This window comes from bacterium, assembly GCA_035295165.1.
Classification (GTDB): Bacteria; Sysuimicrobiota; Sysuimicrobiia; order Sysuimicrobiales; family Segetimicrobiaceae; genus JAJPIA01.
In genome coordinates, this window is record DATGJN010000054.1 from 1 (window position 1) to 45,617 (window position 45,617).

General features: G+C 68.2%; 46 protein-coding genes. 27 read left to right on the forward strand and 19 right to left on the reverse strand.

Annotated features, from left to right (window positions below; all coding sequences use genetic code 11):
* The first annotated feature begins 696 nt into the window (after positions 1-696).
* The 5 genes from VKZ50_08140 (at position 697) to ptsP (ending at position 7,380) form a co-directional block, all read left to right on the forward strand.
* Positions 697-1,443 carry an MIP/aquaporin family protein gene (locus VKZ50_08140; GenBank protein HLJ59686.1) on the forward strand — a complete coding sequence of 249 codons (747 nt, stop codon included), beginning with the start codon at positions 697-699 and terminating at the stop codon, positions 1,441-1,443.
* Positions 1,444-1,553: 110 nt separating this feature from the next.
* On the forward strand, positions 1,554-3,053 hold the full coding sequence (gene glpK, locus VKZ50_08145) for a glycerol kinase GlpK (protein ID HLJ59687.1): 1,500 nt from the start codon (positions 1,554-1,556) through the stop codon (positions 3,051-3,053).
* 37 nt (positions 3,054-3,090) lie between these two features.
* On the forward strand, positions 3,091-4,092 hold the full coding sequence (gene dhaK, locus VKZ50_08150; protein HLJ59688.1) for a dihydroxyacetone kinase subunit DhaK: 1,002 nt from the start codon (positions 3,091-3,093) through the stop codon (positions 4,090-4,092).
* Positions 4,093-4,118: 26 nt separating this feature from the next.
* Positions 4,119-4,757 (forward strand): dihydroxyacetone kinase subunit DhaL, encoded by a 639-nt coding sequence (dhaL, locus tag VKZ50_08155; protein ID HLJ59689.1) that lies wholly within the window; start codon positions 4,119-4,121, stop codon positions 4,755-4,757.
* A 94-nt stretch (positions 4,758-4,851) separates the two neighbouring features.
* Positions 4,852-7,380 (forward strand): phosphoenolpyruvate--protein phosphotransferase, encoded by a 2,529-nt coding sequence (ptsP, locus tag VKZ50_08160; protein HLJ59690.1) that lies wholly within the window; start codon positions 4,852-4,854, stop codon positions 7,378-7,380.
* A 40-nt stretch (positions 7,381-7,420) separates the two neighbouring features.
* Here ptsP and VKZ50_08165 read toward each other — a convergent pair whose 3' ends face one another.
* The 5 genes from VKZ50_08165 to VKZ50_08185 form a co-directional block, all read right to left on the reverse strand.
* Positions 7,421-7,792, reverse strand: a complete 372-nt coding sequence (locus VKZ50_08165; protein HLJ59691.1) for a hypothetical protein — start codon at positions 7,790-7,792, stop codon at positions 7,421-7,423.
* A complete protein-coding gene (gene sdhC, locus VKZ50_08170; protein ID HLJ59692.1) occupies positions 7,789-8,154 on the reverse strand; it encodes a succinate dehydrogenase, cytochrome b556 subunit in 366 nt (121 codons plus the stop codon). The genes VKZ50_08165 and sdhC overlap by 4 nt, the downstream gene beginning before the upstream one ends.
* Positions 8,155-8,176: 22 nt before the next feature.
* Positions 8,177-8,929 (reverse strand): succinate dehydrogenase/fumarate reductase iron-sulfur subunit, encoded by a 753-nt coding sequence (locus VKZ50_08175; protein HLJ59693.1) that lies wholly within the window; start codon positions 8,927-8,929, stop codon positions 8,177-8,179.
* Positions 8,926-10,104 carry an FAD-dependent oxidoreductase gene (locus tag VKZ50_08180; GenBank protein ID HLJ59694.1) on the reverse strand — a complete coding sequence of 393 codons (1,179 nt, stop codon included), beginning with the start codon at positions 10,102-10,104 and terminating at the stop codon, positions 8,926-8,928. The genes VKZ50_08175 and VKZ50_08180 overlap by 4 nt, the downstream gene beginning before the upstream one ends.
* A gap of 131 nt (positions 10,105-10,235) precedes the next feature.
* Positions 10,236-10,730 carry a methylglyoxal synthase gene (locus VKZ50_08185; GenBank protein HLJ59695.1) on the reverse strand — a complete coding sequence of 165 codons (495 nt, stop codon included), beginning with the start codon at positions 10,728-10,730 and terminating at the stop codon, positions 10,236-10,238.
* A gap of 268 nt (positions 10,731-10,998) precedes the next feature.
* Between VKZ50_08185 and VKZ50_08190 the strand changes: the two genes are divergently transcribed.
* On the forward strand, positions 10,999-11,514 hold the full coding sequence (locus VKZ50_08190) for an arsinothricin resistance N-acetyltransferase ArsN1 family A (GenBank protein ID HLJ59696.1): 516 nt from the start codon (positions 10,999-11,001) through the stop codon (positions 11,512-11,514).
* A 260-nt stretch (positions 11,515-11,774) separates the two neighbouring features.
* Here VKZ50_08190 and VKZ50_08195 read toward each other — a convergent pair whose 3' ends face one another.
* Entirely contained in the window at positions 11,775-12,068 is a 294-nt protein-coding gene (locus VKZ50_08195) for a GYD domain-containing protein (GenBank protein ID HLJ59697.1), read from the reverse strand.
* A gap of 131 nt (positions 12,069-12,199) precedes the next feature.
* Positions 12,200-13,792 carry a hypothetical protein gene (locus VKZ50_08200; protein ID HLJ59698.1) on the reverse strand — a complete coding sequence of 531 codons (1,593 nt, stop codon included), beginning with the start codon at positions 13,790-13,792 and terminating at the stop codon, positions 12,200-12,202.
* Positions 13,793-13,884: 92 nt separating this feature from the next.
* Between VKZ50_08200 and VKZ50_08205 the strand changes: the two genes are divergently transcribed.
* Both VKZ50_08205 and VKZ50_08210 read left to right on the forward strand, forming a co-directional pair.
* Positions 13,885-14,826, forward strand: a complete 942-nt coding sequence (locus VKZ50_08205; GenBank protein ID HLJ59699.1) for a YihY/virulence factor BrkB family protein — start codon at positions 13,885-13,887, stop codon at positions 14,824-14,826.
* 47 nt (positions 14,827-14,873) lie between these two features.
* Complete coding sequence (locus VKZ50_08210; protein ID HLJ59700.1) at positions 14,874-15,692, forward strand: carbon-nitrogen hydrolase family protein; 819 nt, start codon at positions 14,874-14,876, stop codon at positions 15,690-15,692.
* A gap of 112 nt (positions 15,693-15,804) precedes the next feature.
* On the opposite strand, the gene VKZ50_08215 is transcribed toward VKZ50_08210, so the two are convergent.
* The 5 genes from VKZ50_08215 to VKZ50_08235 all read right to left on the reverse strand — a co-directional run bounded on the left by VKZ50_08215 (position 15,805) and on the right by VKZ50_08235 (position 22,033).
* Entirely contained in the window at positions 15,805-16,761 is a 957-nt protein-coding gene (locus VKZ50_08215; protein ID HLJ59701.1) for a branched-chain amino acid transaminase, read from the reverse strand.
* Between the two features lie 109 nt (positions 16,762-16,870).
* Positions 16,871-19,624 (reverse strand): non-homologous end-joining DNA ligase, encoded by a 2,754-nt coding sequence (ligD, locus tag VKZ50_08220; protein HLJ59702.1) that lies wholly within the window; start codon positions 19,622-19,624, stop codon positions 16,871-16,873.
* Positions 19,614-20,378 carry a DUF72 domain-containing protein gene (locus tag VKZ50_08225; protein ID HLJ59703.1) on the reverse strand — a complete coding sequence of 255 codons (765 nt, stop codon included), beginning with the start codon at positions 20,376-20,378 and terminating at the stop codon, positions 19,614-19,616. Before VKZ50_08225 ends, ligD begins: the two co-directional genes overlap by 11 nt.
* Before the next feature lie 24 nt (positions 20,379-20,402).
* Entirely contained in the window at positions 20,403-21,260 is an 858-nt protein-coding gene (locus VKZ50_08230; GenBank protein HLJ59704.1) for an ABC transporter permease, read from the reverse strand.
* A complete protein-coding gene (locus VKZ50_08235) occupies positions 21,257-22,033 on the reverse strand; it encodes an ABC transporter ATP-binding protein (protein ID HLJ59705.1) in 777 nt (258 codons plus the stop codon). The genes VKZ50_08230 and VKZ50_08235 overlap by 4 nt, the downstream gene beginning before the upstream one ends.
* Before the next feature lie 137 nt (positions 22,034-22,170).
* On the opposite strand from VKZ50_08235, the gene VKZ50_08240 reads away from it, so the two are divergent.
* The 14 genes from VKZ50_08240 to VKZ50_08305 all read left to right on the forward strand — a co-directional run bounded on the left by VKZ50_08240 (position 22,171) and on the right by VKZ50_08305 (position 34,310).
* Positions 22,171-23,208, forward strand: coding sequence for an ABC transporter ATP-binding protein (locus VKZ50_08240; GenBank protein HLJ59706.1), 1,038 nt, complete (start codon positions 22,171-22,173; stop codon positions 23,206-23,208).
* Positions 23,209-23,214: 6 nt separating this feature from the next.
* Positions 23,215-23,871, forward strand: coding sequence for an ABC transporter permease (locus VKZ50_08245; protein ID HLJ59707.1), 657 nt, complete (start codon positions 23,215-23,217; stop codon positions 23,869-23,871).
* 52 nt (positions 23,872-23,923) lie between these two features.
* On the forward strand, positions 23,924-24,589 hold the full coding sequence (locus VKZ50_08250) for an ABC transporter permease (GenBank protein ID HLJ59708.1): 666 nt from the start codon (positions 23,924-23,926) through the stop codon (positions 24,587-24,589).
* 145 nt (positions 24,590-24,734) lie between these two features.
* On the forward strand, positions 24,735-25,643 hold the full coding sequence (locus VKZ50_08255) for a glycine betaine ABC transporter substrate-binding protein (protein HLJ59709.1): 909 nt from the start codon (positions 24,735-24,737) through the stop codon (positions 25,641-25,643).
* Positions 25,644-25,789: 146 nt separating this feature from the next.
* A complete protein-coding gene (locus tag VKZ50_08260) occupies positions 25,790-26,905 on the forward strand; it encodes an alanine--glyoxylate aminotransferase family protein (GenBank protein ID HLJ59710.1) in 1,116 nt (371 codons plus the stop codon).
* A 95-nt stretch (positions 26,906-27,000) separates the two neighbouring features.
* Positions 27,001-27,786 (forward strand): metallophosphoesterase, encoded by a 786-nt coding sequence (locus tag VKZ50_08265; protein HLJ59711.1) that lies wholly within the window; start codon positions 27,001-27,003, stop codon positions 27,784-27,786.
* Between the two features lie 114 nt (positions 27,787-27,900).
* Positions 27,901-28,380, forward strand: a complete 480-nt coding sequence (locus VKZ50_08270) for a MarR family transcriptional regulator (protein HLJ59712.1) — start codon at positions 27,901-27,903, stop codon at positions 28,378-28,380.
* The gene (locus VKZ50_08275; protein ID HLJ59713.1) at positions 28,377-29,255 is read left to right on the forward strand and encodes an ATP-binding cassette domain-containing protein; all 879 of its coding nucleotides are present in this window, start codon (positions 28,377-28,379) and stop codon (positions 29,253-29,255) included. The genes VKZ50_08270 and VKZ50_08275 overlap by 4 nt, the downstream gene beginning before the upstream one ends.
* Positions 29,212-30,036, forward strand: coding sequence for an ABC transporter permease (locus VKZ50_08280; GenBank protein HLJ59714.1), 825 nt, complete (start codon positions 29,212-29,214; stop codon positions 30,034-30,036). Before VKZ50_08275 ends, VKZ50_08280 begins: the two co-directional genes overlap by 44 nt.
* Before the next feature lie 236 nt (positions 30,037-30,272).
* Complete coding sequence (locus tag VKZ50_08285) at positions 30,273-32,162, forward strand: KUP/HAK/KT family potassium transporter (GenBank protein HLJ59715.1); 1,890 nt, start codon at positions 30,273-30,275, stop codon at positions 32,160-32,162.
* Positions 32,163-32,264: 102 nt separating this feature from the next.
* A complete protein-coding gene (locus VKZ50_08290; protein ID HLJ59716.1) occupies positions 32,265-32,567 on the forward strand; it encodes a hypothetical protein in 303 nt (100 codons plus the stop codon).
* Positions 32,568-33,003: 436 nt separating this feature from the next.
* Positions 33,004-33,255, forward strand: a complete 252-nt coding sequence (locus VKZ50_08295; GenBank protein HLJ59717.1) for a hypothetical protein — start codon at positions 33,004-33,006, stop codon at positions 33,253-33,255.
* A 22-nt stretch (positions 33,256-33,277) separates the two neighbouring features.
* Positions 33,278-33,667 carry a hypothetical protein gene (locus tag VKZ50_08300; protein ID HLJ59718.1) on the forward strand — a complete coding sequence of 130 codons (390 nt, stop codon included), beginning with the start codon at positions 33,278-33,280 and terminating at the stop codon, positions 33,665-33,667.
* A 31-nt stretch (positions 33,668-33,698) separates the two neighbouring features.
* Positions 33,699-34,310: a DUF2231 domain-containing protein gene (locus tag VKZ50_08305; GenBank protein ID HLJ59719.1), complete on the forward strand. Its 612-nt coding sequence runs from the start codon at positions 33,699-33,701 to the stop codon at positions 34,308-34,310.
* Positions 34,311-34,318: 8 nt separating this feature from the next.
* Here the strand turns inward: VKZ50_08305 and VKZ50_08310 are convergent, their stop codons facing one another.
* From VKZ50_08310 to VKZ50_08320, 3 genes are read right to left on the reverse strand one after another with little or no spacing between them, the layout of a single operon-like run.
* Entirely contained in the window at positions 34,319-35,290 is a 972-nt protein-coding gene (locus tag VKZ50_08310; GenBank protein HLJ59720.1) for a quinone oxidoreductase, read from the reverse strand.
* 29 nt (positions 35,291-35,319) lie between these two features.
* Complete coding sequence (locus tag VKZ50_08315) at positions 35,320-36,735, reverse strand: aldehyde dehydrogenase family protein (GenBank protein HLJ59721.1); 1,416 nt, start codon at positions 36,733-36,735, stop codon at positions 35,320-35,322.
* A gap of 58 nt (positions 36,736-36,793) precedes the next feature.
* Positions 36,794-37,387, reverse strand: a complete 594-nt coding sequence (locus VKZ50_08320; GenBank protein HLJ59722.1) for a DUF3105 domain-containing protein — start codon at positions 37,385-37,387, stop codon at positions 36,794-36,796.
* Positions 37,388-37,560: 173 nt separating this feature from the next.
* On the opposite strand from VKZ50_08320, the gene VKZ50_08325 reads away from it, so the two are divergent.
* Positions 37,561-38,130 (forward strand): metallophosphoesterase, encoded by a 570-nt coding sequence (locus VKZ50_08325; protein HLJ59723.1) that lies wholly within the window; start codon positions 37,561-37,563, stop codon positions 38,128-38,130.
* Entirely contained in the window at positions 38,123-39,193 is a 1,071-nt protein-coding gene (locus tag VKZ50_08330; GenBank protein HLJ59724.1) for an SIS domain-containing protein, read from the forward strand. The genes VKZ50_08325 and VKZ50_08330 overlap by 8 nt, the downstream gene beginning before the upstream one ends.
* 29 nt (positions 39,194-39,222) lie before the next feature.
* Here the strand turns inward: VKZ50_08330 and VKZ50_08335 are convergent, their stop codons facing one another.
* The 3 genes from VKZ50_08335 to VKZ50_08345 form a co-directional block, all read right to left on the reverse strand.
* Positions 39,223-39,963 (reverse strand): SDR family oxidoreductase, encoded by a 741-nt coding sequence (locus VKZ50_08335; protein ID HLJ59725.1) that lies wholly within the window; start codon positions 39,961-39,963, stop codon positions 39,223-39,225.
* 403 nt (positions 39,964-40,366) lie between these two features.
* On the reverse strand, positions 40,367-41,749 hold the full coding sequence (locus VKZ50_08340; GenBank protein ID HLJ59726.1) for a hypothetical protein: 1,383 nt from the start codon (positions 41,747-41,749) through the stop codon (positions 40,367-40,369).
* Between the two features lie 437 nt (positions 41,750-42,186).
* A complete protein-coding gene (locus VKZ50_08345) occupies positions 42,187-43,038 on the reverse strand; it encodes a polysaccharide deacetylase (protein HLJ59727.1) in 852 nt (283 codons plus the stop codon).
* Positions 43,039-43,211: 173 nt separating this feature from the next.
* On the opposite strand from VKZ50_08345, the gene VKZ50_08350 reads away from it, so the two are divergent.
* From VKZ50_08350 to VKZ50_08360, 3 genes are all read left to right on the forward strand, one after another.
* Positions 43,212-43,625, forward strand: coding sequence for a hypothetical protein (locus VKZ50_08350; GenBank protein ID HLJ59728.1), 414 nt, complete (start codon positions 43,212-43,214; stop codon positions 43,623-43,625).
* 304 nt (positions 43,626-43,929) lie between these two features.
* Entirely contained in the window at positions 43,930-44,214 is a 285-nt protein-coding gene (locus VKZ50_08355) for a hypothetical protein (protein ID HLJ59729.1), read from the forward strand.
* 465 nt (positions 44,215-44,679) lie between these two features.
* Positions 44,680-44,988 carry a hypothetical protein gene (locus VKZ50_08360; GenBank protein HLJ59730.1) on the forward strand — a complete coding sequence of 103 codons (309 nt, stop codon included), beginning with the start codon at positions 44,680-44,682 and terminating at the stop codon, positions 44,986-44,988.
* 337 nt (positions 44,989-45,325) lie between these two features.
* Here the strand turns inward: VKZ50_08360 and VKZ50_08365 are convergent.
* Positions 45,326-45,617: hypothetical protein (locus VKZ50_08365; GenBank protein ID HLJ59731.1), on the reverse strand; the 292-nt coding region annotated here is incomplete at its 5' end.

Genomic DNA, 45,617 nt, shown 5'->3' on the forward strand with positions numbered 1-45,617 from the left:
TTGCGCCACCGGCGCGGACGCGCTAACCGACGGACGCGCGCTGCGAACTGATTGCGGTTCCGGAGGCATGGTCATGCTCGCACCTGATTTTTCCGTAGCCTGCTAGACGACCATGGGCGGCTCGGCGATCTCTCGCGGCGATGCCGGTCACGGCCTCGAGCGTCGGAGCCACTACGTGGGCGGGCCCGACGAACTCGCGGCCCTCCGTGTAAGATCACCGCAACCGGCGTCGATCGCCCGCTTCCCCGAGAAGCGCGTTCAGCCGCCGTTCGCCCGGCGGTCAGGCTCATCCCGCCGAGCGGGGTGACGTGATGTGCGCCGTTGCTCGCGGACGCGATGATCAACCAAGAGCGCTGTGCACCGACGGGACTGCGACTTCCGCGAACCCGAGGCCTATCCCGCCGCCCCCGGCTGACCGATCCCCTCGAGAGCACCGGGCGCGGTCTCAATATTTGGGAGGCGCATGAAGGATCGATCCACCGATCCGCCGTCGTCGCCATCGATCTCCAAGGAGTCTTAAGGGAGCCTGGTGCTAAGGAGACGCTCCGATCATCCGTTCGGTTGCTGCAAAATGGAACGCGCGACGCCTTGTTGGTGTTCCGATTTGGAACGAAATCTTGCTTCTCGTTGACTGCGGCTTTCCTCCACGCGCACCATGATGTTGAACGTCTATTTGAGAAAAAAGGGGGGGGCAAAGTGTCAACCTTTGCGGCAGAGCTCATCGGCACGATGGTGCTGATCATTCTAGGTGACGGCGTCGTGGCCGGTGTGGTACTCAACAAGACGAAATCCCAGAACAGCGGATGGATCGTCATCACGGCGGGGTGGGGACTGGCCGTCGCAATCGCCGTGTACGCGGTCGGGCGCATCAGCGGCGCCCACATCAACCCTGCCGTGACGATCGGCCTCGCGTCGATCGGGTTGTTCCCGTGGTCCCAGGTGCCGATGTATATCCTCGCGCAGATGATCGGCGCGTTCCTTGGCGGGGTCATCGTCTACCTGGCCTATCTGCCCCACTGGCCGGTCACTGAGAACGCCGACCTGAAGCTCGCGGTCTTCTCGACCGCTCCGGCGATTCGCAACTACGGCGCAAACCTCGTCACGGAGATCATCGGCGCGTTCGTGCTCGTGTTCGGCGTGCTCGCCATCGTCGGCAACTTCAGCGCGGGTGTCATGACGGACACCCCGCTGCGCACGGCGTTCGCCACCGCGTTTCCGCCCCTGCTCGTAGGGTTGCTCGTGTGGGCCATCGGCCTGTCGCTCGGCGGGCCGACCGGGTACGCGATCAATCCCGCGCGCGACCTGGGGCCGCGCATCGCGCACGCGGTACTTCCAATCCCCGGCAAGCGCGACTCGGATTGGAGCTACAGCTGGGTACCCATCGTCGGTCCGATCATCGGCGGTGTGCTCGGCGCGCTCTTCTATCACGCGATGTTCCACTGACCGGATAGGAACTAACCGGCGAATCCGCGGGGAGTGGCCGGGCTCCGGCCGGCGAAGCACGGGAGTTGCTCCACAAACTAGGGTCAAGTCGATCGAGTGGAGGGGCTGTGATGGCGAAGTACGCAGCGGCTGTGGACCAGGGGACCACCAGCACGCGCTTCATGATTTTCACCGAAAAGGGCGAGGTCGTCGCCGTTGACCAGAAAGAGCACGAGCAGATCTACCCCAAGCCAGGCTGGGTGGAGCACGACCCCGTGGAGATCTGGCAACGCACCCAAGAGGTCATCAAGGGCGGGCTGGCCAAGGGCAAGATCTCGGCGAAGGACCTCACCGGGGTCGGCATCACGAACCAGCGTGAAACGGCGGTCGTGTGGGACAAGAAGACCGGCAAGCCCGTCTATAACGCGATCGTGTGGCAGGACACTCGGACCGACACGATCTGCAACGAGCTGGCCAAGGACGGCGGTCAGGATCGCTTCCGTTCCAAGGTCGGCCTGCCGCTGGCGACCTACTTCTCAGGCCCGAAGATCAAGTGGATCCTCGACAACGTTCAGGGCGTCCGCGCGTCGGCGGAGCGCGGCGACGCCGTCTTCGGCAACATCGACACCTTTGTGATCTGGTGGCTCACCGGCGGACCGAACGGCGGCCTGCACATGACCGACGTGACCAACGCCAGCCGGACGATGTTGATGAACCTGGAGACGCTTGACTGGGATCCGGAGATCCTGCGCATCATGGGCATACCGAAAGCGATGCTGCCCGAGATCCGGGCATCGAGCGACGTCTACGGCCCGGCAAAGGGCGACCTCGCCGGGATCCCCGTCGCGGGAGATCTGGGGGACCAGCAGGCGGCGTTGTTCGGGCAGACCTGCTTCGGCGTCGGCGAGGCGAAGAATACCTACGGCACCGGCTGCTTTATGCTGCTCAACACCGGTGAAAAGGCGATCCAGTCGAAGTCCGGCCTGCTCACCACGCTCGGGTACCGCATCGGCAAGCAGAAGCCAGTGTACGCGCTGGAAGGCTCCATCGCCATCACCGGGGCGCTCGTGCAGTGGCTCCGCGACAACCTTTCGATGATCGCGAAGTCCGCGGACGTCGAAGCGCTCGCCAAGACGGTCGACGACAACGGCGGCGTCTATTTTGTCCCGGCGTTTTCGGGGCTGTTCGCCCCGTACTGGAAGAGCGACGCCCGCGGCGTGATCGCCGGGCTGACCCGCTACGCCAACAAGGGCCACCTCGCGCGCGCGGCGTTGGAGGCCACGGCGTTCCAGACGCGTGAAGTGCTCGACGCGATGAACAAGGACTCCGGCGTGAAGCTGACCGCGCTCAAAGTGGACGGAGGCATGGTGTTCAACGACCTGCTCATGCAGTTCCAGGCGGACATCCTGGGGGTGCCGGTGATCCGCCCCAAGGTCGCCGAGACCACCGCGCTGGGCGCGGCGTACGCCGCCGGGTTGGCGACGGGGCTGTGGTCCAACGTCGAGGGCCTGCGCGCCAACTGGGCCCGGGACAAGGAGTGGCACGCGCAGATGCCCGCGGACAAGCGCGAGCAGCTGTACAAGACATGGCTGAAGGCTGTCACCAGAACGTTCGATTGGGTGAACGCGTAGACGCGAGGCCGAGAGGATCCCTCGAGGGGGGACCACGATGAAGAAGCTCATCAACAAGCCAGAAGATCTCGTCAAGGAAGAGTTGCAGGGCATCGCGGCGGCGCATTCCGATCTCGTCAAGGTCCACTACGATCCCAACTACATCGTCCGGGCCGACGCGCCGGTCAAAGGGAAGGTGGCGCTCCTCTCGGGCGGCGGATCGGGGCACGAGCCGATGCACGGGGGCTTCGTCGGGCGCGGGATGCTCGACGCCGCCTGCCCGGGCGCGGTGTTCACGTCCCCCACGCCCGACCAGATGCTCGAGGCGACGAAGGCCGTGAACGGCGGGGCCGGCGTCGTGCACATCGTCAAGAACTACACGGGGGACATCCTGAACTTCGAGATGGCGGCCGACCTCGCCCGATCGGAGGGCATCGAGGTCGAGGCCGTGGTGACGAACGACGACGTGGCGGTACAGGATAGCCTTTACACCGCAGGCCGGCGCGGTGTCGGGGTGACGGTCCTGGTGGAGAAGCTGTGCGGGGCGGCAGCCGAGGAGCGCCGTCCCCTCAAAGCGGTGGCCGACCTGGCCCGCAAAGTCAACGCGCAGGGGCGCACCATGGGGATGGCCCTCACCTCGTGCACGGTGCCGGCGGCGGGCAAGCCGACCTTCGATCTCGGCGAGGACGAGATGGAGATCGGCATCGGCATCCACGGCGAACCAGGCCGCACGCGCATGAAGTTGAAGACCGCCGCGGAGATCACGGCGTTGCTCGCCGGGCCGGTGCTCGACGACCTGCCGTTCAAAACGGGGGACCAGGTCCTGGCGTTCGTGAACGGCATGGGCGGCACGCCGCTGATCGAGCTGTACGTTGTGTATAATGAGTTGACGAAGATCTGCGCCGGGCGCGGGATCAAGATCACGCGGAACCTCATCGGGTCATACATTACGTCCCTGGAGATGGCGGGGACTTCGATCACCCTGCTGCGTCTGGACAACGACCTCACCAAGCTCTGGGACGCCCCGGTGAAGACGCCTGGCTTGCGATGGGGTACCTGAGGGTTCCGGTCCGGAGGGTAGAGAGCGTGTCGATTTCACGCGACGCCGTGCTCGATTGGATCAAAGCGTACGCCGCGGCGATCACGACGTCCAAGGACTACCTGACCAAGCTCGACGCGGACATCGGTGACGGCGACCACGGGACGAACATGGATCGCGGCTTTCAGAGCGTCCTGGCGAAGTTGCCGAGCGTTGCCGACAAGGACATCGGCACCATCTTCAAGACGGTGGGAATGACGCTGGTGTCCACTGTCGGCGGCGCCGGCGGCCCGCTGTACGGGACGCTGTTCATTCAAATGGGGACCGCCGTGGCGGGCAAGATGGAGCTGACCCTGGCAGACTGGGCGGCGGCGGTGCAGGCGGGCGTCAACGGCGTCGTCATGCGTGGCAAGGCCAACCTCGGGGACAAGACCATGGTCGACGCATTGACCCCGGCCGCCGCGTCGCTGAAGAACGCCGCCGCCAACGGGGTGGCGTTCAACGAGGCGCTGCAGGAAGCGGAACACGCGGCGGCGGAAGGCATGATCGCCACGATCCCGCTTGTCGCGCGCAAGGGACGGGCGAGTTACCTCGGGGAGCGCAGCGCCGGCCATCAAGACCCCGGGGCGACCTCGTCGCACATGTTGCTCAAGACCGCCGCGGACACGTGGGCTCGCGCGGGTTGAACGTGCGTGGGCGGGACCCCAACCTCGCCCGCCCCGGATATGCAGTCCGACGGCGTGGAGCACCCACTCCACGCCGTCGGACTGCGGACGGACCGTGATCGGACTCGTTATCGTCTCCCATAGCGCCCAACTCGCCGACGGCGTCGCGGAGCTCGCGCGCGGTGTCGCTGGTCCCGACGTGCGTATTGCGGCGACGGGCGGGCTCGAACTCCCGGGACATCCTCTGGGCACGGACGCACAGCTGGTCGCCCGGGCGATCGAGCAGGTCTATTCCGACGACGGCGTGCTGGTGCTCATGGATCTGGGAAGCGCCGTGCTGAGCGCGGAGATGGCGCTGGAACAAGTTCCCCCAGAGCGCCGCGCGCATATCCTGCTCTGCGACGCACCGTTGGTCGAGGGTGCGGTGGCCGCCGCCGTGCAGGCACGCCTCGGCAGCACGCTCGAGCAGGTGGCCGCCGAGGCGCTCGGTTCACTGGCTCCCAAAAGCGCGCAGTTGGCGCCGTCGACACCGGCGCGCGATGTCGACGGGGTACGCCCCGGCGCGGCGCCGGTCGCGACCACGGTAGCTCCGCTCCGCGTGACGGTCGGGAATCGTCTCGGGTTACACGCGCGCCCCGCCGCGCGGTTCGTGCAAACCGCCAGCCGCTACAACGCCGAGATCCAGGTGCGCAATCTCACCGCAGGGCGCGGCCCGGTAAACGCCAAGAGCGTCAATGCGGTTGCAACGCTGGGAGCCCGCCAGGGACACGAGATCGAGGTGGCCGCGAGCGGCGCCGACGCTCAGGCTGCTCTCGACGCGATCCGAGCGCTCTCCGAGGTGAACTTCGGGGACGCGTCAGGCGCCGAGACGTCGCTGGCGACGCCCGGAAGCGGCGTGGCGAGATCGCCCGCGCCGTCTTCGGACGCTGCGGCCCTCGCGGGACTAGCCGCGTCTCCGGGAGTGGCGGTCGGCCCGGCACGCCTTTTCCGCTCCCCCCTGCCGCCGATCAGCGCGACGCCCGCGGGCGATCCCCAGCACGAGTGGGAGCGCCTCATCGCCGCTCTCGGAACGACGCGCGCGCAGCTTCAGCGCATCCGAGATGACGTCGCCGCGCGCGCCGACCCCGACGCCGCGGCGATCTTCGACGTCCACGTGCTCTTTCTCGACGACCAGGCCCTGCTGGACCCCGCTCGCCGAGCGATCTTCGACGACCACCTCAGCGCCGAGGCGGCGTGGGCGCGGGCGACCGAGGAGATCGTCGCCGCCTATCGCGCGCTCGACGACGAATACCAGCGGGCGCGGGCGGGGGACGTGACCGACGTGGGCGACCGCGTCATCCGTAACCTGCTCGGCGAGACGCAGGCTCCGCCGACGATGCGCGCGCCCGGTATCCTGGTCGCGGCCGAACTCACCCCGGCGGATGCCGCGCGTCTCGACCCGGCGCTTGCCCTTGGCATCTGCACGGCGTTTGGCTCGCCGACGGCGCACAGCGCCATCCTGGCGCGAACGTTGGGCATTCCGGCCGTGGTCGGGTTGGGGCCGCGCATCTTGGACGTCCCGGACGGAACGCTGATCATCGTGGATGGCGCCGAGGGGCGCGTCTGGGTGGCCCCCGAGCCCGCCATGGTCGCCGAGTATCAGGGCCGCGTCGCGACGGCGCGCGCTGCGGAAGCGACGGCCCGTGTTCCCGCGGGCCGCGTGGCCACGCGGGACGGGCACCGGGTCGAAGTCGTCGCGAACATCGGCTCACTCGCGGACGCCAAGGCCGCGGTGACCGCGGGTGCCGAGGGGGTCGGGCTGTTCCGCACCGAGTTTCTCTTCCTCGACCAACGCACCGCGCCGGACGAGGAGACGCAGGTCTCGACCTACCGGGCCGCGGCGCTGGCACTCGGGGGCCGTCCGCTGATCATCCGGACGCTCGACGCCGGCGGCGACAAGCCGCTGCCGTACCTGAACCTGAGGGCGGAAGCCAACCCGTTCTTGGGCTGGCGGGCGATCCGGCTGTCCCTGGCCCACCCGGAACTGTTCAAAACGCAGTGCCGCGCGATCATCCGGGTGGCGGCCGAGTTCCCGGTGAAGGTGATGTTCCCCATGATCGCCACCCTGGGAGAGATCCGGTCCGCCCGCGCACTCCTCGACGAAGCGCGTGAGGAGGTCCGGCGCCGCGGTCAGGGCGTTCCACGGACGATGGAAACCGGGATCATGCTGGAGGTGCCGGCCGCGGCGGTGCGTGCGTCCACGTTCGCCCCGTGCGTCGACTTCTTCTCGGTCGGCACGAACGATCTGACCCAATACACGATGGCCGCCGAGCGGGGCAACGAGCGGGTAGCGGCCCTGGCCGACGCACTCCAGCCGGCCGTGTTGCAACTCATCGGCCAGGCGGTCGATGCCGCGCACGCATGCGGCAAGTGGGTCGGGGTGTGCGGCGAGCTCGCGGGAGACCCGGCTGCCGTGCCGGTACTGGTGGGGCTCGGCGTCGACGAATTGAGCATGAGCCCCCCGGCCATCCCGCGCGTCCGAGAGACCATCGTCGGATTGGACTATGCGGCCTGTCGCAGGCTCGCACAGGCGGTACTCACGCTGGATGCGGCCGATGAGGTGCGGACCCACCTGCGTCGCTGGAGCGCGGCCGGCGCATCGTAACCCGCGCCCGCACGGACCCGCAGCCGGTTCACGGGCAGGTCTAGCGGGTCACCACCACAAGCGTCAACACGAGGCTGTACAAGAACATCGCACCCCCGAGCACCGTCAGGCCGAGGCTGAGCCTGCGCTCTGCGTCTCCAGACACGCCCAGGTCGATCAGGATGGCTCTGAGGCCGGCAAACGCGTGGAAGATGACCGTAGCGGCGAACACCGTCTCCACCACGAACGCGACCGGATTGCGGAGGTATGCGACCACCTCGCGGTAGCCGAGAATCCCCTGCTGGCCGGAAAAGTGCTGGGCGGCCATGTGGAGCGTGACGAGCACGACCAAAACGATGCCCGATGCCGCCTGCAATATCCAGGCCCAGGAGGAATATCCCCGCGATCCGGTGAGCACGGACACATCCTTCATGACGGCAGCACCCTGAATATCCGCAGCGCGCAGTAGGCCAGGACGAGCGCGCCGGTCGTCATCAGGCTCCAGAACACGGTCTTCTGCCGGGGCACGCCGACGTTGATGGCCAGAAGCGACAGCCGGATTCCGTTCAGTCCGTGATAGAGCAGCGCCGCGAGCAACAGGATATCGAACGCCAGAAACGGCGGTGTGCGAAACAGCCGCATGGTGCCGTCCCAGGCGCCCTCGCCGAGATAGAGGGCGCTGATCGCCGCGAAGTGCACGAAGAGATACAGTGTCAGCAGCAGCCCCGTGATCCGGTTCAGCACGAACGCCCACATACCGAGACGCCGCCGGCGCGCGTCGAACCAGCCCGCCACCTCTGCCCACCTCACCGGCTGCTCACGTTCGCTTCGTATCACGGTCGCCTCCCGACGGAGCGGCCAATGCCCCCCGCCCGAACAACCTCTTGATGCGCTCACGAATCAGCCTGGCCCGGAGCGCCATGATCGCCCCGGCAGGATTCACGTCAGACGGGCAGACCTCGGTGCACTCGAACGCGGAGTGGCACTGCCACACGCCGTGCTCACCGTCCAGCAACCGGAGCAGGGACGGGACGTCGGCCTCCCGAGGCTCGGCGATCACCCGCTCCGCGGCCGCGAGGGCGGCGGGGCCGAGATAGTGCGGGCTCGCAAGCATCACCGGGCAGGCCGAGAGACACAGCCCGCACTCGATGCAGTTCTCAAACCGGTGGAAATCGCCGGGTTCGCCGAACGGCTCCGCGCGACGGATCAGGGGCATGCCGACCTGCTGCATCCGCTTGAACAGCGGGGCCGGATCCACCACGAGATCGCCGAGGACGGGGAACGAGCGGAGCGGTTCGATCGTCAAGGTGCCGCCGTCGGTGGTGACATCCTGGACGGTTGTGACACAGGGCAGCTTCTCCACCCCGTTCACTCGCAACCCGCAGGACCCGCAGGAAGCGTGATGGCACGCGTGCCGGAACGCGAGCGTGCGGTCCTGACGCGCCCAAATGACCTCGATGCCATCCAGCACCGTTTCGTCCGGCCGGATCTCCACGGTGAACGTGTCGTGGCGGGTTGCGGACCCATTTCCGGTCGTCCTGGAGATCCGATACCGGACCCGCCAGGTCATGATGTCGCCTGCGCATAGAATTCGCGAGACGACGCCAGCACCGTCTCGCGGGTCAAACACGGAGCCGTCACACCCAGCGCGCGGCACACGACGTCCGCGGTCTTCTCGGCCATTGCCCGCGCCGTCGTCATCTTGCCGCCCGTGATCGTGACAAAGCCGTGCACCGAGTCGCGCGTGTGGTCGAAACACTCGAACGTACGGCTCAGCTCGCGTCCGCTGGTACCGGCCGCACCGATGAGCGGCCTTGCCACGGCAAAAGCGCCGTTCATGTGCGCCCGGCGGAGCACCGGGAGGAGTTCCGCCCCTTTCTCGAGCATCAGGCGGACGTGGTCCTGCGGCACGGGGATGTAGTCCGCATGCTCCACGGGCCACGAGGTGGTGCCGATGATGGAAGTCCGCCGCTGAGGCAGGACGATATCGCCGTCGGCGGGTTTGTTGAGCCGGTTGATGACCATGTTGCACACCCGCATGTCCATGGAGACCATGACGCCCGGGGTGGGGTTGACCGGAACCGAGATCCCGGCCATGGCGGCGACGTCGGACGCCCAAGCGCCGGTCGCGTTGACGACCATGTCGCTCTCGATCTGATAGATGCGATTGCGCAAGCGATCCCGTACCCGCACACCCCGGATCGTGCCCCGGCCGTCGCTAAGCAACTCTACGACTTCCGTGTACGGATGGACTTCAGCACCGTTGCGCATGGCCGTGGCCAGCAGGCGCAGGCAGAATCGGAAGGCCTCGAATGTGCCGTCGGGCACACGAACCGCCGCCAGGAGGCCGGGGTTGAGGTTCGGCTCGAGGGCGAGCGCCTGCTCGCGGGTCAACTCCTCGTACGGGATGCCGCACGCGGCGCACGCGGTGAGAAACGGCTCTTTGTAGGCGAGGTCGGCGTCGCTGAGGGCGACAAACAACCCATCGTTCAATTCGAGGCCATCGGGCATGATCCGGCGCAGGATCATGTTTTCCTGGATGCATTCGACGGCGGCCTCGTGGTCCCTCACGCAATAGCGGCCGCCGCTGTGCAGCACGCAATGACATCGTCCGGTGGTACCCGAGCCAATCTCGCCGCGTTCGACTACGACGACCTTGCAGCCGCGGAGGGCCAGATCGTGAGCGGTCGCCGCGCCGGTGGAACCCGCCCCGATGACTACCACGATGCGCCCGTTATGCGCCACGAATCCCCAGCCCGCAGGGAACCACGATCCCCTGATCAGCGGTGATTAACTTCCTCACGCAGACCCGATCTTCCTGCCGAAGCTGGCCCGTGCGGGCACGCGGTCCGGCCGAAGCCGTGACCGTCGTCGTCCTAGTTTTCGATTTGGGGGCCGCTCTCTGGCCCTTGCGCGGGCGGTCGTGGGCTCGGGGTTTCTGTCGGAGGCCCGCTGTCGGCGCTGTAGGGAGGGACGAGACGGTCGTACGACTCGCGCATCAGCGGGGAAGAGACCATGAAGTCCGCCGACGCCCTGTTGCACGCGACCGGCACGTTCCACACGACGGCGACGCGGAGCAGCGCGCGCACGTCCGGATCGTGTGGCAGCGGTTCGAGCGGATCCCAGAAGAAGATCAGGAAGTCAATCCCACCGCGCGAGATCCGGGCGCCGATCTCGAGGTCGCCGCCGAGCGGCCCGCTGTGGAACGTGGTGACCGGAAGTCCTAGCTCGTCCGAGATCATGCGCCCCGTGGTGCGCGTTGCGTACAGGCGATGCCGTTCGAGCGACCCGCGATTGAACCGCATCCAGTCGACCAGGTCGGCCTTCTTGTTGTCGTGCGCGATACACGCTATGCGCTTCTCGCGGCCCATGCGAACCCGGTTGTACGTTTCCACGTCCGCACCTCTTGGCCAGGACTTCCATTCCTGCCCCTGGAGTCCTTCCATCGCTGGCGACGAGGACTGCGATGAGACCGTGGCAACGCGTCCGCACCGCCCCGCGCGAAGCGGTTGTGGTTGGGCGGGGCGCGGCGCCGACTTCAGTGCGGTGGCGTACGTATGCTACAATGAGTCCTGGCCGAGACGCCCCCGGGGGTTCCCCAGGGGCGTCTCGCCGTTCGGCACCGAGGAGGTGAGGTCGATGCGCCCCCGCGGGGCGACCCCGGACGACGCCGCCGCCATCGCCCGAATCTACAACGAGGGCATCGAGGACCGGGTCGCGACCTTCGAAACGCGACCCCGCTCGCCGCAGGACGTGGCGGCGTGGTTCGACGGGATCCACCCCATCGTGGTCATCGAGGACGGCGGGACGATCGTGGCGTTCGCGTCGACGTCCACCTACCGCCCGCGAGAGTGCTATGCGGGAATCGCCGAGTTCTCAGTCTACGTCGCGCGCAGCGTGCGGGGGCGCGGTGCCGGACGTGCGGCGATGGAGGCGCTGATCGACGCGGCCGAACGCGCCGGGTTTTGGAAGCTGGTGTCCCGCGTGTTCACCGAGAACACCGGGAGCCTCGCGCTGCTTCGCGCGGTGGGCTTTCGCGAAGTCGGCACATACGAGAAGCACGCCCAACTCGACGGCGTCTGGAAGGACGTCGTCATCGTCGAGCGGCTAATTCCCGCGAACCTAAGCGGTGGCGGTTCGCCGTCCCGCGTCTAGCCCGCGACCCGCCGGCCAGACCCTACCCGTCGTTGGCCGTCTTCACGACGCCCGCTCGCAGAACGCCGGGTGTGCATCCTTGCGGTGGGCGTGCTCGACATGCTCGGTTCAGATGTCCGCGACGTCCTCGACAGTGTGCGCCGTGAATTCGGCGTGGCGCGGGGACGTGCTCTGCGGCACGCGCACCGCCTCCTTCAAAGGTTCCGGCCTCGGTTGCGTCCACGATGCCGGGTGACGCACGCTGAGGCGCGGAGCGGCGGCTACGGAATTGCTTGGGTGATCTTGCTCATTTCCTCCTTCGTGAACGCGCGCATGCTGAGCCCCCGCACGTTGCCGAGCTTCCCCAGCCCGAGCGCGAGGCTGCTGAACACCGTGTCGTTCGGCGCCTCGATGATCGCGACGATGTCGTGCGGGCCCATGGTCCAGACGAGTTGGTGCACCTTGCACCCCATCTTCTCAGCGCCCGCCATGAACGCCTCCCCTCGCTTGACGCTGTCCTTCACGTCCCGAGCCCCTTGATCGGTCCAGTTCGCAAGCGTGACGTACAGCGGCATCCCGTCTCCCTCCTTGTCGTTGAACGCACAAGCCCCAGATGGCGTGCGCCTACTGGGGCCTAGACGTCAGGTACGAAGAGAATCGGCATCAGAGTTCGCGGCGTGAGCCGCCACTCCTGTCTGGGCGCTCCCTATCTCAGTCCGTACGCGACGACCGTGTGTCCGGCGCCGACGTAGACCCGGCCCCCGGCCACCGCCGGCGTAATGAACTGGTGCGCGCCACTGAGCGCATCCGCGCCGGACGACGCATACACCTCCGCTCCGGTCAGCCCGTTCAACGCGTGGAGCACGCCCTCCCCGCTGTCCACGACCCACACGAGCCCGCCGTCCGCGCCGGCGCTCGACACCGCGGGCGCCCCCGCGTTACGCATGGACCCGCTGCACCACGCAACGTCAAACCCAGGGGCGGCGCCCAGTTTGAGCGCGGCGACGCCCCCGGTCCCACGGCACGGCGACGGCTGGCTGCCGCGGCCCGGAACGAGCACGAACCGCCCGCCGACGCCCGCGTCCCAGTACGCCGCGGAAGAGAACACCTGCGGACCGCCTCCCTGGCACGAGCCGAAAACGCAACGGCTGTAGACGGCCTCGCCGGAGATCCCGTTGCCCTTGGAGACGCCGCCCATATTGTCGGCGTTGATCAGATACGCCACGCCCTGTTTGCCGGCGATGAACACGAGGTGTGGCACCGGGCCCGGCTGAGGCGGCAGCAGGAGCGGGGCCGTCGACCCCAGGTCGGTGTCGCGGTCGTTCAGCGCGACGAAATTGCTCGGCACGAAGTAGTCCTGCGCCGCGCCGGAGAAGCGCAGCGCCGGTTGGGTCTCCAGCCGGATCACGGCATTCCCGAAATCCACCGGCCCTTCAGAATCGCTATTCCCGGTCGACGCGTAGAGCCTGCCGGAGGCGTCCACCGCGATTCCCCCGGCGGCCCAGATCGCGCCCATGCGACCGGTAGGCACGGCGTACGATTGCTGGTGCGCCGGGTCGCCCGCGGGCACGCCGACGACCCACCCGTGGTACTGCGCGCAGTCTCCCCAGTACCCGCCGAACGGCACGTAGACGACGCCCCGCACCAGCGCGAGCGCGCCCCGCTGTTGCTGCGTCCCCGGATCGAACCGCCGGCCGCCCGACGGCGGCGGCGCGATCGTCGCCGGCCACCCGGGGCGCATCCGACCGGTCGCCAGATCGAGCGCCGCCGCCTTGTACACCTTCGTCTGACCGCCGTCCGGCGTGGTGAGCCCGACTACGTACAATGTCGACGCGGCGCGATCAATAACGGGCGTGCTGGTAATGCCTACCGGATCGATGTTGCCGCAGGGCAGCGACGCGCGTGACACCGGCGCGCCGAGCGACACGGGGCCCCACGCGACCTTGCCGGCGGCGGCGTCGAACGCGTAGACGAGGTCGCGCTCAGTCACGACGTAGACGAGGGTCCGCGGGACGGCGCCGGCGACCACGACGCCGGATACCACGAGGGGCTCGGCGTAGATCTCGCCGTCGGTGGAGCTGGTCCAGAGCTTCCCGAAGCGCCCGCCGCGGACGGTGTCGGGAGTCAACGTCCGCTCGGCCGCGTTCCACCCAGTGCGGGCGAAATCGCCGTGGAACGTGAGCACGTTCGACGCGCCGGGAGCCGGCGCCGGAGCAGCATCCGGCGGCCCGGTGAGAAGCACCGCCGCGAGCAGGAAGATGGCGAAGCACATGGTATGCCACAGGGACCGTGTCCTCATGCGACACCTCCGGGAGGGTACGGGCACCATGAATCCGCGCGGCTCCGGCATCGCCTGAACCGGCCGGCCGAGGGGATCACAGGACCAGGGCGATGGCGCGACAACCATTGGTCTCCGACACGCATCCGCTGCCCGCGAGGGCGCCGGGCCGGTTTGGGCACGCGGGCGTCGCGTTCGTCCAGGCGATCGAAGGGCTTTGGAACCACGGCGACCTGTTTTCCGGCGCCGCGATCAGCTTCTACGCGCTCTTCTCGCTGCTGCCGCTTGTGATCCTGTTCGCGCTCGTTCTGAACCTCGCCTTCCCGCACGCGCACCCCGATCGGATCCTCTCGCGTCTGCTCGGCGGCGCGCAACATCCCGACATCCTGGCCCTCACCGTGCAGGACGCCTACGATCACCGGGGGTCGCTCGGCTGGTTCGGGAGCCTCACCCTGATCTTGGCCGCCACGGGCGTGTTCGGCGCCATTCAGGTCGCGCTAGACCGCGTGTTCGAGTGTCACGGCCGGTTTCTGCCGACCCGGCTCGCCGTGGGCGTGCTCATGATGGTGGGGTCACTGGTGATCTTCCTCGGCGCGATGATCTCCACGGTCCTGACGCTCCGGGTCATCCGGGAGGCCGGGCTGGCGCCGCTGCTCGGGATCCCCGTCGATCCCCGCCGCGGCGGCGGGCGGGCCGTGCTGACGGTCTTCCCCGCCGTGGCGCAGTTTGGGATCTTTTGGGTTGGCTATCGGTTTCTGCCCAACGTGCCGCTGCGCTGGCGCGAAGCGTGGCCGGGCGCCGCGATCGCCACGGTGCTCTGGCAGATTACGAGCTACTGTCTCGGCTTGTACATCGGGCGCGTCGCGGACTACACCACGCTCTACCACTCGCTCAGCGTGATCGTCGCGCTCCTCGCGTGGATCTACGCGCTCGCGTGCACCTTCCTGTTCGGCGCCGAGTTCGTCGCCGCGTATGCGCCCAGGCGGTCGGTGCCGCGGCAGCTGCGCACGGGGGGTATCCCGATCCCCGGGGAGGGAGATCCGGCGTCCCGGTGAACTACCCAGGCGCGGGCGCGACCACGTGCCCGCGCGAGGAGGCTCGCATGCGTATCGCGCTGTGCCAGTTGATCTCGTCCGCCCACAAGGCGGAGAACCTCGAGGCCGCGCGGCTGGCGATTCGGGAGGCCAAGCGAAAGGGCGCGGACGTCGCGCTGCTGCCCGAGGTGTTCATGGCATTCCTCGCGCCGCAAAGCTCCGTTGCCACGGCCGACGTCGCGGAATCGGCAGACGGGCCGTTCGTATCCGCGCTCGCCGCGGAGGCACGCGCCCAGCGGCTCTACGTCGGCTGCGGGATCTACGAGACCGCGCCCGGCGAACGCAGCCGCGCCCACAACACGACGGTGCTCCTCGGCCCGGACGGGGACCTCCTGCTGAGGTACCGTAAAACGCACCTCTATGACGCGTTCGGCTACCGGGAGTCCGACCGGATCGTCCCCGGCACCGAGCCTCCTGGGGTGGTACGCACCCCGCTCGGAACGTTCGGGCTGCTCGTGTGCTACGAGCTGCGGTTCCCGGAGCTGACCCGCATGGTCGCGCTCGCCGGCGCCGACGTGCTGCTGCTCCCCGCCGCGTGGGTGGCCGGAGCGCTCAAAGAGTACCACTGGGTCACGCTGCTCGCCGCGCGCGCGATCGAGAATACGATCTTCGTGGCCGCCGCGGATCAGGTCGGCACGATCTGCGCGGGGCGCAGCCGGCTCGTCGACCCGATGGGCGTCACGCTCGTCGATGCCGGGGAAGAAGCGGGCGTGGTCGTCGGCGAGGTCGACCTCGAACGGATCGCGCGAGTGCGGGAGAAGCTGCCGGCGCTTCAGCACCGGCGCGAAGGACTGTATGCGCCGCGCGAGGTCTCCGCGCGGCGGTAGCCGGCCGGTCACGATCGCACGCTGAGTAGTGGCGGGGCCGGCCGCACGAACGTGCGGCCGGCCCCGGCGTTCTTGGACGAACGGATGCCTGCGAGCTCCGGTGCGGCCCGCCCTAGCCGCGGGCCGCGGCCTTGACTCCCCCGTAGACGGGCGTGAGCCAATGCCGATAGTGGGGCACGCGTCCTTCCGCCACCGAGAAGTACGTCTCTTGCAGCCGCCTCGTCACCGGGCCCGGCTTCCCTGTTCCGACCGGGTAGTGGTCCACCGAGGTAATCGGGGTAACCTCCGCGCCGCTGCCGCAGAAGAACGCCTCGTCGGCGATGTACATCTCCGTGCGGTCGATCTCCCGCTCCTGGACCGGAATCTTGAGGACGTCCCGCGCGAGCTCGAGGATCGTGTCGCGCGTGATCGATTCGAGAATGTTGGATGTGATCGGCGGCGTCACGAGCGCGCCGTTCCGGACCATCGCAAGGCACGCCCCGGGGCCTTCGGACACTTTGCCGCGCTCGTTCAACAGAATCGGCTGCCCGGTGAAACCGTTCAGGCGCGCCTCCACCGACGCAAGCCGCCCCTGATGGTAGTTGGCCCCCGCCTTGACACGCGGCGGGACGTTGGTGTCAGCAATCCGCGTCCACGTACTGATGCACGTGTCCACGCCCGTCTCGACTTCTTCGCCGTGCGGCGAGAGCCGGGGCAGAATGAATCCGCCGATCCGCCCCTCGCTGGGCGGCCACGTCCGTCCTTCCCCTTCGCCGACGTACAGAGTCAGCCGGAACCACACCGTGCCCTCGAAGCGGTTGGCGCGCAACACCTCGATCTCCGCGCGCGTCAGTTCCTCCGGCGACCACGGAATGGGCATGCGCATGATCTTCGCGGAGTTCCGCAGACGCGCCATGTGTTCGTCGTTGCGGAAGATGTACAGCTCGCGTTCGTCGCCGTTCCAGTAGGCGCGGACGCCCTCGAACACGTTGGCGCCGCGCAGCACGGTCGCGGTCGACACGTGCACCGTGGCGCGTTCCCAGGGAACGACCGCGCCATCGAACCAGACCCACTCGGGATGTCCCGCCATGCCCCACACGCTCCTCCGCCGGCCGCGCCGGCCGTCGCTCGTGACGGTTCCTTCGCTCCGCTGCGCCCGAATCCTCGTTGGGCCGGGCATGGCCCACGGACACGAGGCGCTACCGCGGCGTCTTCCGCGGCGGCGATGCGGCGCCGAGGGGCTGCGGTGTACTCAGGATGCCGGCCCACAGATCGCCGACGTGCGCGAGCCGGTCGAACACGGTCGCGATCGTCCATCGCAGCGGATCCACGCCCGTGCGAAGCTCATCCCACGTCACGGGAACACTCACCGTCGCCTCCGGCACGGGGCGGAGGCTGTACACGCTGGCGATCGTTTTGCCACGGACGTTCTGGTTGTAGTCGAGGAACACTTTGCCGACGCGCTCCGGAACGGCCCAGGCCGTGGTGAGGCGCTCGGGGTGGTGCCGCACCAGCCACGTCGCCAGCGTCTTCGCGAAGGCGTGGGTCTGCGCGTACGTGTAGCGCCGCGCGATGGGAACGAACACGTGGATCCCGGTCTTGCCGGACGTCTTCACAAACGACCGCAGGCCGAGCGCCCCCAGTGCCTCGTCGACCCACAACGCCGCTTCCCGCGCCGCCTCGAATCCGTGCCGAGTGTACTCGGGATCCAGCTCCCCATGCCGCCGCTCCGGCCCCTTCCCCGGCGGGTAGATGAACGGATCGATGTCGAACGCGACAAAATCGGGATAGTTGAGCACGCTGCGCTCGAGTGCCACTTCCTCGCCGGAGAACGTTGTGGTCGGGCGCGCGCGTCCACGTCCCGGCACCGGGGTCGTGCGCGAGAACCACGCGTGCATCTCGATGCAGCCCAGTTGCGCGAGCCACAAGAGCGTGGCCTCATCCGCCCCGACGACCGCGTCGATGTCCCGGTGTCCCTGGTCGGACCAGATTCGCGCCGTTCGGACGAACGCTGGCGCGTCGGGCACGTCCTTCTGAAAGAAGTCGTCGCCGGCGATCCCGTTGGGGAATCTCCGCAGAGCCAGGGGCCGATCCCTGAGGTGCGGCAGCAGGTGGGGAGCGATTCGCCGGTAGTAGTCGATCACATCGCCCTTTGTGAATCCCGATCCCGGGAAGAAGACTTTGTCGAGGTTGGTAAAGGTCAGCCCCGCTGGGATCGCGGCCGCGCCGTCGCGCGTCCGTGCGCGCCGCTCGGGTCGGGACGCCGCCGGACGCCCGCGGCCTCCGAGGGCGGCGTCCATGGCTTCCTCGTCCGGCGCGGCCCGGGACGTCAGCACGTCCTGAGGTCGCATGTCGTCCCGTACCTTGACGAAAACCGGAAACCGCAGCATCCCGTCGGTCGTCCACCCGCCGTGCGACACCTCGACGACAACCTGGGGGCGCACCCAGGTCGGCGGGGCCAGCGGCCGGGGCCGCGTCGCGAACGGGCACGTCCGCGTCACGAGCGGCTCAAGTCGATGCTTGAGCGCGCGCATGTCGGCGTCGGTCAACCCGCCTCCGACCTGCCCCACCGGAACCAGCCGGCCCGACGTGGGATCGTGCTGGCCGAGCACGAGCGCACCGAACACGCGCGACCGCTGTCCTTTTCCCCGCGTGAACCCGCCGACGACGGCGTCGATCGTCGCTCGCACCTTGACCTTCTGCCAATCCGGGCTGCGCACTCCCGGCCGGTACGGACTCGCCGCGCGCTTCCCGACGATCCCCTCCAGCCCGTGGCCGCGCGCCGCCTCGAACAGCGCCAACCCGTGGCCCTCCACCACGTCGGTACGCAGCAGGCCCTGCGGAAGCGCAAGCGCGTCGAGCGACCGGCGCCGCTCGGAGAGCGGTGCCCCGCGGAGGTCGCGCCCGTTCAGGTAGAGACAGTCGAAGACGGCGTAGACGATCCCGATGCCGCTGGCCCGGCCGTCCGACGTGGGATCCACGTGCAACCGCTGCTGAAGCCGCGCGAAGCTCGACCGGCCGTCCTCGTCCGGCGCGATGATCTCGCCGTCGAGCACCACGCTTTCGACGTCCAGCCGGGACAACGCGTCGACGATCTCGGGGAACTGGGCGTTGAGGCGGCGCAGCGTACGGCTGGAGAGCCCGACTTCCCGAACGGCCCCGCGCCGCCGCACGTACGCAAGCGCGCGCACGCCGTCCCACTTGACTTCGAAGATCCAGCCGGGCCGGTCGAACGGCTCGGCGGCGGCCTGCGCGCGCATCGGCGCGAACGGAGCAGGGAACGGGTCGGCGCCCTCGTCTTCGCCCGCGCTGCCGCGCTTGGACGCGCCGCCGCGACGGGGGGTCCCCGGGCTGGTCGCCTCGGGCGGCACGGCCGGCTCCCACCGCTCGCCCGCATCGGCCGCGATCTCCTCGATGGCCCGGCCGCTCTTCACCGACCGCGTCCCGAGCGGTGAGTACGGAGACACCGCGAACCTGTCCTTTCCTTTGAACAGCAGCCAGTCGCGGCCGGCGTTCCGTTTCGTGCGGACAAAATGAAACTCGCCGCGCATCTTCTCCCCGAAGCAGTCCAGGGTCAGCTTGCCCGCACGGAACCCCGCCGCCGGGTCGCCCTCCCGGCATGTGTATGTGCCGCGGTCCCACAACATGACCGAGCCGGCGCCGTAGTTTCCGGGCGGGATCACGCCCTCGAACTCCCCGTACTCGATCGGATGGTCCTCGACCAGCACGGCCAGGCGCTTGTCGGCCGGATCGAGCGACGGCCCTTTGGGCACCGCCCATGACCGGAGCACGCCTTCCATCTCGAGACGGAGGTCCCAGTGCCGCCGGGTGGCGTGATGCTCTTGGACGACGAAGTGCGGCCCGGCGGCCTCCGGGCGCTCAGCCGCGGCCTCCCCGCGGGGTTCCGGCGTCTCGTCGAATCGGCGTTTCCCGTGGTACTCCCTAAGTCCCATCGGTCAGCTCCATCAGCCGGCGTGCGTACGCGACCGCCTCCGGGCCGGTCTCGTGCGTGAAGTAGCAGAACACCGGCCGCAGGCTGGCGTGTTCCCCGAGGTGGTCCGCCCACGTCCGCAGCTGCTCCTCGGTGTACTGCAACCGGTGCAGGCGATAGTAGCCGAACGGCGCGGTGTGCACGAGGGGCTCGCAACCGTTCTCGTCCTCGGCCACGCACAGCGCGACCCGATGCGTCCGCAGCAGCGCGTACGTCGCCTCATCGTGCCAGCTCGCGTGGCGGAACTCGACGGCCGCGTACGGCAGCGGCGGCAACGCGACCAGGAACCGCTCGAGCACCGCGAGGTCGCGCCGGAACGAAGGCGGGAGCTGGAACAGCACCGGGCCGAGCCGCTTCCCCAGTTCGCCGGCGCGTTCGGCCAGCCAGCGCAGGTCGTCGTCCACGTCGCGAAGACGCTTCTGGTGCGTGATCCGCCGGTGCGCCTTGATCGCGAAGCGGAACCCCGCGGGCGTCTGCGCCTGCCACGCCGCGAGCATCGCCGAGGTGGGCATCCGGTAGAACGACACGTTGATCTCGACCGTCGGCAGCGCCGTCGCGTAGTGCGAGAGAAGACGATCGTTCGCGAGATCGGACGGGTAGAATCCGCCTTTCCACTCGGGGAACGCAAATCCCGACGTGCCGGCCAAGATGCGCCGTGAGGCGCCGGCTCCGCTGTCCGCTCCGGGCGTCTGTGCCCCTGGAGTTCCGTCCCGCATCGTCTGCCTCCCTGGCGCTCGGCGTTACCCCTCGGTTCGCAGCAGCAGCCCCATCTCGCGCGCGATATGCATCACCCACGCGAACACCGCCACGGCGATCGCCAGCAACACCATGTTGGTCGCCGCGGCCCACCCCACGTGCGCCCACGGGACCGGTCTGCCGCCGAGCACCGCCCGCATGCCCTCGAACGCGTGCGTCGTGGGCAGCAGCCAGGCGATCCGCTGGACCGCGGGCGGGAGGACGGAGACGGGGTAAAACACCGCCGAGAACGGTTGGAACAGAAACGCCACGGCCCAGGCGAGCACTTCGGCCCCCTGGCCGAAGCGCAGCAGGAGCGCCGTCGTGATGATGCCCATCCCCCACGCCGCAAGAATGAGGTTCAGAATGAACGGCAGGAGCGGGAGCCCGTAGTGGAAGATATTGAACGAGTACAAGAGGAGAGCGAGCGCGGCCAGGAGCGTCCCGATGATGGCGATCTTCATCACGCCGAGCAGCATCGTGGCGCAGAGAAACTCCACCGTGCTCATCGGACTCACGAACACGTTCACCAAGTTGCGCGTCCAAACGTCCTCCAGAAACGACACGGAGATCGCCTGCTGCACGCGGAAGAAGATGTCCCACAGGATCATCCCGCCGAGCAGGAACGCCACGGCCGCGGCGCCGCCACCCCGGAGGCGCCCGACATAGACGCTGAGGAAGCCCCACACCAGGAGATCCATCACGGGCCAATACACGAGCTCGAGCGACCGGAGCAGGCTCCGCCGGTACAAGAACAGCTGCCGCTCGAGCAGCGCCGCGATCCGGCCCGCGCTCAGGCCCGGGCGGAACGGGGCCACGTCGGCGGCGAGAAGGTCGTCCGACGCCCGCGGGGCGATGCTCATGGCGTCCACGCGCTCGATGCGTCCTCTCGCGCCAAATCGAGAAACATGTGCTCCAGCGTGTCGCGCTCGAATCGTCGGAGCACGTCGCCCGGCGGTCCGTCCGCGAGCAGGCGGCCGCGATGAAGAAACAGGATGCGGTCGCTCAACCGCTCGACCTCCTGCATATTGTGGGAGGTGTAGAAGATGGTCATGCCGCGTTCCTGCCGGATCTCCTTGAGGACCGAGCGTACCCGCTCCGCGCCATCGGGATCCAGGCTCGCCGTCGGCTCGTCGAGGAAGAGCACGTCGGGATCGTTGAGCAGGGCCTTCACCAGGCCAAGCCGCGTCCCTTCGCCGGAGGACAATCGGCCGGCCGTGCGGTTGCGCATCTGGGTGAGCCCGAACCGATCCAAGAGACGCTCGATACGCGCGGACGCTCCGCGCACGCCGTACAGCCGCGCAAACACGACCAGGTTCTCGCCGACCGTGAGGTTCCCCGGCAGCGAGACGTACGGGGAGGTGAAGTTGACGCGGGACAGGATGCGCTGGCGATCCTCTGGCATCGGCAGACCCAGGATCTCCACGCGTCCGCGCGTGGGGGTGAGCAAGCCCAGCAACATCCCGAGCGTCGTCGTCTTCCCGGCGCCGTTCGGACCGAGAAAACCGACGATCTCCCCGCGCGCGACCGCGAATGAGAGATCGTCCACGACGGCGAGGGCGCCGTAACGCTTCGTCAGGTGCTGAGCGACGATCGCGGGACCGGGCGGGCGGCGTGTCACGGCAGCATTATACACCGCCGCCCCCGCGGCCCGTCGGAGGGCCGCGCGCTTCTGTTACAATCGCGATCGGCCTTTCGTACGACTACGATCTCCCGTATAATACGGGTACTGTACGGCCAGCGGCTTACCACGGCTCGCACTGAGGCGCTCCATTGACGAACAGCCTGGACGGCCTGGCTACTATTGCGTTTCGCGCGGTCACGAAGCATTATCCGAACGCGACGCGGCCCGCCGTGGACGCGGTGTCGTTCGACGTACGGCCGGGCAGCATCTGCATGCTGGTCGGCACATCGGGATCCGGCAAGACGACCCTCCTCCGCATGGTGAACCGGTTGATCGAGCCGACGTCCGGCGAGCTGTTGATCGGCGACCGCAACATCCTCGACGAGGACCCGATTACCCTGCGCCGGCGGATCGGGTATGTGATCCAGCAGGCCGGCCTGTTCCCTCACATGACCGTCGCCGAGAACGTGCGCGTCACACCGGAGATCGCCGGGTGGCCGCGCCCGCGTCTCGACGGCCGCGTGGACACGCTCCTGACGCTCGTCGGCCTCGCCCCCACCGAGTACCGCGGTCGTTATCCGCGCGAACTCTCCGGCGGCGAGCAGCAGCGCGTGGGGATCGCCCGGGCGCTTGCCGCGGATCCCGAGATTCTCTTGATGGACGAACCGTTCGGCGCGCTCGATGCGATCACGCGCGGCCGCATGCAGCAGGAACTGCTCCGCATTCAGCACGGCGTGCGCAAGACGATCTTGTTCGTCACCCACGACGTCGAGGAAGCGCTTCGTCTCGGCGACCAGATCGTGGTGCTCTCCGCGGGCAGGTTGGTCCAGTCCGCCACCCCGATCGAGATCCTGGCCCGGCCGGCGGACGACTTCGTCCGCCGGTTGGTCGGAGCCGACAACGTCGTGCGTCAGCTGGAGTACCTGCCCGTGTCGGTCGCGCTCGACCCAGACGCGACGCCGCCCGCCGCGACGATTCCCGTTGTCCCCGCGACGTCGCTCCTCGACGCGATGCTGACGCTGCTCGACACCGGTGCGGCCGCGCTCGCCGTCCAGCCGGCGGCGGGGGCACCGCCCGCCGGCTACGTCACGCCGCGGAGCATCATCCGGCAGATCGCCGCGACCCGTCCGGGGAACCCCATCGGCGCTCCGGCCCAGCAGGCCCCGGTGGGCGCCCGGCCGCGGTAAGCATCGATGCATTTCCTCCTCGACCCGGTCAACTACGATCTCGGCGATCCGTCGAGCATCCCCAACTTGCTCGTGCAGCACCTGATGATCGTCGGCACGAGCATGTTGATCGCCGTCGTGATCGCGTTGCCGATCGGCGCCGCGATCGCGCGCCACCGGCGGATCTATCTCCCGGTCATCACCGTGGCCGGCCTGCTGTATACGATCCCGGGCCTGGCGCTGCTCGCGTTTCTGGTGCCCGTCACGGGCCTGAACGCGACGACGATCATCATCCCGCTCATCCTCTACGCGCAGCTCGTCTTGATCCGAAACACGACCGCGGCGATCCAGGCCGTGGACCCGGTCCTGCTCGAGACCGCGCGGGCCGTGGGGATGACCCGCGGCCAGATCCTCCGCCGCGTCGTGACCCCGCTCGCGCTGCCGCTAGTGGTCGCCGGCGTGCGTGTGGCGACGGTGACGACGATTGGCATCGCCTCGCTTGCGTCGCTCGTCGGGGCCGGCGGGCTGGGTGATCTGATTTTTTCGAGCATTCAAAACACGAACTACGACGAGGTGCTGGGCGGCGCGATCGTGATCGGCGCCCTCGCCGTGGCGATCGATTTCCTGCTCCTCGCCGTGCAGCGCGCGCTCAACCGTGGCCGTCTGCCGGTGTCGGCTTCGTGAGGCCCCGACGCCGCGCCGCGGCGTCCAGCCACCCCAACCCGAGAGGACCGCGATGGTAGGGCGCCTCGCCGCGTTTGTCGCCAACCCCGCGAACTCGTACGCGGCGCATACCGTCCAGTACGTGACGTTGTGCGCCGCCGCCGGGGCGCTCGCCGTCTTCGTCGGAACCGCGCTCGGCATCGCCGTGGGGCGGCGACCGACATTCGCGTTCGTCGCGGTGAACGTGACCGGCCTCATGCGCGCGATCCCCGTGATCGCGTTCCTCGCGTTCGCGATCCCCTACCTGGGTTTGGGCTTCACGCCCTCGCTGGTCGCGCTCACCGTCCTCGGCATCCCGCCGATCCTCCTGAACACCTACACCGGCATCCGCGGCATCGACGCGGCGACGATCGACGCCGCGCAGGGCTGCGGGATGACGCGGTGGCAGATCGTCCGGCGGATCCAGATTCCCTTGGTCCTTCCGGTGATCGCCGCCGGCGCCCGGACGTCTGTGGTGCAAATCGTCGCGACCGCGACGCTCGCCGCGATCATCGGGGCGGGCGGATACGGCGACTACATCCTGTCCGGGTTGTACCAGGTGGACACCACGCAGATCCTGGCCGGGGCCGTCCCGGTCACGCTGCTCGCCATGCTCGCGGAGATCGGACTCGGCCGCGTGCAGTATGTCCTCACGCCCGAGGGACTCCGGACGGTTGCGGGGGGTGAGACGCGCTCATAGGACGCGCCCGGCACGCACGCTCCACGGCCCGAGGCATCCACTTGCGTCCGTCGGAGTCCGGCGGGCTCGGGACCCCGGGTCCTTTCAGGGAGATTGCAGACGCACGCTGAGTACGGGATACGAGGACTAACAAGGAGGGACGGCAATGGGACGACGAGTACGGACGCCCCGCGTGCTGGCGGTGTGCGTTCTCGCGTTGCTCGTGCTGGTGGCGACCGCGAGCCCGTGGTCCGCAGCGCGAGCCGCGGGCATGACGCACTTGACGATCGGCGGCAAGCTCGACACTGAGGCGCAGCTCCTGACCAAGATGTACGCGCTGCTCCTGCGGCACGCGGGCTTCGACGTCACCGAGAAAGCCAAGCTGGGGACGAACGATATCGTCTTCAACGCGATTAGGAGCGGGCAGATCGACCTCTACCCGGAGTTCACGGCGACGGGGTTGGCCCGGCTCGGGCTCAAGACCACGCACGACGACCAGCGCGACTACGCGCTCGTCAAGTCCGGCTACGAACAGAAGTATCGCATCACGTGGCTCGAGATGGCGCCGTTGAACGACACGTACGGCATCTGCTCCAGCCAGGCGCGCGCCGGCGCGCTGCACGCAACGAAGGTCTCCGATCTCGCGTCGGCCGCGGCCACGCTCACGGTGGCGACCCCGCCGGACGGCCAGACCGATCCGAGCGTGCTCCCCGGCATGAAGGGTGCCTATGGTTTCACGTTCGGCAAGGTGGCGGTACTGGACGAAGCCCTCACGTTTACCGCCGTCCAGCAGCGCAAGGCGGATGTCAACGTTTGCTATACCACGAGCGCGCTGATCGCCAAGGACCACTTCGTGCTGCTCGATGACGACCGGCACCTGTTCCCGATCTACCATCCGGCGCCGATCGTGCGCGACGCCACGCTGCAAAAGGCGGCCGGCCTCGCGGCTGCGCTCAACGCGCTGGCGCCCAAGCTGACCACCCAGGTCAGCCAACAGCTCCAGCTCGAGGTCGTCAACGGCACTTCCGTGACCCAGGCGGCGACGAACTGGTTGAAGAGCGCGGGGCTCTTGTAGCGACGCCACCCCGCAACCCGCCCGCGGGCCCGGACGGCGGACGGCCGTCCGGGCCCGCCTCTGCCCCGACAGGAGGCGGACGCGCCCCCACCGAAGCCGCCACGTACCGGGTCCATCCCGTGAACTCGCTCGCAAGGAGGCACTCGATGAAGGACGACATCTTGCTGCACATCCCCGGGCCGATCCCGGTTGAAGCGGATGTGCTCGCGGCAATGGCGCAGCAGGTTCGCCAACACTACGGGGGAGAGTGGCTCGGCTACTACCGGGTATTCATCGAACGGCTCCGCCAAGTATACGCCACCACCGGATCGGTCTATCCGATCCCGTCGTCCGGCAGCGGCGGCGTGGAGGCGATGATGGGGAGCCTGATCGGCCCCGACGGGCGCGTCGGGGTCATCGTCAACGGGTTCTTCGGCAACCGCGTCCTGCAAATCGCCCGCGCGTACTCCGCCCAGGTCGACACGCTCGAGATTCCGTGGGATCGCCCCGCCGACCCCGGGGAAGTCCGGACTTGGCTGCGACGCACAGGCGTCCCGCTGCTCGGCGTCGTGCACAGCGATACGTCGACCGGCGTCATCAACCCCGTGGCCGAAATCGCCGCGGCCGCGCGCGAAGAGGGTGTGGCCGTCGCGGTGGACGCGGTCTCGTCCCTGGCCGGCATGCCCGTCGAGACCGACGCCTGGGGGCTCGCGGCCGTCTCGTCCGCATCCCAGAAGTGCCTCGAGGCGCCGCCCGGACTCGCGCCCGTCGCGATCACACAGCTCGGATGGGACGTGATCGACCGGCAGTCCGGGCCAGCGCGAGGGTGGTACTTCAACCTTCGGACGTGGCGTCAGTTCGAACACGACTGGCCCCATCACCCCTACCCGGTGACCATCGCAACGAACAACATCTTCGCCCTCGATCGGGCACTGGAACGGATCCTCGCCGAGGGCCTGGAGGCCCGCTACGCGAGACACCGCAGGGCCCAGCAGATGCTCCGCCGGGGGCTCGAGCGCCTCGGGTTCACTCTGCTGGCGGACGACCGATGGGCGTCGCCCACGATCACCGTGGCGTATCCGCCGAAGGGCGTCGACGCCGATGCCCTAATCAACGGACTTCGGGCGCGCCACCGCGTGGCGATCGCCGGCGGCCTCACGCAGCTCGCGGGCAAGGTGGTGCGGATCGGCCACCTCGGCACGCAGGCGTATCCGGAACGGATGCAGCGTGTGCTCGACGCGCTCGAGGCGTGCCTGAAGGAGCGGACTGCCGCGCGGGCCTAGCGCGGGCCGGGCCCGCGCGTCGCCCCGACATCCCTGCGGTCCGGGGAGACGTGCCCCTCCGGCGGCGAGAGGAGAGGCCGACGACGCGCCTCGTCGTGGTCGCCGACATCCACTGCGGCCCGGACCGTGACACCCAGCTCGGGAGCCGGGCGCCCGCCCTGCTCGACGAGTTGGTGGTCGAGGCCCGCGCGTTCGACGCCCACTGCATCGTCGATCTCGGGGACCGCATCAACAGCATCGCACACGGTCAGGACCGGGTGCGCACGGTCTACGTGCGGCGCCGGCTCCAGCAAGCCGCCGTCCCCGTGTACCACGTCGTGGGCAACACCGACGTGGCGTGCCTGTCCAAGGACGAGTTGACCGTCGCGCTCGACAAGTCCGCCCCGCACGAGATCATCGATCTCGACGACGTGCGCCTGGTGCTCCTCGACAGCCTGGATCCTCCGATCGAGCAGACCGGCGGGGCGATCGGCGAAGCGCAGCGGGCGTGGCTCGAGACCGCCCTCCACACCGATCGGCCGTGCATCGTGTTCTGTCACCACCCCCTGGATGAACAGCCGCTGGACGGGCACCGATACTTTGAGGCCCGCCCACACCTCGCGGCCGCCCGCGCCCGGGCCGAAGCGCGACGGGTGTTCGAGCAGGCCGGCCGCGTTCGCGCGGTGTTTGCCGGGCACATGCACTGGACGCGCCTGACCCGCATCGGCGCGGTTCCGTACGTCACGCTCACCTCCTTGGTCGACTGCGCCTACACCGGTGGCGAACCGTGCAACGCATACGCGCTCGTCACGGTCGACGCGGGATGTGTCGACGTGAATGTCGTGGGCCTCCGACCGGCGCGTTTCTCCCTCACGACACACTCGGAAGCCGCCGGCGGGTAGGTCTCGTCGCGATCGTGGAATCGATCATCTACACTCTTGACGCGCGCAGGGTCGCCGGGTTATCATTAGGGTAGCGAACTGTTAGGATATCTAACTGATGCGCATCCACCACCGATGAAAACGATCACGCGTCCCACGCGCCCATCCGCGGCGGCCGACGCCTGTGCGACCCGACTGGTCGACGTCGCGCCGCTGGCGGTGCGGTTTGTGCGCGCCCAGATGCGCCGGCAGATGCCGGGGCTCACGATGGCGCAGTTCCGCGCCATGTCGTTCGTGTACCGGCGCGGCGGATGCTCGCTGCGGGCCCTCGCGGATCACTTGGGTGTCACCCCGCCGAGCGGATCGGCGCTCGTAGACCGGCTCGTGAGCCGCGGGGTGGTGACGCGTGCCCCAAACCCTGCAAGCCGGCGGGAGGTGTCGCTGCACCTGACCCGTACCGGCCGGACGCAGTTCGAGGCGGCCAAGGACGCGGCGCGCGAGAAAACGGCGGGTGTGCTCGCCACCCTGCCGGACGTCGTCCTGCGTCGCATGACACAGGATTTGGACGCGCTCGCAGCGGCGTTCACGATCGCGGAGGTGAATCCGGACCGATGACAAGACCCCAACCCAGCACGGCGCGGCCCGCCGGGGCGCCGGCAGTCGCCGACGGTCGTCGGGCGACCGGGACGACGATCGAGCCGGCGATCCGGGCGGCGGAACTCACCCGGCGTTTCCGCGACCTCGTCGCGGTCGATGCGGTGTCGATCGACGTGCACGCCGGGGAGATCTTCGGGCTCCTCGGCCCGAACGGCGCCGGCAAGAGCACGATGATCAAGATGCTGACCACGCTCCTGCCGCCAACCAGCGGGCGCGCATGGGTGGCGGGGTTTGACATCGCGAGCGAGCCGACCGTCGTGCGGCGTCACATTGGATATGTCCCGCAGGCCCTCTCGGCCGATGGCGCGCTCACCGGGTACGAGAATCTGCTCGTCTCGTCCAAGCTGTACGGGCTGGCGCGCGCAGAACGGGCCCGGCGCATCGTGGAGGCCCTCGAGCTCGTGGGGCTGAGCGACGCGGCGGACCAGCTCGTGCGCCAGTATTCCGGCGGCATGATCCGGCGGCTCGAGATCGCACAGGCCATGCTGCACCGGCCGACCGTGCTGTTCATGGACGAGCCCACGGTCGGACTCGACCCGGTGGCTCGCCGCGCCGTGTGGGAGCACGTGCAGCGGCTTCGGGATATGTTCGGCACGACGATTCTCATCACGACGCACTACATGGACGAAGCCGACGATCTCGCGGATCGTGTCGCGGTCATGCACCAGGGACGCGTCGCCGCCGTCGGCGCGCCCGACGAACTGAAGGCGGCCGTCGGTGCCCAGGCAACCCTGGACGACGTATTCATGCAGTTCACCGGCGCCAGCATCGAGACAGGAGGCAGCTACCGTGACGTCCTACGCACCCGCCGTACCGCGCGCCGTCTCTCCTAGCCCGACCGGGGCCGTCGCGTTCCTCGGGCACATGTTGGCCGTGGCCGATGCCGAGATCCGCAAGTTACGCCACGATCCCCTTGAACTCGTGATGCGGGCGGTGCAGCCCACGCTGTGGCTCGTCGTGTTCGGACAGGTGATGTCCCACCTGCGGGGCGTTCCCACCGGCACGCTGCGCTATCTTGACTTCATGGCGCCGGGCATCCTGGCGCAGAGCGTCCTGTTCATCGCCATTTTCTACGGGGTGTCGGCGGTCCGCGAGCGCGACCTCGGTGTTCTGAACAAGTACATGGTCAGCCCGATCTCCCGCACGGCGCTCGTGCTCGGCAAGGCGATCTCGGCCGGCGTGCGCGCACTCTCGCAGGGGGTGATCGTATACATCCTCGCGCTGCTGATGGGCATCCGGACGAACTGGGAGCCGTGGAACGTGGCCGGCGTGCTGGTGCTCATCGTGATGGGGTCCGCAGTGTTCTCGACGTTCTCGCTCGTGATCGCGTGCATCGTCAAGACCCACGAGCGCGTCATGGGCATGGGACAGGTGATGACGATGCCGTTGTTCTTCGCGAGCAACGCGATCTATCCGATCGTGCTCATGCCGGCCTGGCTCAAGGCGGTCGCCTCCGTCAACCCCTTGACCTACGAGGTGGACGGCCTGCGCGCGTTGATGGTGCAGGGGGGCACGACCTCGTTCGGGCTCGGCGTCGATTTTGCCGTGCTGCTTGCGTTCGTGGCAGCGCTGGTCGCGATCGCGACCCGGCTGTATCCGCGGCTCGTGGTCTAGCGACCGACACGCCCGGGCGCGGGCGGCGCGCCCGACGAACCTGGCGCACGGCAACCGCGGTGTCCCCGTGTCCCACTCGCCGCCGGCGTCGATCACACCCTGAGCTCCCGGCTCGGCGGACGGTCACATCCGGCGAGGTCGATAGGGAAACCCTCGTCGTCTGGGCAACACTCAGTCGCAGGAAGCGCGTTGCCCGTCTGGGACGGCGCCGCACACCGTGCTGAGTGGGGTCCGTGGTGTCCGACACGATTCCTGAAACTCGAAGCCGTCCTGCTGGCAACTCCGCGCTGCGGGCCCTGAGCCTGTCGGCGTTGGGGGTCGTGTTCGGCGATATCGGAACGAGCCCCCTCTACACCCTGAAGACGGTGCTTGTCCTCACCGGCGCGGCCCCTGCTCCGGCCGTCATCCTCGGCGCGTTATCGCTCATCATCTGGACCCTGATCATCGTGGTCAGTATCAAGTACGTCTCGGTTGCCATGCGTCTCGATAACCAGGGTGAAGGCGGCATTCTCGCGCTCATGTCGCTGCTCGTGGCCAAGCGCCGGTCCAGGGTCGTCATTGTCGCATTCGGGCTGCTGGGAGCCGCGCTGATCTACGGCGACGGGGCGATTACACCCGCGATCTCCGTGCTCTCGGCGGTCGAAGGGTTGAACATCATCGCGCCCTCGTCCGCGGCCTACGTCCTGCCCGGCTCCGTCCTGATTCTCGTCGTGCTGTTTCTCATTCAGCCTCAAGGCACGGCCCGGATCGGCAGGGCATTCGGCCCGATGATGCTGTTGTGGTTCGTGACGATCGGCCTTCTCGGCATCTGGGGCATTGCCCGGCACCCGTCGGTGCTGCTTGCCGTCAATCCGCTCTACGGTCTCTCCTATCTGTTCTCCCACGGGGTGACCGGGTTTCTCGTGCTCGGAGGTGTGTTTCTGTGTGCGACGGGCGCCGAGGCGCTGTTCGCCGACATGGGGCACTTCGGTCCACGGCCCATCCGTCTTGCCTGGTCGGCCCTGGTCTTTCCGAGTCTCGTGCTGAACTATGCGGGTCAGGCCGCGCTGGTCCTCGAGGGCGCGCCCACGTCCGACAATATCTTCTACCGGCTGTGCCCGTCGGTCTTACTGATGCCGTTTGTTGTGCTGGCGACGATTGCCACGATCATCGCCAGCCAATCGATCATCACCGGTGCCTTTTCGATGACGCGCCAGGCCATCCGACTGGGATGGCTGCCGAGATTGTACATCACGCAGACGTCGGCGCAAGGATATGGGCAGATCTACGTTGGTATCGTCAACTGGATCCTCATGATCGTCACGTGCGGTCTCACGATCGTCTTTAGAACGTCAGGCAATCTCGCGGCCGCCTACGGCGTGGCGGTGTCGGCCACCATGCTTGCGACCTCGATCCTGCTGTTTGTCGCGATGCGCGAGATCTGGAGATGGGGCGTCCTCAGGGCGGGCGCGGTCGCCGGCGCATTTCTGATCGTCGATACGGCGTTCTTCACGGCCAACCTGTCAAAAATTGCCTCCGGCGGATATGTGCCGCTCGTTCTGGCGGCGCTCGTGTACGGTGTGATGCTCGTTTGGCATCGCGGAGCGGACGCGGTGGCCGTGCGGCTTCAAGAAGCGGTCCTGCCGATCGGTCCGTTCCTGGAGAATATCTCGCAGGGAAGAATTCCGCGCGTGCCGGGCACCGCCGTCTTTCTGACACGCACCCGACGTGACGTGCCCCCCGTGATGGTGTGGCATGTCAAGCATAACCGGGCGCTGCACGAGCGTCTGTTTGTTCTTACGGTCGACACGGAACCGGTGCCCTGGGTCGCGAGCGCCGACCGACTCACCGTCGCGGAAATCGCCCCTCAGTTCTGGCGCGCATCCGCCCGGTACGGGTTCATGGAGCGGCCCGATATACCGGCGCTGCTCCGGCAGGCCCACGCCGGTGGCTGCGGGATCGATCCTTCCGACGTCACCTATTACGTCGGCCACGAGACCGTCGTCTCTCGCGACGACGGCATGGGATTGCCGAAGTGGATTGAAGCGCTGTTCGCGCTCATGCAACGCAATTCCGTCCACTTGAGCGACTATTTCCGGCTTCCGTCGGATGCGCTGGTCGAGATCGGGCGGCAAATCTCAATCTAGACCACCCTGTTCCACCTTGTGAACCGGCGCGGTGGGCGTCATCGGGATGTCATTCCCCTGCGGTACGCTGGCCCCATCATGCACCTCTGTGGAGAACTTGCCGTGCGGTATCAGGACGAGATCAGTGCCTTCTACCTCCACGGCTCCGGGTTGCACGCCGACGACCGCGCTCAGTCCGGTCCGGAGGCCGTCCCCGTGCGGAGAATCCGACACGAGGTCGCGTCCCGCCTGGAAACGCTTCCCCTACGCCACCGCCTACCGCTTCTGCTCGTGGATTTCGAGGGATTTTCCTGCGACACGGCCGCACGGATTCTGTCAATCCCGAGATGGGTGCTGGGCGCCCGGCTGGCGAAGGCCCGCTGGGCGTTCAGCTATCTGAAGCCATTCCGGACGAGAGCCGCGTGACACAGGCGGCGCTCGCTCCCGACTGGGGGGAGCAACGAGTTTGAGTTCGGAGCGCGCTCCGTGGAAAATCACCGCCGTCTCACTCGCGGCCACCGTGGGGGTCTGGCTGGGGGTGATGGGTTCGCACGCCCCGCGCCTCAATTTGGCGGTCTCCGGTGTGACCCGACAGTCGGCCGCGCGCGAGTCCAGGGTCACGCCGGACGATCCCGGGCGGCGGGGTGCCACAATCGATGGAGCGGGCCGCCGCGCGGCGGCCACTGGCCACAAGCTCGAGCGGTCGCGTAGCCCACGTGCTGGATCGAACGGCGACCGCGAACGAACGACCACCCCAACGACGGGGTCAAGCGCGACGACGGCGGTCGCAGCGCCCGGCGCGTCAGGCCCACTGCTCTCAGATATGTGGTATGCGAGCCGCGCGCACGAGATCTATCCGGTCATGACCGTGGCACCGAGCGATCAGATCCTGACCGGCTTTCAGATCAAGGTTCGGCCCGGTGGCGGTGGCACCGAGACCGTCACGGTCACGGACCTTCAGGACAACACCGCCCAGACCGCGACCATTAGCCGCGACAACCGGTTGTACTTTGTCGAGACGCGCCTAGGTGACGACGGTGCGGACGGGGAGACCAACAATGGCGATGACGGATTCGTCGTCACGGACACGCAGGGTCGCATCCTCGGTCCGTAGCGTTCGGCCGGTTGGCCCACGCGTGGTCGCGCGTCTCGGCACCGCCCTGGTCCTGGGGCTGTTCGGATATTGGGAGCTCACGGGTCCCAGCCAGTGGACGGGCTACGTTCCCCAGGCCATCGCGTCGTACGCGTCGCCGGTGGCGCTCGTCCTGCTCCACGGGTGGGTGCTGTTTGTGCTCTCGGTCGCGGCGTTGATCGACCTCATGCCGTCCATCGTCTCCTGGATCGCCGTCGCGATGATGACCGAGGTCGTCGCCGGCTTGCTGCTCACGAGTGGGGACACCTCGATTCTCGTGCGTGACGTCGGGGTGCTGACATTAGCTCTGGCGTGGGCCCTGGACTGTCGTCCTACGACCCCGGGGGATCACGATCTCGTCGGCAAGCAACGAAGTCCGGTAGCATCGCGATGACCAGGGTGAACTCAACTCGGCAAACGGAGGGATGCTGTTGCCGCTCCATTTCAACTGGCAGGTCGAGGCACATCCGATATTGGCCCATTTCCCGATCGCGCTGTTGTGTTTGGCCTTCCTGTTCGACGTCATCGGGGTGCTGTGGAAGTCACAGTCCTTCCGCAACGCAGGCCTGTATTGCCTGGTCGCCGGGGCGGTCGGCTCGGCGCTGGCCGTGATCAGCGGCCGTCTCACCCCGGAGGCCCGGGAGCACGAAGGAGGCGCGGGGCTCAGAACGCTCCAGACCCAACTGCCGGCCATCCAGCGGTTCTTCAGCGGGGGCCGCGTGCAGGTCCACGAACACTGGGGCTACGTGCTCCTGGCGGTCGTCGCGCTGTGGCTCGTTGTACGAATCGCGGTCCACCTCAACCGGCTGCGCCGCCCCGGATTGGCGATGATCGCGGGCGCGCTGACGCTCATCGTGCTCCTGATCACCGGGTACTACGGCGGCGAGCTCGTCTACCGCGACCGGGGGCGCGGCAGGGACGCCGGCTATGTCGCGCCGGCGGTACGGGACCCGAGCCCGGCATGGACGAGTGTCGAGCGCGCCCATCGCGACGCGTCCGCTGGCGTGCTCCCGCTTCGTACGGAAGCTAGGCGGTAGCCAGCGGACTACCCAGGGAGCAACAGCACCTTCCCGGTCGTCACGCGGGCGGCGAGGGCCCGATGAGCGTCCGCGGCCTGCGCCAGCGGGAACGTGCGATCGATCCGCACCCGGAGGCGGCCCGACACCATCCACCCCAGGACGGCCTCCGCCCGCTCGAGCAGCGCGTCGCGGGTCTGGACGTAGTTGCCCATCGTGGGCCGGGTGACGAACAGCGAACCCTTTGGGGCGAGGACCTGGGGGTCCATCGACGGCGCCGGCCCGCTGGACTGACCGCAGAGCACCATATAACCGCGCGGCGCCAAGCAATTCAAGCCCTTGTCGAACGTGGTCTTGCCCACCGAGTCGTACGCGACCTGCACGCCCCGCCCGCCGGTGAGCCGCTTGACTTCCGCTTCAAAGTCCTGCGATTCGTACAGGATGACTTCGTCCGCGCCCGCCTCGCGCGCGAGCTTCGCCTTCTCCGGCGTGGAGACCGTCCCGATGACGCGGGCGCCGCGCATCTTCGCCATCTGCACGAGGAGCAGCCCGACGCCGCCCGCCGCAGCGTGGACGAGCGCGGTGTCCCCCGCCTTGAGCGGGTACGTGGAATGCGAGAGGTAGTGCGCGGTCATGCCCTGGAGCATCACCGCTGCCGCCTGGCGAGCGTCCACGCCGGCCGGCAGCGACACGAGACGCGCCGCCGGGATGACCGCATGCGTGGCGTACGCGCCGAGCACACCCGCGTACGCCACGCGATCGCCGGCCCGCACCTCCGCGGTCCCCGGACCCACCGACTCCACGACGCCGGCGCCCTCGGAACCCGCCGTGAACGGCAGCGGAATCTTATACTGACCCATTCGCTGGTAGATGTCGACGAAGTTGACGCCGCACGCCTCGAGGCGCACCAGCGCTTCTCCCGCGCCCGGCGCCGGCGTCGGCAGTTCCTCGTACCGCAGCGCCTCGGGCCCTCCGTACGCGTGCACGCGCACCACTCGCATCGCGCCCTCCCGCCGGTTGCCGCGTCTTGTTACGACAGGTGAATCACCACCATCTTGAGTTCGGACATCTCCTGGACGGCGTACTTCGGGCCCTCCTTGCCGAAGCCGCTGTCTTTCAGCCCGCCGTACGGCATGAGATCCGCCCGCCACTGGGGGCCCCAGTTGATGTGGATGTTGCCGGCTTCCACCTCGCGCGCGAACCGCATCGCCGAGTTGATGTTCTGCGTGAACACCCCGGCGGACAGCCCGTAGTTGGTGTCGTTGGCCAGCGCGATCGCGTCATCGACCGTCGCCGCCGGCGTCACCGCCACCGCCGGACCGAACAGCTCGCTCTTCGAGATCCGCATCTCCGGCGTGACATCGGCCAGGACCGTCGGCGCGTGCATCGCGCCCCGACGTTCGCCGCCGACGACGAGCTTGGCGCCGGCCGCCACGGCTTCCTTGACCCACGCCTCGACGCGCTCCGCGTCCGCCTCCCGCACCATCGGCCCCATCCGGGTCCCCTCGTCCAACGGGTTGCCGGTCGTGAGCGCGGTGACCTTGGGCTTCAGCGCCGCGAGGAACTCCTGATAGATGGGTTGCAGCGGGATGACGCGCTGGGCGCTGATGCACACCTGCCCCGCGTTGGCGTACCCGGTGGCCGCGACCGCCGTGGCGACCTTCTCGAGATCGGCGTCCGGCATGATGATGAGCGGCGAGTTGCTCCCGAGCTCCATCGTAACCTTTTTCAGACCCGCGACCTTGCAGATCCGTTCGCCGACGTCGCGGCTGCCGGTGAACGTGATCTTTCGCACCCGCGCGTCCGCGCACAGGGCCTCGCCGACGTCCTTGCCGCTCCCCGTGATGCACTGGATGGCATCGCCCGGCACCCCGCACTCCAGCAGGAGCTGGGTCAGCTTCAAACCGCTGAGCGGCGTGTCGCTCGCCGGCTTCAGGATAACGCTGTTGCCGGCGGCGAGCGCCGGGCCGACCTTGTGCGCCACAAGATGCAGGGGGAAGTTGAACGGGCTGATCCCCACCACGACGCCGCACGGCACGCGCAGGGTGAAGCCCATCTGCGTCTTGACGCCGGGAGCTCCGTCGAGCGGGATGACTTCTCCGTAGAGGCGCTTCGCCTCCTCGGCGGAGAGCGCGAGGATCTCGGCCGCGCGCGCCACCTCGACCCGGGCTTCGCCGATGATCTTGCCCTCCTCCAGCGTGATCGTGCGCGCGAACTCCTCGGTGCGCGCGAGCAGCAGGTCCGCCGCCTTGCGGAGGATCTGGAAACGCTCGTAGCCGGTCAGCCGCCGCATCACGGCGGCGCCTCGGACGGCGGTCGCGAGCGCGCGTTGTACGTCATCGGCGTCCGCCTTGGGAATCGTATCGACCACCGAGCCGTCGTAGGGGTTGATCACGGGAATCGTCTGCCGCTTGTCGATCCACTCGCCACCCACGTACATCTTCATCGCCGATCTCCCTCCCTGGCGGCCGACCACACCGGCCGCATCAAGTTCCTACGTCGCCCTACGGAAGGTCTTCCCGCCCTTGATCGACGTGCGCGCGATAGAACTCCAGCACCTTGGCCCGGTCGAACAAGTCGAGCCACATCCGCCAGTCCCACGACAGCAGCGCAAACCGGTGCGACATGTTCACGTAGGGGGCGAACACGAGCTTGACGTCCCCGAACTTGCTCGGCGGGAACTCCCGCAGCATCGCCCGGAACTGCGTCACGAGATCGTCCGAGATCGGCGGCTTGTACAGGACCACGATGTAGCCGTGCTCCAGGTTGTGAACCCAAAAGCCGGGTTCGAGTCCCTCCACGTAGACGCCCGCGGGGGCAGGCGCCGGATAGTGCGGCCCGGACGCGGGCGGTCGGGCGCGGTACGGGACGACGGTTCCGACTGGCACGTGTGCGTACCCCTCATCCGGGATGCGCTCACCCGCCTGCGGCGCCGCCGCACGCGGATGCGCCGCCGACCACGACCATACGCCGCCGGCTGCGATGAGCGCCACGACCAGGAGTCCCCAGGCCCACGGACGCGCGCGCACGGGCGGTGCGGGCACCTCGGGCGTCCCACGCCGCTGGGCGCGGCGTTCGCGCCGAGACGTCTGCGGCATGCCAGGTCACGCTCCTTGCGCGGTCCCGCGCCAAGACACCGCGACGCGGCCCGGTCAACTGCCATGGTCTTCCCGCTGTGTCGCCTCCCCCCCTGCCGCGCCCAACCCAGGCTCATCTGCACGCGCGTCGCGCCGTGGGAGCCGGGACCGGGCGTGTCGAAGACACTGCCGCGATGCGGATCCTCGCCTGCGCAGACCTCCACGGCCGCCCCGACCGGATCGCCCGCGTGCGCGCCCTCGTGAGCGAGCACGCCCCGGCCGTCGTCCTGCTTCCCGGCGATCTCACCCACGGCGGCCGGGGCGAGGAAGCCCTCGGCCTGTTGGAGATTCTTCCGGTCCCGGTGCTCGCCGTTCCCGGCAACATGGACGGGCCCCGAGCGGTCGCCGAGATCGTCGGACGCGGGGCGCTCGCCGGAGGCACGCCCGTCGAGATCGCCGGCGTCACGTTCGGGGGACCGCACGCGACGTCACGATGCGACGTGCTCGTGACGCACGAACCTCCTGCGGGCACACTCGACGTCGCGTACTCCGGTCAGCACATCGGGACCCGGGCCGTCTTGGATCTCGTGATGCAACTCCGGCCGCGCGTGCTCACCTGCGGCCACGTGCACGAAGCCGCCGGCATCGAGCGCCTCGGCGAGACGCTCGTCATCAACTGCACGATGGGCGACGGCAAGACCGCCGGCGCGTTGATCGAGCTCGGACCCGAGGACACCTCGGCGCGGCTGCTCACCGATGCCTGAGCGCCAGCCAGCCGCGGACGCGCCGGGGCAACTGATGCGCCGCGAGGTCTTCGAACAGCCCGACGTCGTGGCGCGCCTCTACGATGCCGAGGGCGGGACGATCGCGGCACTGGGCCGTCGGCTGCGTCGCACGCCGCCGCCGTTGATCGTGCTCGCGGCGCGAGGCACGTCCGACAACGCCGCGCTCTACGGCCGGTATTTGATCGAAACGACGTGGGGCGTCCCCGTCTCGCTGGCGGCGCCGTCGGTCCTGACCATCTACGGCGCACGACTCCGGTTGCGCGGGGCGGTGGTCGTCGGGCTCTCCCAGTCCGGCGCCTCGCCGGACATCGTCGAGTTCATCGAGACCGCGCGACGATACGGCGCCCGCACGGTCGCCGTCACGAACCAGGAGCGGTCCCCACTCGCGCGCGCGGCCCACGACGCGTTGCTCCTCCGCACGGGCCCCGAGCGCAGCGTCGCGGCGACGAAGACGTATACTGCGCAGCTGACGGCGCTCAGCCTGCTCGTGGCAGAGGCGGCGGGCAGCCGGCGCCTCGTCGATGCCCATCAGGCGCTCCCCGCCCTCATGGCGCGCGCGCTCGCCACCGACGACCGGATTCGCGAGGTGGCCCGGCGCTGGCGGCGGGCCGACGAGTGCTTGGTGACGTCCCGCGGGTACAACTACGCCACCGCGCGAGAGGCCGCCCTCAAGCTCAAGGAGACCTGCTACCTGGTGGCGGAGCCGATCTCGGCCGCGGATCTTCTCCACGGGCCGATCGCCGTCGTCCAGCGCGGCTTCCGTGTGCTGCTCGCGGCGCCGCCGGGCCGCGTGCTTCCCCATCTCTCGGCACTCGCCTCGAAACTGCGACGGCGCCACGCCCACACGGTCGTGCTCTCGTCAGATCGCCCACTGCTCCGCAAGGCCGTCGTGCCGGTAGAGATGCCGACGGTGCCGGACGAACGCCTCAGCCCGCACGTGTACGTCCTCCCGCTCCAACTGCTTGCGTACCACCTGTCCCTCGCGCGCGGGCACGATCCGGACCATCCGCGCGGGCTTCGCAAGATCACGCGGGCGCGCTGAGCGCGGAGCGCAGGCTCCCGGACGGACGGCTAGTAGAGGCCGCCGTTCACATCCACGATGGCGCCGTGCATGTGCCGCGCCCCAGATCCCGCAAGGAACGTCACCACCTCCGCGACGTCCTCCGGCGTGGCCAGGCTCCGGAGCGGGGTCCGCTGCGCCAGCGCCGCGCGCTCTTCCGCGGTCGTGTACGCGGTGACGAAACGGGTCTCGACTGGTCCCGGGCAGACGCAGTTGACCCGGACCCCGGTACCGGCGAGTTCGGTCGCGAGGTGGCGGGTGAGCCCCACCAGCCCGTACTTGGAGCAGGTGTAGTGCGCGCCGTTGACGAGGCTCGATCGCCGACCGGCGATCGAAGAGATCAAAACAATCGAGCCACGCCGGGACGCCAGCATCGGCGGCAGCGCCGCCTGCACACAGAACAGGGCGCCCCTGAGGTTGACCGCGAGCACGCGGTCCCAGTGCTCCTCGGTGATCTCGAGCAGCCGTTCGGGAAATCCCACGGCCGCGTTTGACACGACGACATCGATCCGCCCGAACTCGCGGAGCGCCCGCTCGACGAGCGCCTGCACCTGATCCCGCCGCGAGACGTCCGCAACCACGGACAGGCAGGCCTGCCCAGCAGCGCGCACCGCGTCGGCGGTGGCCGCCGGCACTTCCAGGTCGCCGGCGACGATGCGGGCGCCCTCCGCGGCGCACGCCAGGGCCACGGCCCGGCCAATACCGCGCGCCGCCCCGGTGATCAAGACAACGTGCTCGGCCAACCGGCCCACGCGCATCCCTCCCTGCGCGGCCCCGTCGCATTCGGGCCGCTGTCGCCCGCGGGCGCCTTCTCCTGAAGCCGGCCCGGGTCCTCTCGAGCGGGGCACGCCGCCCCATCCGCCGCTCCGGCGTGAGCGTGCTAGACTGACGACGGAGGCCGCCAGCGATTTTGGGCGACGTCGTATGTGGGAGATCACCTCCGCCCGGAGCACGACCTGCCCAAGCCGGCCGGTTCAACACCTTTGACCACAACACAAACCTGCACGACATCTACGATCCGGCGCACGCGTGGTCGTCGCGCGCGCCGCTCCCGACGATGCGCAGCGGTGTCGCCTCGGCTGTCCTCGACGGTTAGATCTTCATCTTCGATCCCGGCCGGAGGTCTCGTCAACGGCGGCAGCCGGCCCGCCGCGGTCAACGAGGCGTTCGTCCTGTCGTAGGCGCTCGTCGTACCGCCTCGCGCACCCCGAAGCACACGCAGCCGGTGCTGGAACGCTCCCCGTCGTGCCGGGCCACGTCCTGCGGCGCCTGCGCACGGTCAGCGCGGTGCGTCATGATGCTCGGCTCCTCGCCCGGCGCGTCATCGCGAAGCGCGTCAGCCACGTCCGGGATCGCCGCCTCAAGGAGACCCTGGTGGCGCACGGCGCCGAGGTTCACCGTCCGTCGGAGCCGGTCGGCGAGGCCGGGGATGCCGCTGCCGCCGTTGATGGGGAGCCCCAGCGCGCTCGCTGTCAGCACGATGCCGTCCCCGGCGCCGTAGGAGAAGCCAGCCTTCGGGAGTGTGCCCGTTACCCCAGCCCATGTGCCGGGAGCGGCGGAGTCCGTCGTGCGATCGCCGTAGAAGGCGTAGACGCGCACCCCGTCGGGTAGCGGGCGCGCGTTGAGCTCGTCCAGCACGGGGTTACGTCCGTCGGACGGAAGCTCCCACCGCGCGTCGGCTCGCGGCCGCCAGAACGGGAACGTCGGCAGCAGTCCGCGGGCCGCGGGGGTCCGCGCGAGGCCGACCACCGGGTACCACGCGTCGACATAGGACATGACCGCGCCCTCGTTCGGCACGCCGACCATCACAAACCGGTCGACGAGATCCTCCCAGTCGGGGGCGAATGCTATGTCCCATCGCGCCACGAGTCCGCCGAGGCTGTATCCGACGACGTTGATCCGCGCGGCGTACGACGCGGGCAGCACAACGGCGTGTACGTAGGTCGCCAGCGCGCGGGCGGCTTCTTGCACGCTGAGACTGCGAGACCGATACCGGAACCAAAACAGATTCGGCCACGGGCCGCCGGCGCGATACCCTCGCTGTTCGAGACCGGAGATCACCGCGCCGTCCGGCCTTGCCACACCGAACTCGTTGAGGTAGCCGGGCACGATGACCGTCGGCAGCAGCAGCAGGCCCGTCAATCGAGCCGCGGCTCCCTCGCTCCCCTGGCGCACGGTGAGCTCGATCGCGATCGGCAGGTTGCTGTCGAGCGGCGGCACCGGGCGAAACTCGAGACCGGAAACGCCGTCGACCTGCCCGGTGCCGGCGCGCAGATCGATGACGATTGGAATACGGGATGCAATCACAGGCACCGCAGGCAGGTCGACGACCTCGTGACCGAGCGTGACGGCGCCTTGCAAGAGGAGCTGCATCTCCGGCCGGAGCCCGGTGACCGCCGCATCGACCCTGACCCGTCCCGGCGCGACCGTGCGAAACTCGACGATGCGGACGCCGAGCGGGGCCGCCGCGTACCCATGAGATGGGAACAGCGATACGGCCACGACGACGCTCAAGACGACGGAGAGGATCGTTCGCATGCTGGCCACTTCCTGACGACGACTCCGGCGCTGGTGTGGACGCTGATCGCCGGGCGACATGTATGACGCATTTATAGTGCAGAATGTGACAGCCGGCTACCCCCCGCGGTGACACACGGTGGCACGTCGAGAAACCGGACCGGCCGGAATTGACTGGGTTCAGAACCGAGGTGAAATCGGAACGACGGGACCGTCACGCCGCGCTTGGGCGGACCGCGCACTCGAGTCATCCTTCACCGGTCGGCGGCCGCCGTGAACAATAATATGCCGACTGCAGCGGTACAGGCCCGAGTCTGCGGTTGGGGACAGTTGGACTAAACCGTGTCGACCGGGAGCTGGCCTTCCACGTGACATTGCCCCAGTTGATGACCCGCGGATAGCTCTCTGCGACCCCAGACAGGCACGTTACGCCGAACGATGCGCCGCAAACGACGGCATCAGGCCGACCCGCCCGGCGGCCCTGCCTCTCGCGCGACGAACTCCTCCACCGCCGCGTCCATCCGGACAAAGGTCGCTCCCAGCGCGGCGAGCGCCTCGATCAGCCGCTCTAGGACGATCATGCGGTGCCCGCGTCCCGTGACCTGTGGATGGAACGTGTACGTCAGCACGCCCCATTGCTCGGTCTGGACCATGTACCGGAAGTCGTCCACCCAGTTGTCGAGCACGTCGCCGCCTCGCCGGAGCCCCGGGAGGATCCCGTTCGGGGTGCGCGCGTACTCGAAGTGCGGGTAGTCGTCGAGCGACCAGCTCACCGGCATCTCGACGAGCTTCGTGGCGGTCCCCCAGCGGACCGGCCGGTCGGGTGCGATATCGTCCCCCTGGCGCGCCCGGTACGGCAGGCAGTCGTGCGCCATCATGCTGCTGTCGTACACAAACCCGTGCGTCAATAGAAGGGACACGGTGTGCGGACTGAGATCCCACGCCGGCGACCGGTAGCCGCGGGCCCTGCGGCCGGTGATGCGCGCAAGCGCCTCGTTCCCGCGAACCAGCACCGCCTCCTCGTCCTTGGCCGACAGCGTCGCCGGCGGCTCGTGCAGGTAGCCGTGGTTGCCGATCTCGTGCCCCTCCCCGTGGACGCGCGTGCACATCTCCGGGTAGGTTTCGATCGTGTGCCCCGGGATGAACCACGTGGACGCGATCCCGTGGCGCTTGAGCAGATCGAGAATGCGCCCGGCGCCGACGGCGCCAAACTCGCCTCGCGACATCGCCGTCGGCGTCACCGCACCCCGCGCGATCCAATTGGACACGGCGTCGAAGTCGAACGTCAGACACGCGAGGTGTCGCGTCATGGCATCCCCCTTTGAGCATCAGGTCGCAGCGAACGTCGTGCGTGAGCCATCAATACAGTTATGCGCCGGCCCATACCGGCCCTGTCGGGGCGGGCGCACGCCCCACTCGTAGCAGGATTCTCGTCTCGCCCTCCATATGGGTTCTGTGAGGAGCGGTCCAAGGAGGGAGACCGATGGCTGACACGATCCGCGTGATGGACTACTACTACATCGAGGCCACCGATAAGCCGGGCGAGGGCGCCCGGGTGCTCCGTCATCTCAGGGAAGCCGGCGTCAATCTCGCAGTCCTGCACGCCTTTCCGAGCGGGCGCCGGACACAAATCGATTTCGTGCCGACGAGCGGCGCGAGCCTCAAGGCCGCGGCCAGATCCGCCAAGTGGAAGGTCGTGGGACCGAAAAAGGCGTTCGTGATCGAAGGCGACGATCGGGTCGGGGCGCTCGCCGAGTACTTCGCCATGCTGGGCGACGCGGGGGTCAACATCACCGCAGTCAGCGCCGTCACCGCCGGGGCCGGCCGGTTCGGGGCGATCCTCTGGGTGGATCCCCACAACGTGAAGCGCACGGCCAAACTTCTCGGCGCCGGCTAGCGCGGCGGCTCAAGACGCGCGTCTCGCTCGCCTGGGGCATCGGGTCTCCGCAGTGCCCGGGCCACCGGCAAGGTCGAGGCGTGGAGTTCGTACCACGCCTGGGCGACGATCACGTCGTGGAAGAGGAGGTTCCGTGGCACCGGAAAGGACCGCGACTCCTGCACTTCTGTGGCGCTTGCATCGAGACGGTCCCGCCAGCGGCCGTGTGTCTTCGACGCCCGGGGGACACTTGGGGATGCGGGGCGAATCGCCTCATGTGCTTCGCGACAATACGTTCCACAAGGAGGAACTGACGGTGCGAACGATGTTGCATGTGACGATTCCGGTCGAGCAAGGGAACAAGGCGATCAAGGACGGATCCCTCGCCAAGACGTTGCAGGCGTTCATGGACGAACACAAGCCCGAAGCCGCCTACTTCTTTCCGCATCAGGGCATGCGCTCCGCGTTCTTTGTCTTCGACATGAAGGACACCACCGACATCCCGAGGATCGCGGAACCCATGTTCATCAATTTGAATGCCTCTATCGAAGCGGCCCCCGCGATGAACGTTGACGATCTGAAGGCGGGACTAGGCAAATTCAAACTGTGAGCCGCTGAGGCCTGGGGGCAGGGCACTCGCCTGCTCACCCCTCGGCAAGGGAATTCGCAACCGTAGACGGTGACAGGTGTTGTGTGGGCAGGAACACTAGACGCTTGGCTGCCAACACGGCATCCTCGAGCGCCGGACCGGCGGAGAGGATCGTGTCGTCGCGACGGGAAACAGCGACGTCGGTCGTCTGCGCCGGACGCCCAGGGGACGAGAGGACGGAAGATTCGCCGAGCCTTAACCTCACCCTAGACCGGGGCCTTCGGGAAGGTTCGTGCTTCTTCGCGGAACGCCGTGATACGTCTGATCTAGCGCGTCGAATTAACGCCTAGCCTTCGTGGAGGTTCGGGGCCGTTTGGCAGGGTTCGGAACCTGTTCGGTTCCCCATAGGTTACCAGGAATGATCGGAGTCGCATTTTCGTGGCGCGAACGAAGCGGGAGAATAACAGCCACGGCTGAGGATCTGGGATGCCGCGCTACAAAGTGATGGTAGACGACAATTTCCGCTACGAGGACCCCGAAGAACGCTGGGAACACGGCGTCTACGACACCGCCGAGGACGCGCTGGCGGCATGTCGCCGGATCGTCGATCAGTCGTTGCAGGCGTCCTATCGGCCCGGCATGTCGGCGCAAGCTCTCTACGACCACTACACGAGTTTCGGCGACGACCCGTTCGTCGTGATTGTCGATGGCGTCGACGACAGTTTCAAGTTCTCCGCCTGGAGTTATGCGCAAGAGCGCTGCCGATCGATTTGCGGCCCGGATCCGGCAACCTGAATTGTAAGCGGGGCCACCGGGCACAGCGCATTCGCGGAACGGCCTTGCCGCAGATATACTTCGTACGCAAAGGTGAGGAGCGTATGCTCCCGCATTGATTTGTTCCGCTAACTGCGAAGTGCGAGCGTCAAATCCACGTGATACAACCCAACGCCGTCGCGGACAATCATGGTGGGATCCAACGCATACCAGATTGTGTTGACGAGTCCTGTGGGGTCTTTCGATTGGAAATAGAGACTCGATGGATCGGTGGGGACGGTATTGTTGTTAGTACGGAATTGCGCCCTCAGGCGAACGGAAGAACCTGGATAGTAAAGGGTCGAGGTCGCCATCGAGCCTATGCGGACGCACTCAATGTGGGAGCCTCCGCTGTTCCCGTATCTTGAGAAACGGGAACAGAGAGAACAGCGGATGCTGTCGCATTACCAGTGTACGCATATGTACCAGCAGACTCCTTTTCCATCGCCGCGAGTTTCGGGACATAGCTGACTAGTGCATTGTCCGAAATGTATTGATACTTAACGATGGGTGGTGTATGCTCAATGCATGAGCCGACCCCCTGCGCCACTGATGCTGCGGGATGAGCACCGAGCGGAGATCCACCGACAGCTGCGGCAACGGACGCTGTT

Coding starts and splice junctions, on each gene's coding strand:
- VKZ50_08295 (HLJ59717.1), top strand. CDS start 33,004: ATGACCGTGGCACCGAGCGATCAGATCCTGACCGGCTTTCAGATCAAG.
- VKZ50_08350 (HLJ59728.1), top strand. CDS start 43,212: ATGGCTGACACGATCCGCGTGATGGACTACTACTACATCGAGGCCACC.
- VKZ50_08320 (HLJ59722.1), bottom strand. CDS start 37,387: ATGCCGCAGACGTCTCGGCGCGAACGCCGCGCCCAGCGGCGTGGGACG.
- dhaK (HLJ59688.1), top strand. CDS start 3,091: ATGAAGAAGCTCATCAACAAGCCAGAAGATCTCGTCAAGGAAGAGTTG.
- VKZ50_08315 (HLJ59721.1), bottom strand. CDS start 36,735: ATGAAGATGTACGTGGGTGGCGAGTGGATCGACAAGCGGCAGACGATT.
- VKZ50_08255 (HLJ59709.1), top strand. CDS start 24,735: ATGGGACGACGAGTACGGACGCCCCGCGTGCTGGCGGTGTGCGTTCTC.
- VKZ50_08190 (HLJ59696.1), top strand. CDS start 10,999: ATGCGCCCCCGCGGGGCGACCCCGGACGACGCCGCCGCCATCGCCCGA.
- glpK (HLJ59687.1), top strand. CDS start 1,554: ATGGCGAAGTACGCAGCGGCTGTGGACCAGGGGACCACCAGCACGCGC.
- VKZ50_08205 (HLJ59699.1), top strand. CDS start 13,885: ATGGCGCGACAACCATTGGTCTCCGACACGCATCCGCTGCCCGCGAGG.
- VKZ50_08175 (HLJ59693.1), bottom strand. CDS start 8,929: ATGACCTGGCGGGTCCGGTATCGGATCTCCAGGACGACCGGAAATGGG.
- VKZ50_08215 (HLJ59701.1), bottom strand. CDS start 16,761: ATGGCGGGACATCCCGAGTGGGTCTGGTTCGATGGCGCGGTCGTTCCC.
- VKZ50_08225 (HLJ59703.1), bottom strand. CDS start 20,378: ATGCGGGACGGAACTCCAGGGGCACAGACGCCCGGAGCGGACAGCGGA.
- VKZ50_08325 (HLJ59723.1), top strand. CDS start 37,561: ATGCGGATCCTCGCCTGCGCAGACCTCCACGGCCGCCCCGACCGGATC.
- VKZ50_08275 (HLJ59713.1), top strand. CDS start 28,377: ATGACAAGACCCCAACCCAGCACGGCGCGGCCCGCCGGGGCGCCGGCA.
- VKZ50_08345 (HLJ59727.1), bottom strand. CDS start 43,038: ATGACGCGACACCTCGCGTGTCTGACGTTCGACTTCGACGCCGTGTCC.
- VKZ50_08165 (HLJ59691.1), bottom strand. CDS start 7,792: ATGAAGGATGTGTCCGTGCTCACCGGATCGCGGGGATATTCCTCCTGG.
- VKZ50_08260 (HLJ59710.1), top strand. CDS start 25,790: ATGAAGGACGACATCTTGCTGCACATCCCCGGGCCGATCCCGGTTGAA.
- VKZ50_08330 (HLJ59724.1), top strand. CDS start 38,123: ATGCCTGAGCGCCAGCCAGCCGCGGACGCGCCGGGGCAACTGATGCGC.
- VKZ50_08305 (HLJ59719.1), top strand. CDS start 33,699: ATGCTGTTGCCGCTCCATTTCAACTGGCAGGTCGAGGCACATCCGATA.
- VKZ50_08355 (HLJ59729.1), top strand. CDS start 43,930: ATGTTGCATGTGACGATTCCGGTCGAGCAAGGGAACAAGGCGATCAAG.
- ligD (HLJ59702.1), bottom strand. CDS start 19,624: ATGGGACTTAGGGAGTACCACGGGAAACGCCGATTCGACGAGACGCCG.
- VKZ50_08210 (HLJ59700.1), top strand. CDS start 14,874: ATGCGTATCGCGCTGTGCCAGTTGATCTCGTCCGCCCACAAGGCGGAG.
- VKZ50_08230 (HLJ59704.1), bottom strand. CDS start 21,260: ATGAGCATCGCCCCGCGGGCGTCGGACGACCTTCTCGCCGCCGACGTG.
- VKZ50_08200 (HLJ59698.1), bottom strand. CDS start 13,792: ATGAGGACACGGTCCCTGTGGCATACCATGTGCTTCGCCATCTTCCTG.
- VKZ50_08270 (HLJ59712.1), top strand. CDS start 27,901: ATGAAAACGATCACGCGTCCCACGCGCCCATCCGCGGCGGCCGACGCC.
- VKZ50_08340 (HLJ59726.1), bottom strand. CDS start 41,749: ATGCGAACGATCCTCTCCGTCGTCTTGAGCGTCGTCGTGGCCGTATCG.
- VKZ50_08310 (HLJ59720.1), bottom strand. CDS start 35,290: ATGCGAGTGGTGCGCGTGCACGCGTACGGAGGGCCCGAGGCGCTGCGG.
- VKZ50_08360 (HLJ59730.1), top strand. CDS start 44,680: ATGCCGCGCTACAAAGTGATGGTAGACGACAATTTCCGCTACGAGGAC.
- VKZ50_08185 (HLJ59695.1), bottom strand. CDS start 10,730: ATGGGCCGCGAGAAGCGCATAGCGTGTATCGCGCACGACAACAAGAAG.
- VKZ50_08195 (HLJ59697.1), bottom strand. CDS start 12,068: ATGCCGCTGTACGTCACGCTTGCGAACTGGACCGATCAAGGGGCTCGG.
- VKZ50_08250 (HLJ59708.1), top strand. CDS start 23,924: ATGGTAGGGCGCCTCGCCGCGTTTGTCGCCAACCCCGCGAACTCGTAC.
- VKZ50_08245 (HLJ59707.1), top strand. CDS start 23,215: ATGCATTTCCTCCTCGACCCGGTCAACTACGATCTCGGCGATCCGTCG.